Here is a 53643-nt window from a genome sequence, read left to right on the forward strand (position 1 = left end):
CCAGCAAGCTTTCGTCGATCGAGATCATCGACATCACGGGTACGGGCAACAACACGCTGAAGTTGTCGATGAGCGACGTACTGGAGCTGGGCCACGAAAACCTGTTCCGTGCCGACGGCCATACCCAGTTGATGGTGAATGGCAACTCGGGAGATCGCGTCGAGCTGTCGGGCATGGCCGGTTTCGATGCAGGCCATTGGAGCAATCAGGGAATGGTCGCCGTTAACGGCATGACCTACGTCGTCTATGAGAACGCGGCCCTGAACGTGGAACTGCTGGTGCAGTCGGCCGTTACGACGCAGCTCGTCTGACCCGTCGTCACGATTGCTGTCCCGCAAGACGCGCATTGCGTCGTGCGGGACATCGCGGCATGCCGTGCTGATTCGGCCGCCAAGCCGCCACCGATCTCAGGCGATCTGCTTGCATCGTCGACGCGGCACGCGCGTCGACGCTCAACGTCCGGCACGCATCCCTATGCAGCCGACTTCCATGGATTCGTTCTTGTCCGATGCGGGTCGGACGCGATTCCGTACTTTTCAGATATCTCATTGCGTATCCAGTCCGTAAAGTCAATGTCTTTCGACGACCGGACAAATACTCCGCACTGAATGGTCGGCAGTGTGAAGAATCGTAAAGAAAACGATTCGTCACTGCGGGACCGAGATCGACACGGCTGAAACATCGCCACGGCTTGAACGGCAGCCTCGATCGCGCGCTGTGAGTATTTCCGGCGCCCATGCCAACGCCTGCGGCATTCACTGCGAAGCGTCAGGCGAGCACTTGACGATCTACGACATGAACACCAGAACCCTCAATGACACGATCCGGCAGGACGGCGAAACAGCCTTGCCGGAAACGCTCGGCCGCGACAGCCTGCTGGACGCTGCTTCGTGGCTCTGCGATCACTATGGACAAGGCCGCACGCGCGAAGCGCTCACCGCCGGCCTCGCGATGTCCGCGTTGCTGACGCCGTCGCTCGCGCTCGAACTGCTCGCGCAGGCGGGCTTTTCGGCAAGGCTGGTCGAGCGGAAACTGTCGCTTCTGTCCGACCACCTGATGCCCGTGCTGCTGCTGCGTCGTAACGGCAGCGCATGCGTGTTGCTCGGCAGGCGCATCGAGCAATCCGGCGAGAGCGACACGCGCGTCGTGTACCGGACCGTAATGCCCGAAATGAGGAACGGTCCCGTCGAATGCGGCGAAGACGAGATCGATGACTCGTACTCGGGCTACGTGATCCTCGTCAAGCCGCGCGCGAAAGCCGACGCCCGCGACGGCGAGCCGCTGCCCGAACCGGCCGGCCACTGGCTGCTGCGCACGCTGTGGCGCTACCGCAGCTATTACGCGAGCGCGGCGCTCGGCGCATTCCTGATCAACGTGCTCGGTCTCGCGAGCGTGTTCTTCACGATGAACGTCTACGATCGCGTGGTGCCGAACGAGGCGTACGTCACGCTGTGGTCGCTCGCGATCGGCGTCGCGCTGGCGATGCTGCTGGAAGCCGTATCGCGGCACGTGCGCGCGCACGTGCTCGATACGGCCGGCAAGAAGGCCGATCTCGTGCTCGGCAGCCTGCTGTTCCGTCAGGCGCTGTCGATCCGGATGGAGCAGCGCCCGGCGTCCGCCGGCTCGTTCGCGCACCGGTTGCGCGAGTTCGAATCGGTGCGCGATTTCGCGACGTCGGCGACGCTTTCCGCCGTGTCGGATCTGCCGTTCGTCCTGCTGTTCGTCGCGGTGATCTTCGCGGTGGCGGGCCCGCTCGGCTGGATTCCGTTGATGATGATCCCGCTGATCGTCGGCATCGGCGTGATCGTCCAGTGGCCGCTCGCGCGCGCGATGCGCGAGAACCTGCGCGAAGCGTCGCTGAAGCAGGGCGTGCTGATCGAGTCGATCGAAGGGCTCGAAACGCTGAAATCCGTCGGCGGAGAAGGCGCGATGCGGCATCGCTGGGACACGTTCAGCGCGAAGGCTGCTGCGTCGTCGATGCATTCGCGCCAGCTGTCGAGCGTCGCGACGTGCATCGTGTCGTGGCTGCAGCAGATGCAGACCGTCGCGATCGTAGTTTCGGGCGTTTACCTGATCGGCGCGGGCACGCTCACGCAAGGCGCGCTGATCGGCGCGGTGATGCTCGCCGGCCGCGCGACTGCGCCGCTCGGCCAGGTCATGGGTCTCGCGCTGCGTTTCCAGCAGGCGAAGGCCGCGCTGCGTTCGCTCAACGAGCTGATGGCGATGCCGGTCGATCACGACGCCAAGCGGGAATATCTCGCCCGCCCGACGCTGACGGGCCACGTGAAGCTCGACGACGTGTCGTTTTCCTATCCGGCGACGTCGCTGCAACAATCTCCGCCGGTCGTGCAGGGCATTTCGATCGAAATCCGGCCGGGCGAGCGCATCGCGATACTGGGCCGGGTCGGCAGCGGCAAGTCGACGCTGCTGCGGTTGATCGCGCGCCTCTACCGGCCGACCGCGGGCAAGGTGCTCGCCGACGGCCTCGATGCGGAGCAAATCGCGCCGGCGGACTGGCGGAAGACGTTCGGCCACGTCGGCCAGGACAGCCGCCTGTTCTACGGCTCGTTGCGGGACAACGTAATGCTTGCCCGCCCCGACGCGACGACGGACGAGCTGTTGCGCGTGCTGAAGCTGACAGGGCTCGACGAGCTTGCTGCCCGTCATCCGCTCGGCGTCGGCCTGCCGGTCGGGGAAAACGGCAGCGAGCTGTCGGGCGGCCAGCGGCAGCTCGTCGCGCTCGCGCGCAGTCTGCTCGCCACGCCGCGCGCGTTGCTGCTGGATGAGCCGACCAGCGCGATGGATACGCAGACCGAAACGCTGTTCATCGAGCACTTGCGTCATGCGATGGCCGGTCAGACGCTCGTCGTCGTCACGCATCGCACGTCGCTGCTGTCGCTCGTCGATCGCATCGTGGTCGTCGATCAAGGCAAGATCGCGATGGACGGACCGAAGGCGCAGGTGCTAGCGGCACTGACGGGGCAACCGGCAACTGGCGCGGCGGCTGCCGCGCACGGCGGGCAGGGCGCGTCGATGCGCCCCATTCGGATGACCGAGCGCTCCGCTGCGGTGGCAGCCGAGGAGGTCGGACAATGAGCATCCGATCGAAACTCCGTTGGCGCACCCGCGAACCCAAATTGTCGGCTCAGGACGCGGCGTTCATGGACGATGTGCACGAAGCGCTGCTGGTGCGCTCGTCTGCCGGCGCACAAACCGTGCTGTACGTGGTCGCGGCGGTGCTGGTCGCAGGCATCACATGGGCGCATTTCGCGCGCGTCGAGGAAATCACGCGCGGCGAGGCGACGGTCGTGTCGCAAAGCCGCGAGCAGGCCGTCCAGAGTCTCGAAGGCGGGATTGTCCGGCAAATCGCGGTGCGCGAAGGCGAACTCGTCGAGCAGGCGCAACTGCTGGCCAAGATCGATCCGACCCGTGCGGAATCGAGTTACCGCGAACTGCGATCGAAGGCGCTGGGCCTGGAGGCGACGATCGCGCGCTTGCGTGCGGAGGCGTACGGCGTGCCGCTCGCGTTTCCGGGCGACGTGAAGCGCGATCAGGTGCTCGTTCGTCAGGAGACGAAGGCCTACGAGGCGCGCCGGCGCGTGCTGGACGAAGGGATTGCCGCGCTGTCGCGCAGCCGGGCGCTCGTGTCGCGCGAGCTCGCGATGTCGGAACCGCTGGCGGCGAAGGGCCTGATTTCGGAAGTCGAGATCCTGCGCATGCGGCGGCAGGCCGCCGACCTCGACGCGCAGATCGTCGAGCGGCGGAATCGGTATCGCGCCGATGCTGCCGCGGAACTGACGCGGCTGGAGCCGGAGCTTGCGCAGACGAACGAGTCGCTCGTCGGCCGTGCCGACGTGCTCGCACGCACCGACGTTGTCGCGCCGATGCGCGGCATCGTGAAGAACGTGCGGATCCATACGTCCGGCGCGGTCGTGCAGCCCGGCGAACACATCATGGAGATCGCGCCCGTCGACGACACATTGCTGGTCGAAGCGCGCATCAAGCCGTCGGACGTCGCGTTCCTGCGGCCGGGGCTGCCGGCGCTCGTGAAGATAAGCGCGTACGACTATGCGATCTACGGCGGCCTGCACGGGCGTGTCGTCAGCATCGGGCCCGACACGGTGAAGGACGAGCAGCGCGCGGCGGCGGGGCGGCCCGATGCGACGTATTACCGGCTGATGGTCGAGACGGATTCGAACGCGCTCGACGTCGCGGGCCAGCGCTTGCCGATTCAGCAGGGGATGCAGGCGACGATCGACGTCCGCACCGGCGAGAAGACGGTGCTCGACTATCTGCTGAAGCCGATCTTCAAGGCCCGCGAGGCCTTCCGGGAGCGTTGACATGAGCCGTCTTCGATATTTTGCACATGGCATCGCACGACCGAGACTGCTTGCGCCGCTGGCGGCCGCGATCGCGGCTGCGATGCCGATCGTCGCGTTCGCGGGGCAAGCGGTTGTGGACGGCAATGGCGCCAACGGCATGCCGAAGGTCGTGCATGCGGTGTCGGCTCGCGAACCGGCGCGCATCGCTCCCGATGCGCGGCGAGTACCGGACGTACCGGGTATGCAGGGCGTGCGTGTCGAACGGACTGCACAGCCGCTCGCTACCGAGGCCGACGTGCGGAATTTCCTGTACGTCGCCGCGGAGGCGGCCGTCGACGTCAGCCCGCAGGTGCGAAGGATGTACGCCGAATACCAGGCCGCGCAGTCGGATGTCGATCAGGTCAAGGGGGCACGCTGGCCGCAACTGCAACTGAGCGGCCGCACGCGTTCCGCGCAGTTCGGCCCGAATGCGGGCATCGGCTACGATCCCGGCAACTCGGTCAGCGCGGACCTCACGACGACGCTGTTCGACTGGGGGCGCACCGAGAAGCTGATCGGCAGCCGCCGCGAGCTCGCGAGCGCGAACCAGGAGCGCTATGTCGCGCAAATGGAAGATTCCGCGTACCAGGTGTCGAGCACGCTCGTCGAGCTCGCGAAGCAACGCAACGTCGCGGCGCTGAGCCAGCAGTTCGTCGATCGAATGACGCGTCTCGTGGGCATGCTCGACGAGATCGTCGACGTCGATCGCGGCCGCGGCAGCGAGCTCACGCAGGCGAAGGCGCGGCTGCTGCAGGCGCAGGCGAGCCGCGACGCGGCACTCGCGAAGTACCGCGACGCGGAGCTGAATCTGCGCAAGCTGGTGGGCGAGCTGCCGATGCCGGTTCCGCTGGCGGCGAGCTGGCCGCTGCGACCCGGCAACCTCGAGCGCCTGATGTCGGCACTCGATGAGAGTCCGCGTCTCCAGCAGGCGCGCGCGGAGGCGAGCGCCGCCGATCTCAATCGCGACGCGGTGCGCGCGTCGTCGAAACCGCGTCTCGACTGGGTCGTCAGCACGAACACGGGCCGCGACGCGATCGGACGCAGGATGCCGTGGCAGACGATGCTCACGCTGAGATGGGATGCGTTCACGGGCGGCGCCGCGACGGCGGCGACCGACGCGGCCACGTACCGCGCGCTGGCCGGCTGGCGCCAGGTCGAGCAGGCACGCCTCGATCTCGAATATCAGGTGCGCGGCGCCGACCAGGACGCCCGCGCTTTCGGCGCACGCGCAGACCAGTACCGCGATCTGTCCGCGGAGTCGGACCGCGTGCGCAGCGCGTTTTTCGATCAGTGGTATCACCTCGGGCGACGCTCGCTGCTCGACGTGCTGATCGCCGAGAACGACTACTACAACAATCGCGTCAGCGAAGTCGCGTATCGGTTCGACGGATACGCGGCGACGCTGCGCGGCTACGCGTCGGCGGGCATGCTCGTCCGCTGGCTGCGCGAAGGGTGACGCGCCGTGCTTCGCGCTGGCCGGCTGGCGTGCATCGCCCGGCGACGGCTGCACAGTGGAGAAAGTCATGGATGTTGAATCGATCGTGATCTGGTACGGGCCGCCGGTACGCCTGCCAGCCTCCTATCTGCCGCCTCCGTATGGTTTCCGGCACGGCGGTGTCGACGTGTTCGCGCGGCTGTCGAAGCGCGCCTCGCATCTGGCGGACGGGCCTGTCGCGTGGAGGGCGGTCGAGCCGTGCGGCGCGAAACGAAGGAGGATGCGCGCGGCCGATTTCGGGCACGACAATCTGGCGTGGGCCCGCCCGCGCGTGCGCCGCAGCCGGATCGCATGGGCTGCGGCGGGCGGCGTGGTATTCGGCGCGGCTCTGGTGCTGTGTCTCGGTGTGACGCTGGCTGGAACGGGGGCGTTCTCGGGCCGGACCGCTGGCGTGCGTGCGACGGTTGCACCAGTCGAGCAACGAGGCCGGACTGGGCACCGTGACCCGATTGTATTGCCGGACGCTGCCGCGCAGAACGCGCCCGTCGAACCAGCCGTGCCGCCGCCACCAGCCGCGCACCAGCACGCGCACGAAGCGCACGAAGCGCACGAAGCGCACGACGCGCACGAAGCGCACGACGCGCACGACGCGCACGACGCGCACGACGCGCACGACGCGCGAGCGGACGAACGTCGCGCGGTCCGGACGCGGCCCGTGCGAGCAGTGCCTGCGAGCCCGAAAAAGCGTGCCGAACGCGTTCCGAAGCTGACTGCCGCGCCGGTACGGCCGCAAGCATGCGGCGATGATTGGCCATGTGGCGAGACGCTGCGAGCGATGCGGAGCGAGCTGGCGAACTGGGAAGCCGAACAGGCGAAGCGGTCGCGGCCTGCGCCCCCGCAAGGCGATCAGATCAGTGTGCCCTTGCTTCTCAAAGAACACGTACGGATTACGGAGTGATGGACAGAGAGGCGGCAAGCGCCTGCTGCAGTCAACACTCCGGCACGACATCGCGGCTCGATGAGCAAACAGCCTGCTCATCCGACGTGTTCCGCAGTGCCCATCGTTCGGGACGGTTACGCCATGCGCGCGAACTGCTCGCCGCATGGCCGTGACGCAACGGTAATGAATGATGGGACTGGTCTGAACGGCGGGCCGATTCTTTACCGTCAGTCCCATATCTTTGTCGATGCATGACCATCAAAACGTTCACTTGCTCGTCATGCGTCGCGCAAGTGCTACGACTCATTCTGATCAGGATCGTTATGGAGTTGATGCGGTGGATCATCTATTCGCCGACGGAGCGGACGCAATTCCCTATGACATGTCGGCCCATTTTTGGACGAACGGCGATATTCCGGGGATGGATACTTCAGCATAATCAGCGCCTTTCGGAACATCACGATTTTTCCGGTCCGCAGCGGTCGGATGACCGCGCATTGACGCAGATGATTTTCAAACGCTTCCTCCTGCTGATGGCTGTTCTCGCGTCATTCTGCGCTGCATGGCCCGCGCAGGCCGCAGACCTGCTCGACGCCGTCGACGCCGCTTCGCGTTTCGACGCGGGTATCGCGGCCGCGCGCAACGCCCGGCTTGCAGGGCGGGAAAAGCGCTGGCAGGGTCTTGCGGGGCTGCTGCCGCGCGCGCAGATCGACGGCAACTACACGAAGCAGGACCAGCCGACCGCGTCGTATGCGGCCGCAGTCCGCCGCCACAGTGTATCGGCCAGCATCACGCAACCGATCTTCGACATGTCGAGAATCGCCGACTTCAAGCGTGGCGGGTCGCTCGCCGATCAGGCCGACGTCGAATTCGACAAGGCGCGTCAGACGCTGATCGAAGACGTTTCGGATGCCTATTTCGACGTGCTGTACGGCAACGAGGTGCTGCAGGCCGCCGAATCCGCGCGGCAGGCATTCCAGCGGCAACTGGACCAGGCGCAAGCCGCGCTGCGGATCGGCGATGGCACGCGCACCGACGTCGACGAAGCACGCGCGAACCTCGACGACGCGCTTGCACGCAAGGTCGGCGCGCAGAACGATCTCGAAGTCGCTCGCGGCAAGCTGCATCGGCTCACGGGCCTGTCCGCCGACGATATCGCACCGATCGCCTGGCAGTGCACGCCGCAGGCACCGCCCGTCAATCTCGCGGCTGCGATGGACGAAGCCGCGCGCGAGAACGTCGACGTGCGGATCGCCGAAAAGCAGACCGAGCAGGCGCAGGCCGACGTTGTCGCGGCGACTGGCGCGAACCTGCCGGTCGTCAACCTGCAGGCGAGCTACGGCACGAACTGGAGCCGCGGCGCCAACGAGAACGGGCTGGACGAATTGTTCGGCACGACGTCGAAAACACGCTCGTCGGTGATCGGCGTGACGGTCACGATCCCGCTGTTCGCGGGCGGCGGTCAATTATCGGCGGGGCGCGAAGCATACCGCCGCCGCGCACAGGCACGCGACGCGCTCGAGGATGCGCGCCGCAAGGCGCGCGAGCACGCGCGCACCGCCTATCTCGGTATCACGAACGGCGTTGCGCTGATGCGCGCGCGCGAGCGCGCGCTCGAGTCGGCCGACAGCAAGGTGCGTTCGACGCGCGTCGGCCGCGAGGTCGGGTTGCGCACGCAGATCGACGAACTGAACGCGCAGCAGCGCTATTTCGAGGCGATCCGCGATCTGGCGGAAGCGCGCTATCGCTATCTGCGTTCGCGGCTGCAATTGTCCGCCGCGCTTGGCACGCTCGGCGAAGCCGACGTCGCCGCGATTGCATGCCGCACGGCTGGCTGACCATGCGCCATTTCTCTTTCTCGCATTCGTTTTTCCCGGTGACGGCTCATGACTGATTCGTTGTTCCGTCAGGAGGCGCTCGACGCAACCAAGCACAAGCTGATGGGCACCGTCAGTCTGTACTCGCCGCCGTGGCGCTGGCTGATGATCGCTATCGCGGTGGCTGCGACGCTCGCAATGATCGTGTTCTTCGTGTTCGGCACCTACACGAAGCGCGAGCGCGTCGCCGGCCAGCTTCTGCCTGCAACGGGGTTGATGACCGTGGCACCGCCGCTGACGGGCACCGTGATCGACATGCGTGTGCGCGAAGGGCAGGCCGTCGCCGCTGGCGCCGAGCTGATGGCGATTTCTGCCGAAGTCGCCACCGAGCTTGGTGGGACGCGCGAGATGGTCGCGCAACAACTGAAGCTGCAGCGTGCCCGCCTCGAGACCGATCTCACGAGCCAGCTCCAGTTGAGCGGCGAGGCGAAGCGCGGGCTGCAGGCGCGCGCTTCGGCGCTGAACGATCAGCTTGCGGAAATCGCGTTGCAGAAGACCCAGCGCACGCGCCAGATCGAGCTTGCGCACCGGCAGCTCGACAAACTGCAGGCCATGCGCGAACAAGGCTACGCGTCGAACAGCCAGGTCGAACAGCAGGAAGCCGCGCTGCTCGACGCGCAGGCGCGGCTGCAGGATCTCGCGCGCCAGCGGCTCGACGTCGAGCAGCAGCTCGATCAGATCCGCCAGCAGTTGCGCGAGTTGCCGCTTAGCACGCGCACCCAGCAGAACGACATCGAACGCAAGCTCGCCGATGTCGGCCAGTCGCTCGCCGAGAACGAGGCGCGCCGCGCGGTGATCCTGCGCGCGCCGCAGGCCAGTGTCGTCGCCGCGTTGCTCGCGAAGCCCGGCCAGGTCGTCAACGCTGGCCAGTCGGTCGTGTCGCTGCTGCCGCAAGGCGCGCAGCTCGAGGCGCAACTGATGGTGCCGAGCCGCGCAATCGGCTTCGTGCGGGTCGGCGCGCGCGTCGCGCTGCGCTACGAGGCTTATCCATTCCAGAAATTCGGCCAGCAGTTCGGCCATGTGACCGAGGTGTCGCGCACGGCGCTGTCGCCGCAGGAAGTCGCGAACCTCACGGGGCGCGCCAACGTGCCCGAGCAACTTTATCGGGTGGTCGTCGCGCTCGATCGCCAGGACATCGATGCGTACGGCAAGCGCGAAGCGCTGCGCCCCGGCATGGCGCTCGAGGCCGACGTACTGATCGACAAGCGACGGTTGATCGAGTGGGTGCTCGAACCGCTGTACGCACTTGGCCGCCGGGTGTCGGCATGAGCATGCACCTGCACCTGCACCTGCACCTGCACAAACTGCGCATCGATGACGGAGCCCGCTGAACGATGAAATGGATGGATGCCCTGCAATTCGGCTGGCGCCGCCGCTTGCCTGTGATGCTGCAGACACAGGCAGCCGAGTGCGGGCTTGCGTGCGTCGGCATGGTCGCAAGCTTTTACGGCCACGACCTCGACCTCGTCAGCCTGCGCCGGCGCTTCAGCCCGTCGCTGAAGGGCGCGACGCTGAACGACGTGATGCTGATCGCGTACCGGCTCGGCCTCGCGTCGCGCGCGCTGCGCCTGGAGCTCGACGAGCTCGGCAAGCTGCGCCGCCCGTGCATCCTGCACTGGGACATGAACCACTTCGTCGTGCTGAAGTCGGTGTCGCGCGGCAAGATCACGATTCACGATCCCGCGCGCGGCGTGCGCGACGTGCCGCTCGCCGAGGTGTCCGACCACTTCACGGGCGTCGCACTGGAGCTGATGCCGTCGCCGTCGTTCACGCGTGCGCAAGGCCGCGAATCGATCTCGATGGCGAAGCTCGTCGGCAGCGTCTCGGGCATCCGCGCGGCGTTCGCGCAGGTGATTCTGTTGTCGATCGTGCTCGAGGTGTTCGGCATCGTCACGCCGTTCTACATGCAGTGGGTGATGGATCAGGTGCTCGTGTCGGCCGACGCCGACCTGCTCACCGTGCTCGGCATAGGCTTCCTGCTCGTCGTGCTGTTCCAGAACGCGGTGACGGCATTGCGCTCATGGGTCGTCACGTGGTTCTCGAGCCTGCTCGGCGTGCAATGGACCGCAAACGTCTGCGCGCACCTGTTCCGGCTGCCGATGACGTATTTCGAGCAACGCCACATCGGCGACGTCGTGTCGCGGTTCGGTGCGATCAACACGATCCAGAGCACGCTCACCACGCAGTTCGTCGGCGCGCTGCTGGACGGCGCGATGGCGATCGTCACGCTCGCGATGCTGTTCGTCTACAGCCCGACGCTGACGTGGCTCGTGCTCGGGCTGTTCGCCGCGTACGGTGTCATCCGCTGGATTGCGTATCTGCCGTTCCGGCAGGCGAACGAGGAGCAAATCGTCTATGCGGCGCGCGCGCAGTCGAACCTGCTCGAATCGATTCGCGGCGTGCAGGCGATCAAGCTCGCGAACAAGCAGGAGGCGCGTGTCGCCACCTACGCGAATGCCGTTGTCGAGACCACCAACAAGCACGTCGCGATCGAACGGCTGTCGATCGGCTTCTCGACGCTGCAGGGCACGATCTCCGGCGCGGGCCGCGTCGTGCTCGTGTGGCTGGCCGCGAAGCAGGTGCTCGACGGGCAGTTCTCGGCAGGGATGCTGGTTGCATTCATCAGTTTCGCGGACCAGTTCATGGCGCGCGGTGCCGGGCTGATCGGCACGCTGATCGATTTCCGGATGCTGCGCCTGCACGGCGAGCGTCTCGCCGATATCGTGCTGACCGACGCCGAACCCGACATGGAAGCGAAAGCCGCGTCGCCGGCTGTGGACGGAGAGAACCCGAAGGCGCCCGCGATCGACGTGCGCGGCGTGCGATTCCGCTACGCGGAGACCGAACCGTGGGTGCTCGACGGCTGCTCATTCTCGATCGCGCCCGGTGAATCGGTCGCGCTGGTCGGCCCGTCCGGACAGGGCAAGACCACGATGGCGAAGCTCCTGCTTGGGTTGTTGACACCGGAAGAAGGCAGCGTGCTCGTCGACGGCGTCGACATCCGCAAGCTCGGGTTGCATCGGCATCGCGAGCTGATCGGTTGCGTGATGCAGGACGACATCCTGTTCGCCGGTTCGATCGCGGACAACATCTGCTTCTTCGACCCGCAACCGGACCACGCGCGCATCGAGGAAGCCGCGCGGCTCGCGCAGATCCACGACGACATCGTCGCGATGCCGATGGGCTACCAGAGCCTCGTCGGCGACATGGGCTCGTCGCTGTCGGGCGGCCAGTGCCAGCGCGTGCTGCTCGCGCGCGCGTTCTATCGGAAGCCGTCGATTCTGGTCCTCGACGAGGCGACGAGCCATCTGGACGTCGAGCGCGAGCGGCTGATCAACGATGCCGTTCGGGCGATGAACATCACGCGGATCATCGTCGCGCACCGGCCGGAAACCATTCGAAGCGCGGATCGGGTCATTCGGCTCGCGCAGGGTGGCGCGAGTGAAATGGAGACCGGCGTATTGCCCGACGCACTTCCTGCATAGCCTCACGAGAGGATTCCCCGCCGCGTGGCGGGATGGCCGATGCCGATCCGGCCCAGGACGATCGGCGACACGCAACTCAAGGAGAGCATAGATGCGTGAATTGACCATGATGGAAATCAACGAGGTAAGCGGCGGCAGCTTGGCAAGCCGGTTGGGTGCGGGTTTTCTCGGCGGGATCGCCGGCATCATCTCGGCCACGGCCAAGGGCGCCGTGGTGGGTGGCGCCCAGGGGGGCATAGTTGGGGTCGGCCTCATCAGCGGTGCAGCCGGCATGGTCGTCGGTGCTGTGTACGGCCTCGTCGGCGGTGTCACCTACGGGCTGATCAACGACGCGCCGCAGACGCTCAAGGTCTTCAACACGCTGATGGAAAGCATCTTCGACTGGCTGTCGCCGACGCCGAAGTGATCGAACGTGGTTCGGAGTTGCTAATCCCGGAGTCGATCGGCAACCACAGTGCTGCGCCACGCGCAGTCGGTGGTGCCCGATATGTTTCAACTCGATCAAATGGTGAATCATGCGTGATTTGAACAGTATGGAATGCAGGGCCGTGTCGGGCGGCCTGTCGACCAGTGCCGTGATGGACTGGATCAACAACCTCATCCGACCGAGCAAGCCTTCCGAACCCTGGGTCAATCCGTTCCCGGCCGGCAATGGGCAGACGGGCGCGGTGGAAGCCATCGGAAAATTCGTGACCGTAGTCGGTATTGCGATAGCGGTCGCCGCCATTTCGACTATCTCGACTATCGGATCGCTGGCGTCACGCTCGTTGGGCCGATGAGCTAGGCGCCGCTTCACATCTCATTGCGTCGGAATTTCTGAAAAATGGTGTTCCATGTATTTAGAAATACTGATCGATGAAGTGTTATGCAGGGCAAGGTGGTAGTTGTCAAGAAGCATCTGAGAGATTTAATTTTTCAATCAATAATATTGGAGCAACACAATGATCAAGCATATGACGATTGCCTCGGTGATGGCGTTTGGGGCTGCGGTTTCACCGGTAACGGCGCTGGCATATGACGGCACGGTCACCATCACTGGTTCGCTGAGCGGTGCGACGTGCGACATCAAGGTGAACAACGGCAACAAGGACGGTACGGTCCAGTTGCCGAGCGTGAGCGCCGGCATGCTTTCTTCGAAGGGGGCAGTGGCGGGCACGACGGCCTTCTCGGTCGCGCTCAGCAATTGCGCGAACGCCGGCACGGGGGTTCGCATGTTCTTCGAGGCGGGTCCGAACGTGAACGGTGTCGACGGCACGCTGTTCAACCGCGCGCCGAATAACGCTGCCTCCAACGTTGCGGTGCAACTGCTCGACATGGATCGTCAACCTCTGAAGGCGGGTGACGTCAGCCAGCGGAACGGGCGTCCGGCGCTGATCGCGAACAACGCGGCCACGATGACGTACCACGCGCAGTACTACGCGCAGGACAAGACGACCGCAGGTGCCGTGAGCACTTCGGTGACCTACTCGATCGACTACCTCTAATCACCAGGAGGCCGGGCAGTCGCGATTCGTTCACCGTTCGCGCTGCCCGGCAAACCGATATCGGCCGGCGGGAATGTCATTCCCGTCGTTGCCGTGTCGCAGGAAATGCCGTTCGCGGCATTTCCTCCAGAGCGCCAAACGAACGATGTTTTCAATTCTGCCTCCTTCTCTCCGTCAGGCGATGTGCGCCTTCTTCGCACTCGCGTGTCTGTCGCAGTCGGCTGCGGCGAGCGTCGTCATTGCCGGTACGCGCGTGATCTACCCGGGCGACAAGCGTGAAATTTCCGTCAAGATGGACAACAACGGCGCACGCCCCGTTCTCGTCCAGGCATGGCTTGACGACGGCGACCTGCAGTCGCGGCCGGGTGCGGCCAAAGTGCCATTCGTGCTGATGCCTCCCGTTTTCCGCATGGATCCCGGAAAGGGGCAGACCGTACGGATCGTTTATACGCACGACCCGCTTCCGGAAGATCGCGAATCGGTGTTCTGGCTGAACGTGCTCGAGATTCCACCGAAGGTCGAGGAAACCGAGTCGACTACCGCGTTGCAGCTCGCGTTCCGTTCGAGGATCAAGCTGTTTTTCCGGCCGGCAGGTCTCGAAGCGGACGGCGCGGTTGCTGCGGCGAAGGGGCTGAAATGGTCGCTGGCTGCAACGCCGGATGGCAAAGGCCGTGCGTTGCGCGTGACGAATCCGTCCGCATTCAATGTCACGGTGCTGTCGGCGCGCGCGGCGCACGGCGGCCGTATCCATTCGACGACGGAGAGCGCCATGATCGCTCCCGGACAATCGCATTCGTTTGCGCTCGATTCGCCGGCGCCGGACATCCCGCCCGGTACACGGCTCGACTATTCGACGATCAATGACTTCGGCACGGACGTGAAATGGGATGCAGTGCTCGAAGCCGCGCCGTAATCCCGATGCGTTTCAGGTGCGACGCGACGCGCAACGTGCGGCGATCCCGCATCTTTCTCGCCCGGGCTCGACCCTGAAGGCATCGCAGTCAATTCGAGTCATTGGAGCGAATTCCATGGAATGCGTCCGTCGTGCAATGCCGGCATTGGCAGGCCAACCTGCGCCTGCTCTGCGCCGATCCTATGCGTTCGTGCTGCTTGCCTGTTCGACGATGCCGTTCGCGGCGGCGGCAAGCGAACCGGCATCCACCAGCGAACCGAAGCCGCGCGTCGATGAACAGGGCCCGGCTGTCGAACCGCTAGCGGGTCCCGTCAAGTTCAATCCGGATCTCGTCCAGTCCGGGCAGGGCAACGAAATCGACCTGTCCCGCTACGAAAACGGCAATCCGGTATGGCCGGGCCAGTACCGTGCCGACCTCTACCTGAACGGGACGCTTCTCGGTCGCGACGACGTGACGGTGCGCGAAGTGCGTCGCGACGTCATGCAGGTCTGCATCGGCCGGCGCTTGCTGGAAAAGTTCGGCGCCGATACCGGACGGATACCGCCCGGCATACTCGCGACACTCGACGATCCGGCCGCGTGCGCATCGCTGGAAGACCTGCTGCCGGGCGCATCGATGTCGTTCGATGCGTCCGCCGCGCGGCTCGAGGTCCAGATCCCGCAGGCGCTGCTGCGCCGCACGGCGCGCGGCTACGTCGATCCATCCGCCTGGGACGCCGGCGTGACGGCCGGCTTCGTCAGCTACAACGCAAACCTGTACCGGACCGTCTCGCACGGGCTGGGCACCAGCGCCGCGTATGTCGGCCTGAATTCGGGCGTCAACGTCGGCGGCTGGTATGTCCGTCACGACGGCGCGTTGAACTGGCAGCAGCGCGAAGGCCGGCACTACACCGTCACCAACACCTACGTACAGCGCGACCTGACCTCGCTGACCGCGCAGATCCGGATTGGCGATGCATATACGTCAGGGGCGATGTTCGACACGTTCGCGTTTCGCGGCGTGCAGCTCGCGACCGACGACAGGATGTGGCCCGACTCGCAGCGCGGCTACGCGCCCGTCGTGCGCGGCATCGCGAATACGAACGCCCGCGTGACGGTGCGTCAGAGCGGTGCGGTGATCTACGACACGTCGGTGCCGCCCGGCGCGTTCGTGATCGACGATCTTTATCCGACCGGCTATGGCGGCGATCTCGACGTGACCGTCGTCGAGGCGGACGGCAGCGAGCGCAGGTTCAAGGTGCCCTATGCGTCGGTCGCGGAGTCGCTGCGTCCGGGCAGGAGCCGCTTCAGCGTGATCGCGGGCACCGTGCGAAACATGGATCTGTCGTACACGCCTCGCGTCGTGCAGGCAACCTATGCGCGCGGCGTGAACAATCTGCTGACGCTGTACGGCGGCATCCTGGCGAACGAGCATTATCAGAACCTGCTCGCGGGCGGCGCGTTCAATACGCCGATCGGCGCGATGGCCGTCGACGTGTCCGGCGCGTTCACGTCGTCGAACGGGCAGCGGATGCACGGGACGAGCATGCGCGTCACGCTCAGCAAGACGATCGAGGCAACGAACAGCAACCTGTCGGTGGCCGCCTATCGTTTCTCGTCGTCGGGCTATCTGGATTTCAATAATGCGCTGCACTTCGTCGACAACACGAAGCGCAACCTGACCGGCGCGGCCGCGCTGCCGTCGTGGCGCACCCGCAACCGCGTGTCGGTCACGGCGTCTCAGCGATTCGGCGAACGAGGTGGCCAGGTGTACTTGAGCGGCTACACGCAGAACTACTGGTCGCGTGGCGGCACCGACACGCAGTTCCAGATCGGATACAGCAACCGCTATCGCGCGTTCGACTACAGCCTTTCGGCGAATCGCTCCCGCACGGTCGGGGGTGACCTCGACACGCAGTACATGCTGACCGTGTCGATGCCGCTCGGGCCAAAAGTGCAGGCGCCGCGCCTGACGATCAACGCGACGCGCAGCAGCCAGAACGGCTTCACGTCGATGGCGACTGCGACCGGTGTCGTCGGCGCGCGCAACGAAGGCAGCTATTCGGTGTCTGCTGCTCGCGAAGCGGCTGCGACGTATTCGGGCAACGTGTCCGGCCAGTACCGGACGCCGTACGCGACGGTCCAGGGCGCACTCGGCAAGGGCAGCGGCTACGGATCGGGGTCGCTCGGTCTCGGCGGCGCGATCGTCGCGCATCCGGACGGCGTGACGGCGACGCCTTATGCGGCCGACACCATGGCCGTCGTCGCTGCGCCCGCGGCTGGCGGCGCGGCGGTGACCGGCTATGGCGGCGTCCAGCTGGATCCGCGCGGCTATGCAGTCGTGCCGTATCTGAATCCGTACCGGATCAATCAGATCGAGATCGATCCGCAGGGGCTGCCGACCGACGTGGAACTGCAGATGACGAGCCAGCAGGTCGCGCCGCGTCAGGGCGCTGTCGTGATGCTGCGCTACCCGACCGTGAAGGGGCGCGCGCTGCTGATTCACGCACCCGTGTCGGACGGCTCGGCGCTGCCGTTCGGCGCGCCGGTTTTCGATGCGGAAGGCAACGGCGTCGGGATGGTGTCGCAGGGCGGACAGATCTACGCACGCCTGACTCAAGCGAGCGACACGCTGACAGTGAAGTGGGGCCGCGCCGATGAGTGGAAATGCTCGATCAAAGTGGCGTTGCCGCCGCTCGACGAGCGGGCGAAGCTCACCGGCATCGAGCGGATCGACGCACCGTGCGAATTGGAGAAGTCGCCCGGAAGCGCCGCCGCGCCGGGCACATCGGGCGCGTATAAATGATTGAAGGAAAAGGCATGATGGAATGGCAACAGATGAAATCAAAAGCCCGTGCTCGAACGCAAGGCCGGTTTGCAGCCGTACTGGCGAGAGCGATCGCCGGCGTGTTGCTGGCCGCGATAAGCGGAGGCGTCGCGCACGCAGCACTGGCGACGTGCATCCCCTCATCTTCGGGCGGGCTCGCACGGCTCCCGGAGTCGTTGAAGATATCGTCGGACGCGCCCATCAACTCGGTGCTCTGGCGCCAGACCGGGATCCAGATTTCCGCGACGTGCAAGAAAGTTCTGCCGGTGCCTGGCACGGCTGCGGTCGCGGCGACACTGTATCGATGGATGGACGACCCTAAACTGATTGCCAACGGCCTCGCATTGTTCGTCACCTATAACGGAAATCGAGGGCACGGTCTCGCGTCGTTTCCGATGGCGCAGTCGATCGCGCCGTGGGGCGAGACGACCGTGAAGGCAACAGTGGATCTGGAACTTGTCAAGATCGGGCCGACTCCGTCCGTGCCGACCGATTTTCCGGTTCTGTCCGTATTGAGCGTGCTCATCGGCGGGTCGGACATGGCGTACTCGGACTCGGCGCGTTTCATTACGCTCGGTTTCGACAAAATCTCGTTTCAGCCAACCACATGCACGACGACGACGCCTTCTGTCTACGTCGATCTGGGTGCCAACAAGCTCAGCACGTCGTCGGGCTTGGGTTCTGGAATGGGGTCGACGTCGGCTGCCAAGGGATTTTCTATCGGTTTGCGTTGCGACACCGGCGTTGCGGGCAACTTCGGGGTCAGCCTGATGCTGGACGGCAATTCGGTCGATGCGTCCAACGGCGTGTTGTCGCTCTCCTCGTCAAGCACGGCGAAGGGTGTGGGTATTCAACTGCTCAGAAGCGACAATCTGCCGGTACCGATTGGCACACCCTGGAAAGTGGGTGACCTTGCATCGTCGTCAAGCCTGTCGGTGCCGTTGGCGGCCCGTTACATGCAGACCGGCGCCTCGGCCAGGCCCGGAACCGCCAATGGTTCGGCGACGTTCACCATCATTTACAAGTGAAGCGTCGCCGCATGGTCAAATCAGCCCGCTCTCGTACGCGTATCGAATGAGATCGACGTTGCTCGTCACCTGAAGCTTTTGCATTGCTGACGATTTTTGGGAAGAAACCGTGCTGACCGAGCGGCCCAGTTGGACCGAAATGCTGATCAATGAGCGCCCCAATACATATAGGCGAACGACATCCAGTTCCTTCTGCGTCAGTTTTCCTCCGGCCCCGTATGGGACCATCTGTTCCCGGCCGAGAATTTCCCGGACTGTCGGCGAAAGGTAGTGCGTGCCGCCCGCGGCAAGATGTCGGCACGCACGAAGGACTTCTGCAAAGTCGTCCTCCTTGCTGATCATGCCGGCAACGCCAAGGCGGGATGCCGTGACGAAAACGGCCCGATTCGTTTGTGCCGTGAACAACAGGCACTTCGAATTCGACGCTACACGGCGAAGCTTGCTTAGCAAGGCAATGCCGTCGAGGGACCGGGTACCTTGCCTCATCGTGAAGTCGGTAATCACGAGATCAGTGGGCTTCTCCGTCAACGCATCGATCAATGCAACCCCGTCCTTGCAGACATGCGCGATGCGAAAGGCCGCATCGTAATGAGGAAGACTCATCAATATCTTGAGCACCACGGGATGATCGTCTGCAAGCGCGATGGCAATTTCTGTCATGTGGCCTCGGATGAATGACGAGCTTGCCTATACGGATAGGCAACAACGAATAGAGACGGTGCTTGGCGGGAGATATGCGCCCACATTCCGCAGTAGTCAGGGTCGTCACGACACCAGCTATATCCAATGAGAAATTTGTGCGTAGCGATTCCCCTGCCTGTTTCGCGCTGCCGTGCGGCGTGCGCACGGTCGATGCATGAAATGCGCTAAACAGACTCTGGCGATTGACGAAATATCAGCCGGGCGAGATTGATGCGAGGCCACCGCGGCGCGCACTGCCACGCGATGAGCGCCGCGTGCCGCTCGCAACCTCGAGATTGTTCTGCGTACTGGGCTCGCGCGTGAGTGGATGAGCGTGTCGTCGAGATTCGAGTGATCCGCGTCGAAATGCGGTACAGCGCTGAGCGCGTCTCGAAGGGCGGCGGGGCGCTCGGGCCGCGTTCCACTCAGTATCAAGGCAGCGGCCAACAACGGAGGAACTCGCATCGAGCTCGTCGCATCTATTGCAAGGATGGGAAAACATTTGGCACGAAAGACACGGGCGTTCATTCTTTGCATTTCCAACATATCAATGCAATGTGAGATACCTGTTCGCAACTATGCCTTGATTCGGTCGACAACGGTTATCGAATATACAAATTCCGAACGTGTCAGATATGTATTCTCAACGGTTTAGCACTTGTCCTATTCGGACTTTTTGCCAATGGCTTCCCTCCGCGGAGATTGCCGTGTGTGCGCACCAAAGACACGCGATTTTGGCGGGAACACCCTGGTCCACATTTTCTTCCTGAGATTCGCCTTGGCGGGAAGTGCAGCATTGCCATGCTTTTCGAACGCCCCGCCCCTGAAATAACGATGGTCACTCCGGGTCGCGTGATAAAAAAGCAGCACTGAAACACAAAAGTTACGGACGTGTCAGATATGGAATACATGATGATTCGTACTTGTCCTATTTTTCATCGCGCGTCGTGCACTTAGCATGTGTGCATCTTTCAGATCCCGATATCGTCCGGACGCTTATCCACCGTTTGCCGGAGGTTTTGTTTTGTTAAATATTAAAGTGCTTCGATGTATGGCCGCGACAAGGGTCATATCGTCGGTGGTTTTTCATATGAGATGGCTGTTGTGCGCACGAAAGAGCGGAGTGCGCATTATCGAGACATCTCGATTTGTAATATTGATAAGGTTCGCATTGTTCGCGAGTGCGTTATTGCCGGGTATTTCAAATGCGGAACCTAAGCTGACGGCATTTGGCGGCAGTAGAATTTCCGTTCCGTCAAGCACCGCAGTCGGTACAGTAATTGCGCGTCATTATTTTACTCCCCAAGAGCTTTGTGGCAAGGCGACGTGCGAAGTAACATCGAGTTACTTATACAATAAAGGATCATTTCTCGGCTCGCGATCTGGTCCGGATCTTGAGACAACGGTTGACGGCTTGTCGACGCGTGTACTGTTAGATGGCGTGCCGCTAACGAATACGCTGAAAAAAACAGTTTATAATTCGATCGAGGTTCAACTGTTCCGGGATAGTCGCACTCCAAAAAACGGATCGTTGAATCCTGGGTCATTAAATCGTTACTTCAGCATATCGTATAAAACGAGTATTATTACAACCGATTTTACTTTTATCTCATTTGCGGTAGACGTCAGCTTCATCGACGGAACGTGCTCCGTCCCCAATCAGACCATCAAATTACCGGATGTGTCTCGCACGAGTTTTCGAGGTGTGGGGTCGACAACGGGGGCGACGCCATTTTCAATACCTCTCGTCAATTGCCCGTCCGGATATAATAGGGTCGGATATCTGATTTCACCGATAAATGGCGAAATAAGTGGCATCCCGGGAGCATTGGCGTTGCGGCCTGAGGCCACTGCGCGTGGCGTAGGTGTCAAGTTGACTGATGCAAATTCCCGTGCCCCGATCCCCTTCAACAGATCGATTCAATCGCCGTATAAAGAGGGGGCGCCTCGCATCGACATTCCATTGCTTGCCGAGTATGTTCAAACAGAGGCCAATGTTGAAGGCGGATCGGTATCTGCGGGCGCGTTGATATTGCTTGATTATCAATAATATCCTCTCGCGTTATATCAATTCGTGCAGCTTGAGCGAGGTTCTACGTTTTCCGCATCGAGTTCCGATCGACACGAGTCGATCAGAACTCGATCGGTACCCGGGTATGCAGGACGAATCGCCGGTACTCGGGGCAACCCGCCGCGACGGCTCTCTTCTGCAGGCTCTTTTCGATCGATTTCCTTCAGGTCAACGACGAGCCGCATTCCTTCAGCTAGCGAGCGCCTGGGCCGCTCACCCTTCGATTCCAACTCTCCCTGCCGACGTCCATCGGCCGCATATATCCCGCCGAACTTGCCGCGTTAGCGATAGAACGTTCGTTTCGCTCTTGCCATAACGCGATGTCAAATGGATTCCACCACGATCAACCCGGAGTGGAAGCGATTTTTAAATCATTTAACATTCTTGGCTGTTTCGCTGCCATGCTTCAAAAGCCGCGTGAGCATGATGCGAGTTTCGTACTTGTACGAGGCGATTGTGGCTTCGATTCGTTCGTGTCATATGCCGAAGAGCGCGAAGAAAGGAAATAATAATAACCGAACTGCTCGCACCTCTTCCGGATTGTCAGTGTCGATCGGAGTGGTGTCATTTTTTTAAATCACCCTTTGGAGATTTCCACATGCAAAAACAATTCAGCATCGCACGTATGGTTCAAGCCGCAGCAGCCGTGGCCGCAGTCGCGACGATGGCGCCGGCCATGGCCGCCGACGGAGAAATCGCGTTCACCGGCAAGGTGCTGTCGACTACCTGCACGATCAGCGCAGGCGGCGGCGCGACGGGCAGCAAGAACATGACCGTGAAGCTGCCGTCGGTCTCGGCGAGCGCGCTCGGGGCCGCAGGCGATTCCGCCGGCCGTACGCCGTTCTCGATCGTGCTGAGCGGGTGCTCGGGCGATTCGACGAAAGTGTCGACCGTGTTCGAACCGGGCGACACGGTCGATTCGGGCACCGGCCGCCTGAAGCTCGTATCGGCCGGCACGGGCGACACCGTCGCGGCGAACGTCCAGATCGGCCTGCTGAACGACAAGCAGCAGCCGATCATGGCGGGCTCCCCGGGCGCGAACCAGAACTCGCAGGCCGTCACGATGACGGACGGTGGCGCAACGCTGCAGTACTTCGCCGAGTACCACGCGACCGGCAAGGCAAGCGCCGGCTCCGCGAATACGCGCGTCCAGTACTCGCTGGACTATCAGTAATGCCGGCACTGCCGCCAGGCGTTCGCCGGGCGGTACCCTTTTCCTGGTCAACCTCGTGTCAGGCGGCTTTATCCCGAATGCCCACCTGCACGGCTCACCAAACAGGATGAACATATGAACTGGAGGCTACCGAAGCGAGCGGCCGCGCTTGCGTTGTGCGCGACTATGTGGGCCAGCGCCGCGCATGCCAGCGTGGTGATTACCGGCACACGCGTCATTTTCCCTGGCGACAGCAGCGAAGTCACCGTGCGCCTGACGAACGACGGCAACGCACCCGCGCTCGTGCAGACATGGATCGATACCGGCAACGAAAAGGAAGCGCCCGACCAGATCACGGTGCCGTTCGTGCTGACGCCATCGATGTTCCGTCTCGATCCGGGCAAGGGGCAGTCGCTGCGGCTGATCAAGGCGGAGGAATCGTTGCCGGCCGATCGCGAATCGCTGTACTGGCTCAACGTGCTGGAAGTGCCGCCGAAGGCGACCGACGGCGAAGCCGCGAACAAGATCCAGCTCGCGTTCAGGTCGCGTATCAAAGTGATGTACCGTCCGAACGGGCTGCCCGGCAGCGCCGAGGCCGCGTCGGAACAGCTGAAATGGCAGATCGCGCCGCAGCGCGACGGCCACGGCTATGTGTTGAAGGCGTCCAATCCGACGCCGTATGTCGTGAATCTCGGTGCCGTCAACGTCGACGTCGGCGGCCGAAAGCAGGAACTGAAACCGAATTTCGTGCGGCCCGGCGACGTGACCGAATTTCCGCTGCAGGGCGTCTCGACCGCACCCGCAAGCGCAGTCGTCGAATATGCCCATATCGATGACTGGGGCACGATGAAATCGATGAAGCGCGCGACCGTCGGAGGCGAAGCGAAGCACTGACGTGACGCCAGCCCCGCGAAGCCGGCCGAAGCCGCAACGCGCGATGCCGACCGACAGTCCAGCCGGACCGGAAGCCGCCTCGGGGTAGCAGGCGATACCCACGCGACACCCGCCCGCGCGGACTGTGACATGCATTTCGCATAACGAACCAATAAAAGGCCCGCATGAGCTTTCTTCTCCAGTCCGGCGACAAAATGCGCCGCATGCCGAAGCTGAACCTACTCCATTCGATGGTGCTGTCGGCCGTCGCGGGTTGGTCTGCGCATGCGAACGCCGCGTCGGCCGTGGCGGGGACGGACGTCGGCGCGACGCAAGTGGCGAGCGTCGAGTTCGACAGCGGCTTTCTGCCCGGCAATCGCGGCGGGCACGTCGACCTGTCGCGGTTCGGGAAGGGCAATGCGGTGCTGCCCGGTATGTACAAGGTCGACGTCTACGTGAACGAGAACCTGACGTCCACGATGCAGGTCACATTCCGTGCGTCGGCACACGCGATCGACGCGCAGCCGTGCTTCAACGAAGCGCAGCTGCAGGAGATCGGCGTCGACGTCGATCGGCTCGCGCCCGATGTGTTGTCGCGGCTGCGCGATGAACGTACATGCATGGAATTGGCTGATGCGATTCCCGATGCGCGCGCGTCGTTCGAATTCGGCGAGCAGCAACTGCGCGTCAGCATTCCGCAGACGGCGCTGCGCCGCAATCCGCGCGGCTACGTCGGGCCCGAGCGTTGGGACGGCGGCGTGACGGCCGGCATGCTGAACTACAACGCGAACCTCTACAGCCGGCGCGGCGACGGCGGCCCGACGATGACGCAGGGCTACGTCGGGCTGACGGGCGGCGTCAACATCGGCGCGTGGCATTTCCGTCATGAAGGCTCGTACAGCTGGTCGACGGGCGGCGGCGCGCGCTATCAGGACATCGCGACCTATGTGCGGCGCGATCTCACCGCGCTGAAGTCGCAGCTCACCATCGGCGAATCGTATACGTCGGGCGAACTGTTCGACTCGACGCAGTTCCGCGGCGTGCAGATCGCGTCCGACGACCGGATGCTGCCCGATTCGGTGCGCGGCTTCGCACCCGTCGTGCGCGGCGTCGCGAACAGCAATGCGAAGGTGACGATTCGGCAGAACGGCCTGACGATCTACGAGACGACGGTCGCGCCGGGCGCGTTCGAGATCGACGACCTCTATCCGACCGGCTATGGCGGCGACCTGATCGTGCAGGTGAGCGAAGCCGATGGCGCCGTCCACCAGTTCAGCGTACCGTACGCGGCGGTGCCGATGTCGCTGCGGCCGGGCGTTCACCGCTACAGCTTCGTCGCGGGCACGGTGCACGACACGCAGAGCGACCGCAATCCGCTGTTCATGCAGGGCACGTGGCAGCAGGGCCTGACGAACATGGTGACCGCGTACGGCGGGGCGACCGTCGCGCAAGGCTACCTGTCCGGCATGGTCGGCGCGGCGCTCAACACGGGGTTCGGCGCGTTCGGCTTCGACGTTACGCATGCGAGCACGTCGGTGCCGGGCGTCAAGCGCTTCAACGGCACCAGCGCGCGCTTGAGTTATGCGAAATCGATCGTGCAGACGCAGACCGACGTGTCGCTCGCCACGTACCGTTATTCGACGAGCGGCTTCTTCGGGCTGAACGACGCGATGCTCGTGCGCGAGCGCGTCGCGAACGGCGGAGCCGTCGACTCGGTCTCGCGGCAACGCAGCCGCACGTCGCTGTCCGTGAACCAGGTGCTCGGCGAGCGCGCTGGGCGGCTCGGGCTCAACGTATCCGCGACGAATTACTGGAACCGCGGCGGCACCGATCTCACTTATTCGGCGACGTATTCGAACACGTTCCGGAACATCACCTACGGCGTATCGGTGCTGCGGCAGCAGAACAGCATGGGCCGGAGCGAAACGCAGTACTACGTGAGCGCGACGATCCCGTTCGGCCGCACGTCTCCCGTGACGGCGACGACGAGCTTCTCGCACAGCACGAACGGCCAGAACCAGGCGCTCGCGACGATCTCGGGTTCGGCGGGGCGCGATGACAACATGTCGTACAGCGTCACGGCGAATCGGGCGTCCGGCAACGGCAGTGCGAACAACGACGGCAGCGGCAGCGTCGTCTATCGCGGCGCGTTCGGCGAACTGTCGGCGACGGCTGGCGCGGGCACGGGCTATCAGCAGGGCTCGGTCGGCATTCGCGGCGGGATGGTGGCTCACCGCGGCGGGCTTACGCTGTCGCAACCGCTGTCGGAGACATTCGCGATCGTCAAGGCGGACGACGCGGCCGGCGCGCGCGTGATGAACTCGCCGGGCGCGCGCATTGACGGGCGTGGCTATGCGGTCGTGCCGTACCTGACGCCGTATTCGATGAATTCGATCGAGCTCGATCCGGAAGGGCTGTCCACCGACGTCGAGATGAAGATGACGACGCAGCAGGTCGCGCCGCGAGCAGGCGCTGTGTCGCTGATCGAATTTGCGACGACGTCGGGCAAGTCGGCCGTGATCGACGCGCGGCGCGACGACGGCAGCGCGCTGCCGTTCGGCGCGGGTGTCGTCGATGCGGGGGGCAAGGAAGTCGGCGTGGTCGGGCAGGGCAGCCGGATCTTCGCGCGCGGGCTGGAGGACAACGGCACGCTGACGATACGTTGGAACGACACGTCGTGCTCGATCAAGTACGCGCTGCCCGTCGCGAAAGGCAACGCGGCCACGCGCGGCCTGCGCCGGTTGAATTCGGTTTGCGTCGCGGGCCAGTGAGGGAAGTCAGGCAATAAGGATAGAGCGGCCGGCGACACACATGACGCGCACGGCAAACCTGGCCACTGATAGCGGATCGTGCGGAAACGCGGCGTCACGGTCGGTCGGAGAGGGAGGCGCGGTCACGTCGTGACCGGCTGCCGCTTGAGACACCCTCGAACCGTATTCGGTAATCGGTTGAGACATTGGACAGTGCTTTTTCACCAGGGCAATCGCATGAAATCGAGCAGTTCCGGGATGGCCGTGATTTCGTTGCTCTTGTCGGCGGTCCGGACTTGCCCCAGCGACATGCCTACCTGACTTGACCATGCCGAGACCAGGTGGATGCCGCGCTGGTTCGCGCTGCGCGAGAGCAAACGGAAGCGCCATTTAACGATTGACACAGTTTGTACGATTGCCCTGCAAGTCAAGTGGCGATTAGAAATTCGGTCTTGTCCTATGTATCGCTGATTCAGATTGGAACTTGTCCTGTTTGCCGCTGATCTGGCAATTTTTATAATTGAAGTCACGAGATAGATGTTGCTTTATGTCGTCATCCTGAAGCCAGGTCGGGCATTGTCAGCAAGTTCGACGACGGCGGTCATATTATCACCGCGATTCATTCGGGCTACGGTGGTGGCAATTATCTGTCTTCGACGATCAAGCGCACGCGCGACGAGGTTAGCTAAGGCGAGGGCCGGCGCGAGTCGAAGCTATCGCCGCGCGAGATCGGGGTCATCCGGCGTTACCTGTCTGACCTGTCGAGCAACGAGATCGCGAGTTGGCTAAAAAAGGGAAAGCAGGCGATTAGTTCGCAGAAGCTGAGCGCGATGAAAAAGCTTGGCGTGAAGAACGAAGTCGAGCTGATCAAGTGCGCGACCTGTCTCGATCTGGTCGACGATCCCGCCATGGGCGGTGTCGAGGGCCGGTAACCGAGTATTCGTGACGGTTCGAGCCCCGTCCGGAGTGTCGGGGGAGATTTCAATTTTCTCTATTGCGGGGTGGTCAAGGACACTTAAATCGAAGGTAGTTTAGTTGTGCAGAAAGTAATGTGGCGTGCGTTCGGACCGAACGATGTCGCCGGTAATTCTCCATTAATGATTGAGTGAACTCGAAATGAAAAAGATTGCAATGATGATGTCGGCTGCCGGTCTCGCATTCGCGGCGATGAACGCTGCTCATGCCGCGGATGGCACGATCAACTTCACGGGCGAGATCGTGGCAGCGTCGTGCAACATCACGGGCGGCAACGGCACGTCCGTGACCGGCAACAAGGGTGAGCAGTCGATCGACGTCAAGCTGGGCAAGGTCAGCGTGGACGCGCTGGGCGGCACCGCGGGCAGCGGCATCGCGGCCGCCACCGCGATCAACCTCAACCTCGATTGCGGTTCGACCGGCAAGGGCCTGAACACGGTCAAGGTGCGCTTCGACCCGGCCGGCGGTTCGGGCGTGGACGGCACCAACAACAAGCTGCTGAAGACCACCGGCACGGCCAAGGGCGTGGGCATCGGCATCTACAACACGGCGGGCACGCTGCTGAATCTGAACGCCAACGAGACGTTCGACGCACCGCTGGTCCAGGGCGGCACCGCCGAAGCGCCGACCTACACGGCCAACCTGGCGCTGCGCGCCGGCTACGTGAAGGCGGGCAACGACGTCGAGGCCGGTACCGCCGACGGCACGCTGCCGTTCACGCTGACCTACGAGTAATCCACCCCCGGGCGGGGAGACATTCCCGCCCGATCAACGACTTCCCATTCGACATGAAACGATTCCACTTTGCAGGGCTGGCCCTGGCCGGCTCGCTGTTGTTGTCTTCGGGCGCTGCGCTCGCCGGCGTCACGCTCGACGGAACCCGCGTCGTGCTGGCCGCGCCGAGTAAGGAGGCGTCGATTCTGGTCCGCAACCGAGCGCCCGCCGACGTGATGATCCAGTCGTGGATGGACGCGAGCGACGGGACGGCGGACGTGCCGTTCGCGATCACGCCGGCGCTCGGCCGCCTCGGCGCGGAGAAGCAGCAGACGCTGCGCGTCCTCTACTACGGTCAGGGCCTGCCCGCCGATCGCGAGTCGGTGTTCTGGCTCAACGTGCAGGAAATCCCGCAGAAAGCCAAGTACGACAACTCGCTGCAGATTGCCGTGCGTCAGCGCATCAAGTTCTTCTACCGGCCCGCCGGCCTGCCCGGCAAGGTCGAGGAAGCACCCGCGCAGCTTCGCTGGAAGCTCGTTCAACGCGACAGCCAGACGCAGCTCGAAGTCAGCAATCCGTCGGCTTACTTCGTCTCGCTGGCGTCGGTCAATGTACAAAGCGGTGGCCGGAACTATACCGCAGCGGCCGAGATGGTGCCGCCGTCCGCCACCCGCCATTTTGCCGTCAAGGATCTGCCGGCTGGCGCCGCCGCAGCGGGCGTAAAGGTCCACTTCGAATCGATCAACGATTACGGCGCCGTCGAACCGCACGACGGCACCACCGCCGGTTGACGCAGCCGGTTCAGCCCGTCGTATCCCTCTTCATCTTCGTTATCCCAACGCCTGTGCCGCGGGGAAGGGAGTGTTCGCGGTTGCGATTCCGCTCGGGAGGTGAATCAACTTAGAGAAAAGGTATGGAGAACGTCAGGAAGGAAGGGGATATCTGGACGGCCGCGCAGATCGGCGCGCCGTGCCTTGCGCTGCTCGGCCTGATGCTGCCGGCGCAGGGCCACGCGGTGGAATTCAACGAATCCTTTCTGCGCAAGGGCGAAGGGCCGGTCGAGCTGAGCTATTTCGAGAAGGGCAGCGCGGTGCCGCCGGGCAGCTATGACGTCGACGTCTATCTGAATCACGCACTGGTAAAGCGTCAGGACGTCGTGTTCCGCGCAGACGCCGACGGCGCCGTCAAGCCGACGGTGACGCTCGGGCTGTTGCGCACCGCCGGCGTCAACGTCGCGCGGCTGGAGAAGGACGGGCGCATTGCCGCGGGCGCGGACGACGCGACGATCGTGGATCTGCCCGCCGTGGCGGACGGCGCTTCGGTGGAGTTCGAATCCAATACGCTGTCGCTGAACATCAGCTTTCCGCAATTGTATGTGTCGCGCACCTCGCGCGGCTACGTGGACCAGTCGCTGTGGGACGACGGCATGCCTGCGCTGTACAGCGACTATCAGGTCAGCTACAGCCGCAACGATAGCCACGGCAACAACAACGAGTATTACTTCGTCGGTTTGCGCAACGGCTTCAATGCCGGCGGCTGGCGTTTCCGTAACGAATCGACGTTCACCGGCACCACGGGTGCGGGCAGCCGCTTCACCAGCAACCGCAGCTACGTCGAGCGCGACATCCGGCGCCTGCGCAGCAAGGTAGCGGCCGGCGAGCTGTATACGTCCGGGGACATCTTCGACAGCGTGCGTTTCGTCGGCGCGCAGATCGGCACCGATCTCGGCATGCTGCCCGACAGCGAAGTCGGTTTCGCGCCGGTTGTGCGCGGCATTGCCGAGAGCAATGCCATCGTGGAAGTGCGGCAGAACGGCTACGTGATCTACTCGACGCCGGTGCCGCCGGGCGCGTTCGAGATCACCGACATCTATCCGAGCGGCTCGAACGGCGACCTCGAGATCAGGATCACCGAGTCGGACGGGCGCGTGCGCCGGTTCACTCAACCGTACTCGTACCTGCCGGTCATGGTTCGGCGCGGCAGCCTGCGGTATTCGTTCGCCGCCGGTCAATATCGCGTCCGGGGCCAGTCGAGCCCGAAGTTCACGCAGGGCACGCTGGTGTACGGCGTGTCCGACAATTTCACCGGCTACGGCGGCATTATCGCCGCGGACGACTACGTGGCGGCGGCCCTCGGCATCGGCGTGAACACGCGCATCGGCGGCATGTCGCTGGACGTCACGACGAGCCGGTCGCGCACGTCGGCGGGCACCCGGCAAGGGCAGAGCTTGCGTTTTCTGTATTCGAAGACGCTGTTTCCGACCAACACGACGTTCACGATGGTCGGCTACCGCTATTCGACGGACGGCTACCGCACGTTGAGCCAGCACGTGGAGGATACGGACCGTTCGTTCGGGCCGCGCGTCGCGCGCCAGAAAAGCCGCCTCGACGTGAACGTCAATCAGCCGCTCGGAAGCGGCTCGATGTTTGCCGGCGTCGGCGACACGACCTACTGGAACGGCGAAGCACGCAGCCGGCGCTTTCAGGTCGGCTACAGCAACAGCTACAAGAACATCAGCTACAGCGTGTCGGCATCGCATACCCAGGAATCGGGGCCGTTCGCGCGTCCGGACACGCAGTTCAGCGTGTCCGTGAGCATTCCGCTGGGCAAGGCGTCAAGTTCGCATCGTCTGTACGCGAACGCGGTGTCGTCGACGCGCGGCGACTACAACGTGCAGACCGGCGTGTCGGGTTACCTGAACGACAGCAACACCGTCAATTACGGCGTGCAGGCGGGCTACAGCCGCGATGGCGGTGGCTCGGGCGGCGTCAGCGCGGGCTGGGATACGCCGAACGCGAAGCTGACCGGCAACTTCACGCAGGACCGTTCGGGCCGGCATTTCGACGCGGGCGCGTCGGGCTCCGTCGTCGTGCATGGCGGCGGCGTCACGCTCGGCCAGCCGCTCGGCGAGACGTTTGCCGTGGTTCAGGTGCCGAAGGTGCGCGACGTGACGTTCGGCGGATCGCCGACGGTGCGCACTGACCGGCGCGGCTACGCGATCGTGCCGTATCTGCAGCCGTACCGTCAGAACTGGCTGAACATCGATCCGTCGAGCATCGGCACGCAAACCGAGATTACCGACAACGCGAAGATGGTCGTGCCGACGCGTGGAGCGATCGTCAAGACCCGCTTCGAGGCGGAGTCAGGCCGGCGCGTGCAGTTCGAGCTGAGCCAGGACGAAGGCGGCAAGGTGCCGTTTGGCGCGCAGGCGTACGACGCGAAGGGCAAGCTGCTCGGCATGGTGGACAACCAGTCACGCGTGCTGGTGTTCGGCATCGAGGACAAGGGCAGCATCGACGTGCGCTGGGGCGACAGGCAATGCACGATCGGCTATGCGCTGAAACCGCAGAACAAGGAGCTGGCCTACGAGCGGCAGGTGGTGAGGTGCACGCACGCCGGCCCGATTGCCGGCGCGCGCTGAACGGCGTCCGGACGGCACTTCCCAATCCACAGATACGAGGAATCACGATGCATCTTCATACTCATCCCGGATATCGTTCCGTCGCACCGAGGCGGACCGCCTCTGCATTGCATGCGGCCATGCTGTCGCTCATGCTCTTTCTCGCCGGTTGGGGCGGGCAAGCCCAAGCCGCTGGGTGTAAGTGGGATACCCCGCCGCCGCCTTCGGAGTTGAAAGCGTCAGCGTTGCCCGCCACAGTGACGTTGAGGGCAGCTGCCATCGGCGGTGTGATGGCCACCGCGATGGTTAATCTCCCGCCTTACCCTACCCTAACGCGGTTCACCTGTGCATCCGATTACTATGGCATGGAAGTCGTGACCAACACGCTTCCGCTACAAGACGCGAGCAAGCAAATCTACGAATCCGGGATTCCCGGGGTCGGTATTCGTATTTCCTTCTCAGGCACCGGTTGGGGTACACTCGCCGCGCCATTCAACCGCCAAACGACGGCGAACATCGTCTATAGCGTGCCCGGCCGGGTTGTGGTGGAGTTTATCCGTACTGGAATGGATGTCGGCAGAGGCAGCATTACGCCGTTCGATTTCAGCTCAGTCTTTCACCTGAACACGGTCCCGCAGTCCCGTATCCCGGTCACGGGCACCCAGTTGGCGACCACGCTGGTGAACAACATTTATTTCACCAGTTGCTACAACCCGGCGTCGGCCCCCACGGTCAATCTGGGGCGGCCTACCATCGGCGAGCTCACGCAAGGCAACACGATTCGGAAGGACTTCTCGCTGGACATCCGTTGCGACGGCATGAACCAGACCACCAAGCCGCCCGTGTCGATCTACTTCGAGGGCAATGCGCCGCGCGACGGCTTGCTGCTCACGGACGGGCAGGGCCAGGCCGGCATGGCGCAGGGCGTCGGCGTGTCGCTGACCAACGACAAGGGCGTAGCCCTGCCGTTCGCCAAGGCGAAAGCAATGCCGATGACCTGGACAAGCAGCGGCACCGACAGCGAGTTGTATCGCTTCGCGGGCAAGGCGCGTTACATCGCCAGCGGCGGCGAAATCAAGGCGGGGAAGGCGGACGCGACGCTGACGTACGTGCTCCAGTACAACTGAGCCGAACCGGCAACGCGGGGAGGGGACGCGATCGATGTGCGTCGCCGCGTGCCCGCCCGAAGCGGCACGGGGATTTGTCTGCCGGTTGGCGCACCGAGAGACGACTTTATTGAGATGAAATGGGGGGCCAGTACGGCATCCACATAAAGCGGTTCGCGGTGCCGCATTGCGCCGCCCGCCACAGGCTCTCAATGGACGAATTCTCGGTGCGCGTGATCGTCGCGGACGACCATCCGGTGACGGGCCACGGCATTGCACAAACGCTGAACGACATGCCGACGATCGAGGTCGTCGCGGTCGTGCCGAGCACCGCCGCGTTGATCGAGAAGCTCGATGCCGCGCCGTGCGACGTGCTCGTGCTCGACTACGTGATGCCGGCGGGCGAGCACGGCGACGGCCAGGCGCTGATCGGCTACCTGCACCGTCGTTATCCCGACCTGCGCTTCGTGATCGTCACGATGCTCAATTCACCCGCCGTGTTTCGCGCGCTGCAGACGCTCGGCGTGCGATGCTCGGCCGCGAGATCACGATCGCGCACGCCGACGGCGATCGAGCGGGAGGCGCGCACGTGCTCGTCAACCTCGTGCGCGTCAGATATCGCGGCACGGATGCGCGCACGGTTGTCGGCACGCGCTGAGCCGCGTTCGGATGACCTTTCCCCATTCAGAGATACGAGGAACCACGATGCATCTTCAAACTCATTCCAAATCCCGTTCCGTCGTGCCGCGGCGGATCACCGCTCCGCTTCGCACGGCCGTGCTGTCGTTGATGCTGATCTTCGGCGGGTGGGTCGGGCAGGCTCAGGCCGTGTGTAAGTGGAACGGCGGAGTGAGCACGCCTTCCCAATTAACGGCTGCGCCGTTGCCGGCCAGCCTCACGCTGCGGGCTGCAGCCATTGGAGGCGTGCTTACCTACTATGACGTTTCCCTGTCAAACTATTTGACTTTTTACCTCTGCGACGGAGCTGAGCCCTGGGGCATGGAGCAAATGACGGTCACGCTTCCACTGCAGGATGCGAGCAAGAAAATTTACGAATCCGGGATCCCCGGCATCGGCATTCGTATCGCCTTCATGTCGACCTCCGGCAATTGGTCCACCCCCTTTACCCCGCCATTCGAAAACAAGGGCCGCGGGCCGACCGTCCCTCTGCCGACCCCCGACAGGATGCGCGTGGAGTTCATCCGCACCGGGATGGCGGTCGGAAGCGGCAGCATCACGCCGTTCGATGTCAATACTCTCTATTACATGTCCACGGTTCCGCAGACTCGGATACCCGTCAAGGGTACCCAGTTGAAGACCACGCTGGTGAACAACATCTACTTCACCAGCTGCTACAGCCCGGCGTCCGCGCCCACCGTCAATCTGGGGCGGCCCGCCATCGGCGAGCTCAGGCAGGGCAACACGCTTCAGAAGGATTTCTCGCTGGACATTCGCTGCGACGGCATGAACCCGACCGCCAAGCCGCCCGTGTCGATCTACTTCGATGGCAATTCGCCGCGCGACGGCTTGCTGCTCACGGATGGGCAGGGCCAGGCCGGCATGGCGCAGGGTGTCGGCGTGGCGTTGACCAACGACAAGGGGGTAGACCTGCCGTTCTCCAAGGCGAAAGCGATGCCGATGACCTGGACGAGCAGCGGCACCAACAGCGAGTTCTACCGCTTCCAGGGCAAGGCGCGCTACATCGCCAGCGGCGGCGAAATCAAGGCGGGGAAGGCGGATGCGACACTGACGTATGTGCTCCAGTACAACTGACCCGGATCGGCCAGGCGGGATGCGACGCGATTGATGCGCGCCGCTGCGTACCCGCCGGGGCAGCGGGGCGTCGTGTCGACCGGCCCATCTACCGGAAGCCGACTATATCGAGAAAATTGGAGGGCCAGTACGGCATTCCCAGAAAACTCTTCGCGGCGCCGCATGACGCCGACTCAACAGGCACTCAATGGACGAATTCTCGGTGCGCGTGATCGTCGCGACGACCATCCGGTGAGCGGCCACGGCATGCGCAGACGCTGAACGACATGCCGACGATCGAGATCGTCGTGGTCGTGCCGAGCGCCGCCGCGTTGATCGAGAAGCTCGACGCGGTGTCGTGCGACGTGCTCGTGCTCGATTACGTGATGCCGTCCGGCGAGCACGGCACGCACCTGTTCCATGGTGCGGATTCTTGTTTCATTCAAATCGATGATCATCCATAGATCATCAACCATCCCGACTAGCCTGCAGTCCATCGGCAGTCAATCCCTTGCCGGGTTCGCTTCAGCCCAGGCTCATCATCCCGTGGAAATGCGGCGGAAATGCCCCGTCCAGGCTCATCTGCCGTTGGACAGCGCTTGTCACATATTCATGAGAAAAATCGGACTCGTCAGATAGCCAGGCCGCGTCAACAGCAATAGGATGAGACTGCGCCGCATGATGGATAGACGTATTATATAAATCAGCGGTGCTCCTGCTTTGCGTGTAGATTTAAAGATTTAGTTCTTTATGTGTCGCATGCAAATCCGGAAGATATTGCAATTTTCCAATGCGAATCAAGGAGTAGTAGAAATGCGCGAACTTAACTTCGCTGAGACCACTCGCACATCCGGCGGCGGGCTCGTCATTGGTGGGGCGATTTCGGGTAACGTCGGTTCCTCTTCGTCGCAAAATGGCGTGGGCCTGAGTATTGCATACGGCCAATCGAACCCGTCCGGCAACGGTGGCAACGCGGTTGGTGTATCGCTGAATGGCGGAGCGCTGAACACCGGCAATTGGTGGTTCTTCAAGCGCAAGTAACGACCTGTGATGCGTCGCCCCGGCGACTACGTCAAATTCCGAGATAAAGCGCTCGTTACTTGATCGATGATGTGGTCACGTCAGGTGATCACATCATCCATCTATTATTGCTTGGCGATATTTGTGAAAAGTATTTACCGTGAAATGAATGCGGCGGAACTTGACGACGCATACAATATTATTGGCGCGACTCCTGGCTACGAGCGAATACTTGCGGATTTTCAGAGCAGGAGCAGGGCCCTGTACGCATCTTCGCGTTGCCGTCGAGATATCCGCTATGGCCAGCGCCCTCGCCAACGTTACGACTGGATTCCGTCTGATACACCCAACGCCCCAACCTTCGTCTTCATCCATGGTGGATATTGGCAAAGCTGCCAGAAGGAGGATTTTGCGTTTGTTTCGGCGGGACCCCTGTCGCTCGGATTCAATGTCGTTTTGGCCGAGTATACGCTTGCTCCCGAAGCTTCAATGACACGGATCGTCAGTGAGATAGGCATGCTGTTGGATCACCTGGAGGCCGACAGGGATCAACTCGGGATTAGCCGCCAATCGCTATATCTGTGCGGGCATTCGGCTGGCGGGCATCTGACTGCGATGCACCGATCGCACCCTGCGGTTCGTAAAGCGTTGCCGATTAGTGCGCTCACTGATCTAGAGCCGATACGGCTTACTACACTCAATGAAAAGCTTGGGCTTTCGACGGACGAAGTGCGCACCTATAGTCCTGTTAAGGTAATCTCGCCAGGAGCGCCTACCGTTATCGCCGTTGGCAGCGACGAGTTGCCGGAGTTGGTGCGTCAATCCGATGACTATGCGAATGCGTGTCGTCTGGCTGGCGAGGATGTCGAACTCGTACATGTCGAGAATTGCGATCATTTTTCGGTATTGGAAGAGCTTTCCAGGCCAGACGGTTATCTGTTGCGCAGTATGCGAGATATTTGATCGGATTCTTTGCGCCGATGTAGAAACAGGGCGCGCGCGAGATCGACACGGAAATCCAGTCACGCGGTTGCCGGCAGGCGCCGAATCGTCTCGTGTTGCGCGCCCGCTCACCACGCACCAGATCGAGATGGTGCAGATCTGCTGCCGGCCGGCCCGCGCACCGACCTGTCGACCAACAGCCGGTTCCTGGCGATGCTGGCGGGCGCGTATGTGCCCGGTTGTTTCCGCGAGAAGGAAACGTGAATGCGCAGTAGATTCGTTGTTGCCGCATACGCACTCGTCGCATCGGTTTGCCGCGCGGGCTCGCAGAGCGGCGCGCCTGACGAAACGCGCTTCTATCGATCGGATTGGGGCAAGGCATCGATCCGCTGCTTCGTCTGCAGGAACCGGCGCCGCAGAACATAACGACCGGCGAGATTTCCCGCATTCATGGCGCGCTGTTGAAGGTGACGATGAACCGCTCGCGGGATTCCAGCGGCGTGGCGAACGCGTGTCCGAACGACCGCGAGGCTTGCTTCAAGCTCGGATTCGACAAATGGTGGCGGAAGACTCGCCCGTCGGCTTCAACCGAGCGGGCGATGTATTACGGCGCCATCGAGATCAAGGTATTGCGCTAGATGGTTGGGGGGAGTCGAACCGGGCGCGTGTCGCGCCGGTTCGATCGGAGCCTGTCTGAAGCCGGCGACATCGGCGCATGTCGTGCCTCCGCCGAACCGCGTCAACCCTCCCGAAAAATCCTGCTATACGCGCTCAATGCCGGCACCCCGCCGAGATGCGCATACAGTACCTTCGACCCCGGCTCGAATTCCCCTTTGCGCACCTTGTCGATCATCCCGTGCATCGACTTCCCTTCATAGACGGGATCGGTCAGCACGCCTTCGAGTCGTGCGCACAGCCGGATCGCTTCGAGCGTGCCGTCGTTCGGCAACCCGTATTCCGGGCCCGCATAGCGCGTGTCGAGCACGACGTCCTGCTCGTCGATGCGGCGTCCGAGTTCCACGATTTCAGCCGTGTGCCGCGCAATGCGCGTGATCTGCGCATGCGTCTTCTCCGGCGTCGCCGACGCATCGATCCCGATCACGCGATCCGCGCGCCCATCGGCCGCGAATCCGACGACCATGCCCGCCTGCGTGCTGCCCGTCACCGAGCACACGACGATGTAGTCGAACTTGAAGCCGAGCTGCGCTTCCTGCTGTCGAACTTCCTCCGCGAAGCCGACGAACCCGAGTCCGCCGAGCGGATGCTCCGAGCAGCCGGCAGGGATCGGATACGGCTTGCCGCCCGCCTGCCGCACGCTTTCCATCGCTTCCTCCCAGCTTCGGCGAATGCCGATGTCGAAGCCGTCCGGCACGAGCCGCACGTCGGCGCCCATCATCCGCGATAGCTGGATGTTGCCGACGCGGTCGTACACGGGATCGTCGTAGTTGACCCAATGCTCCTGTACGAGCACGCACTTCATCCCGAGGTGCGCGGCGACGGCGGCGACCTGCCGCGTCTGGTTCGACTGGACGCCGCCGATCGACACGAGCGTGTCGCAGCCTTGCGCGAGCGCGTCGGGAACCAGGTACTCGAGCTTGCGGGTCTTGTTGCCGCCGAACGCGAGGCCGCTGTTGCAGTCCTCGCGCTTCGCATACAGCTCGACCTTGCCGCCGAGATGTGCGCTCAGGCGCGCGAGCGGCTGGATCGGCGTCGGACCGAAGGTCAGCGGATAACGGGGGAAGCGTTGCAGGTTCATCGAATGTCTCCGGAAGGCGCGGCGGATAAGTGACGGGAGGTGACGGGATCGGAGCCGCCGGCATCGGCCGGCAGATGACGTCCCGACAAGAAAATGATAGGCAGGCGTGCGCGAAATGAGCTTGCGAAATAAATAACGTCGCCCTACGTTTCAGACGTGATCATCTCGTTCTGAATAATCCGAATTCGTCGAACAGGAGGAAGACGCAATGAAATTAGGCAGACGCCCGGCTCAGACTCCGGAAGCCGCGCCAGTGCTCGATCGCATCGATCGCGCGATCCTCCGGCAACTGCAACAGGACGCGTCGATCTCGAACGTCGCGCTGGCCGCGAAGGTCAAGCTGAGCGCACCCGCGTGCCTGCGGCGCGTCGAACGGCTGAAGGAAATGGGATTGATCCGCGGAATCGTCGCGTTGCTGGAGCCTAAGGCGCTCGGCGCGGGGATGCTGGTCGTGATCGGCTTCGTGCTCGACCGCTCGACGCCGGAAGCGTTCGCCGCGTTCGAGAAGGCTGCGCAGAAGGTGTCGGGATGCGTCGAGTGTCACGTCGTGACCGGCGAATTCGACTACTTCATGCTGGTGCGCACGCGCGACAGCGAGAGCTTCAACCGGCTGCATGCGGAGCAGTTGCTGTACCTGCCGGGCGTGCGGCAGGTGCGCAGCTTCATGGTACTGAAGGAAATCCTGTCGACGCATGCGCTGCCGGTGTAGCGTGCGATGCAGACGCGTGGACGCATGCCGGGATGCGCTGCGTCTGCACGCGCATCCCTTGTGTAAGCGAATATGATGACCAGTCGGTCACAACCGGCGCGGTTCGACGCGTCGCCTTCGCGGGCGATGCTGCCGGCGTGCCGGCCGGATTCCGGTCAATTGTTCGGGTTCGAGCGTGCCGAATCGAAGGCGCGGCGAATCAGAGTTAGTCGCGCTGCGTCGATCAGACGGATCAGACGGATCAGACGGATAGGACGGATAGGACGGATAGGACGGATAGGACGGATCCGCACGTCATTCGGATCCGTCCCGCTGTTTCCAGGTCACCCGTGTCCGCTACGGATGTCGCCGCCTATCGTTGCCACGGCGCGCTGCCCGGCTGCGCGGCTTTCCGATAGCGCTCGCGCGCGGCGCACACCACATCGGCGCCGATTTCGCCTTCATCCGCCAGCGCCTTCAACGCGGCGATCACGATGCTCGCGCGATCGACTTCGAAGAACGCGCGCAGCGCTTCACGCGTATCGCTGCGTCCGAAGCCGTCGGTGCCGAGCGTCACGTAGCGGCGCGGCACGTAAGCGCGGATCAGTTCCGGCACCGCGCGCACGTAGTCGGTCGCGGCGATCACCGGCCCGCGCGACGCGGCGAGCACCTGCGTGACGTACGGTGCGACATGCGGCGTCGCCGGCGTGTCGTCGAGGCGGGACAGCCGTTCAGCCTCCATTCCGTCCCGCTGCAGCTCGGTGAAGCTCGTGACGCTCCACACGGCCGCGTCGATGTCCCAGTGCTCCTTCAGCATGCGCTGTGCGGCGATCGCTTCGCCGAGGATCGCGCCCGCGCCGAGCAATTGCACCTGCGCGGTCGCGTGCGAGTCCGCCGGCAGCGGATACATCCCCTTCAGAATCCCTTCGCGCAATGCCGGCACATCGTCGCCGGGCATCGAAGGCTGCGCGTAGCTCTCGTTCGTCACCGTCACGTAATAGAACACGTCGCGCTGCTGCTCGACCATCTCGCGCATCCCGGCGTCGACAATCGTTGCCACTTCATATGCGAACGCCGGATCGTAAGCGCGGCAGTTCGGAATCGCCGACGCCGCGAGATGGCTGCTGCCGTCCTGATGCTGCAGGCCTTCACCGCCGAGCGTCGTGCGCCCCGACGTCGCGCCGACGAGAAAGCCTCGTGAGCGCTGGTCGGCCGCCGCCCAGATCAGGTCGCCGATCCGCTGGAAACCGAACATCGAGTAGTAGATGTAGAACGGCAGCATCGGCAGGTCATGCACGCTGTACGACGTCGCCGCGGCGATCCACGACGAGATCGCGCCCGCTTCCGAAATGCCTTCCTCGAGGATCTGGCCGCGCGTGTCTTCGCGGTAATACAGCATCGAGCCGAGATCCTCCGGCTCGTAGCGCTGGCCGAGCGGCGAATAGATGCCGACTTGCCGGAACATGCTGGCCATGCCGAACGTGCGCGCTTCGTCGGCAACGATCGGCACGACACGCGAACCGATGTCGCGATCCTTCAGCAGCGCGGTGAGCATGCGCACGAGTGCCATCGTCGTCGACATCTCGCGGCCGGCCGCGTCCAGCGCGAATGCGCCCCAGGCCGGCATCGAAGGGACGGTCAGCCCCTTCGATGCCGCCATCCGCCTTCTGGGCAGATAGCCTCCCAGGGCAGCCCGGCGAGCATGCAGGTAACGCATCTCCGGGCTGTCTTCCGCGGGCTTGTAGAACTTGAGCTGCTCGACGTCGTCGTCCGACAGCGGCAGCCGGAAACGGTCACGGAACGCCTTCAGATCGTCGACGTCGAGCTTCTTCTGCTGATGGGTCGTCATCCGGCCCTGGCCGGCCGCACCCATCCCGAAGCCTTTCATCGTCTTCGCGAGGATCACGGTCGGCTGGCCCCGGTGCCCGAGCGCGCGCGCATACGCGGCATGCAGCTTGCGCGCGTCGTGGCCGCCGCGGCGCAGGCGGTCGATCTCCGTGTCGGTCAGCTGTGCGGCGAGCGCGTCGAGCGCCGGGTCCTGGCTGAAGAAGCGCGCCCGGTTGTACGCGCCGTCGTTCGCGGAGAACGTCTGGAACTGCCCGTCGACCGTGTCGGCGAATGCACGGGCCAGCGCGCCCGCGTGATCGCGCGCGAACAGCGGATCCCAGTCCGAGCCCCACAGCACCTTGATCACGTTCCAGCCGGCGCCCGCGAACAGCGCTTCGAGCTCGTCGACGACGCGGCCGTTGCCGCGCACGGGGCCGTCGAGCCGCTGCAGGTTGCAGTTGATCACGAACACGAGGTTGTCGAGCCCTTCGCGCGCGGCAAGCGACAACGCGCCGAGCGATTCGGGCTCGTCCATCTCGCCGTCGCCGAAGAAGCCCCACACCGTGCGGCCGGCCGTGTTCGCGAGCCCGCGATGCTGCAGGTAGCGCATGAAGCGCGCCTGGTAGATCGCGTTGATCGGGCCGATGCCCATCGAGCCGGTCGGGAACTGCCAGAAATCCGGCATCAGCCACGGATGCGGATACGAACACAGGCCCGGCCCGGCGATCTCGCGCCGGTAATGCTTCAGGTGATCCTCGGTGAGGAACCCTTCGAGATACGCGCGTGCATAGACGCCGGGCGACGAATGCGGCTGGAAGTAGACGAGGTCGCCACCTGCGCTGTCGCCATTGCCATTGTCGTTGCGGTCGCCGGTGCCGCAACCGTCGCCGTTGCCAGCACCAGCACCAGCACCAGCACCAGCACCAGCACCAGCACCAGCACCAGCACCAGCACCAGCACCAGCACCAGCACCAGTGCCAGCGCCGGCGCCAGCACCAGTGCCAGTGCCAGTGCCAGTGCCAGCGCCAGCGCCAGCGCCAGCGCCAGCGCCGGCGGTGCCGGTGGCGGCACTGGCGGTGTCCGCGCGGAAGAAATGGTTGAATCCGACCTCGAACAGGTCGGAAGCGGACGCATAGCTCGCGATGTGCCCGCCGAGTTCGCCATACGCGCGGTTCGCGCGCACGACCATCGCGAGCGCATTCCAGCGCAACGCGGCCGACAGCCGCTCCTCGATGTCGAGGTCACCCGGATAACGCGGCTGCTCGCTGGCGGGGATCGTATTCACGTAGCCCGTGACGGGCGTGCGCGCGGACGCAAGGCCGCTTGCACGCGCATGGGCGGCCAGCCGGCCGTACAGGTATTGCGCGCGCTCCTTGCCGACGTGCGCGACGACGCCGTCGAGCGCGTCGAGCCACTCGGCAGTTTCTTCGGGGTCGGTGTCGACATGCGCCGCGTCGGCGCGCTGCTTCGCTTCGATACCGCTGGATAAATCCGTCATCGCAGTTCTCCCGCACGCCGGGTCCGGGAGGCGCGCATCAACGGGATTCATGCTACCCGCCGGCCCGCAAAATTTGCGTCTGATTTCATTGGGATTTTGCGCGACGATAGTATAAATATTCTGGTTATGGCGACGATCAAGGAATATTTCAACGATGAGTACCCAGCCCCGGCGGCTCGACCGCATCGACATCGGCATCCTGAACCAGCTTCAGCAGAACGCGCGGATCACGAACGCGGAACTCGCGCGCGCCGTGAACCTGACGGCCACGCCGTGCTTCAACCGCGTGCGTGCGCTGGAGAAGCTCGGCCTCGTCAGGCAGCAGGTCACGCTGCTCGACCCCGAGCCGCTCGGCCTGCGGATCAACGTGTTCATCCAGGTCAGCCTCGAGAAGCAGGTCGAGGATGCGCTGCGGCGCTTCGAGGAAGCGATCTCGCAGCGGCCGGAGGTGATGGAGTGCTACCTGATGTCCGGCGACGCCGACTACCTGCTGCGCGTCGTGATGCCCGACATGCGAACGCTCGAGCGCTTCATCATCGATCGGCTGACGACGATCCCCGGCGTGTCGAACATCCGCTCCAGCTTCGCGCTCAAGCAGGTGCGCTACAAGACCGCGCTGCCGCTGCCGGCGGCGGGGCTGACGCTCGTCGATCCGGACGAGGCCGCGTCGGACTGGAGTTGAGCGCGGCGTTTTTCAGCCTTGTTTTTCAGCCTTGTTTGCCAGCCTTGTTCGTCGGCCTGTTTTTCAGCCGGCTTGCCAGCCTGTCTGAACGGGCTGTCGTTCAGCCTGAGCCAGCTCGGCACGATCCGGTGGATGCATACGCGTCACGAGGAGAGCGCCGCGTTCGCGTCAGTCTCGGCCGATCGCCGCCGTTGCGTGGGCGGCCGCGGCCGAATCCTCTTTCCATATGAACCTGACGCGCGCTTGCCGATGCTTGACGCGAGCGGGATTCGACGAAACAAGCTGCGTGATCGTAGTTGATACGTTTCTGAAGTGCCGCTGCGCGCGGCCTTTGCCTCCTGTACGGAACGAATCGCGCCGGCTGCCTTGCCGGATGTGCGTCTGCGATCGGGATCGAATATCCGTCGACACGGGTGAACCCGGATCCAGCAATCGACTGTGCCAAAAGTGAAACATTTTTCGTTCACCGGACCGACTTCGGAAGGCTCCGCATGTGTCTGAAACCAAACGGGATTCGATCCGCGTATCAGGGATGTCCCGGAGCAGCGCCCTTTGACGCGTTTCATGCTTGAAACATTTTTCGCACGTTGAAATCGGGCGGGTCACGTTATTTCGCGTAAAAAAAACCTATTTCCCTTTTGCATTCAGGCGCTTGCAGGGTTGGCATCGCCAATGCGTGACGTTGGCCGGATTGGCGCAGTCGGCCAAGCCGCCCCTCGTTACTTCAGGAGGTTTTCATGCGCAAAACTTTATTGGCGTCCGCTGCGATCCTCGCGTTGGGATGCAGCGGCTACGCGGTGGCCAACCCATGCAGTAGCGATACCAGCTCGACATGCAGTCAGAAGGCCGATGACGGATCGAACACCATGACCAACACGGTGGGCTCGACCCAGACCAGCTCCACCGGGTCCAATGCGAACGAAGTCTCGCCCGGTGCGAGCGTCGCTCAGGATTCCTTCAATACCACCAAGGTCGTCGCGCTCAGCAGGCTGGACGGAGTCGTGAGCAACGTCCAGGTTTCGGGCATCGGCAACCATGCGACCAACACGGGCAGCGCGGCCGGCGGAAGCGGCGGCAGGGGCGGCTACGGGGTTGGCTTGGGCGGCAAGGGTGGCACAGGCGGCGCCGGCGGCGCCGGCGGCGCCGGCGGCAGCGGCGGCACCGCGACGAACGGCAGCGCGACGGCGGGCAACGCGAGCAACGGCAGCGCGACGGCCGGCACAGGCAACGGCGGGCGCGGCGGAAACGGCGGTGCAGCCGGGGCCAGTGGCGCGGGCGGCGGCTATGCCACGGCGAGCGGCGGCTACGGCTCCGGCAAGGGCGGCGGCGCGGTTGCGGCGTCGGTTGGCGTCGGCGGCGACGGCAAGGGCAGCGGCACGGGCGCGGGCACGGGTAGCGGCACAGGCACGGGCGATCCGGGTTCCGTCGGCGTCACGACGCATGGCGGCGGAAACGTGACGGCATCGGTCGGCAGCGGCACCGGTACCGGTACGGGTACCGGCGCGGGTTCGGGTACAGGCACCGGCACGGGCGGCCCAGGGACGGCGGGCTCGTCGTCGGCTTCGGGCGGATCGGGCCCGGGCACGGGTGGCACCGGCACAGCGTCGGGCGGTGCAGGCGGCGCAGCGACGGCCTCGGCGGGCAACGGCGCGGCAGGCGGCACGGGCAACGGAGGCAGCGCGACCAACGGCGGCGCGGCGACGGTGGCTAGCAACGGCGGCGCGACCGCAGGCGGCGGCGCGGTGGGTGCGATGGGCGGCGCGGGCGGCGCAGGCGGCACCGGCAACGGCGGCGTCGGTAACGGCGCAGTCGGCGGCGCAGGTGGCGCAGGCGGAGCCGTCGGAGTCAGCGCGGGGACGTTCGACATGGCCAACTCGATGGCGAGCGTCGGTCAGAGCGCGGCCGGCATCATGATGGCCAACCAGAACAGCGGCCTGGGATCACTCGTGCAGCAGGCTGTAACCGTGCAGGCGAACCTGACCGTCGGACGTTAGAACAGCCGGCCAGTCGCGGCGAAACGTACGCATTGCCGCGGGGTGCAGACGATCCCGCGGCTTGCGTCGCATCGCCGGACGGGCCGGCCGGCGAGGGCGGGATGGCTGAATGGCCGCCTCGTCGTCGCCGGCGTATTCGGCCTGATTTCCGTCGATCGACGGTCACGCAGATTCCGCACCCTGCGCGCCGGGTCCGAGCAATCCCGCGCGGGGCCCAAGGAGACAGCCATGCGAATCCGAAAGGCATTTTCGCTGGTGCTATTGCCTGTTGCGCTGCTGCCGGCCCTGACGGCCCGGGCGGCGCCTGACGACGCGTCAAGATTCATTGCCGTGGATGCAGCCGTCAGTGCTGCGCCAACTCCCGCACCTCCCGCACCTTCCACGCCCGTTGCGCTCGCGGACAGCGCCGCGACCGCTCCGGCCGCAGTCGCCGCCATGCCTGCGACTGGCGCCGCGACCGCGCACGACGACAGCTTCGGCGCTGCGATGACGCCCGACCAGCTCGACGAGCACCGGGGCGGCGATGCGCTGATCGGCCAGAACTATCTGACTGGTGCGGTTTCCGACAACGTGGCGAACCGGGTCTCGACGGGCTCGAATTCGATTGCCGACGGCTCGTTCGCCAATTCGAGCGGCCTGCCGACGGTCATCCAGAATACCGGCGCCAACGTGCTGATTCAGAACGCAACGGTGCTCAACGTGCACTTCGGGAACTGAGCGATGACACGGATTGCTGCAGTGTGGATGGCGGCGCTCGCGTGCGCGCTTTGCGACCTGGCTGCGCAGGCGGACGAGATGACCGTCGTCGATCCGGCAGGCGCTGGCTACGCGATGCACGTCACGAGTCTCAAGGAGGCGCGTTTCAAGCGCACCGTCAAACAGCAGTACGACTTCAGCTGCGGGTCGGCCGCGGTCGCGACGCTGCTGACTTACCAGTATGGCTATCCGATGACCGAGCAGACGGCCTTCGCCCAGATGTGGGAGAACGGCAATCAGGAGAAGATCCGGCGGCAGGGATTCTCGCTGCTCGACATCCGGCGCTTTCTCGAAGCGCACGGCTTCGTCGCGGACGGCTACGAACTGCCGCTGCAGACACTCGCGAAGACGCACACGCCGGCGATCGTGCTGATCACCGAGCACGGCTATCACCACTTCGTGGTCGTGAAGGGGCTGCGTGACGGGCGGGTGCTCGTCGGCGATCCGGCCACCGGCACGCGGCCGATGTCGCAGGCGAGTTTCGAGCAGAAGTGGGAAGACCATGTGATTTTCGTGATCCACAACAAGCCCGAGCTCGCGGTGTTCAACGACCCGCGCGACTGGCGCGTTGCGCCAAGCGCACCGCTCTATACCGGCATCAACCGCGATGGCCTGTACTACGTGGTGGTGCCGAAGCACGGCCCGAGCGATTTTTGAGGACTGTCATGAGATCCGGGACCAGAAAGATCGCCGGCATCGCTGCGATCGCGTGCGGCGGGATGGCGTCCATGGGCGCGGCGGCGATGCAGGACGGATCGACGGCCGCGACCGTCGAGAGTGTCGTGCAGACAAGCGGCGCGGTCGCGCTCACCGACGCGCGCCTCGATGCGATGCGCGGCGGCTTCGATCTGCCGGGCGGCCTGCAGGTTTCGTTCGGTGTGTCGCGAGTCGCGTTCGTGAACGGCAACCTGGTCGCGACGACCAACATCAACATTCCGGATATCAGCCAGATCACCGCGCAACAGGCGCAGGCGCTGGCGGCCGCGAACGTGGGCGCGCTGATCCAGGTCGGCCCGGGCAATGCCGCGCAGCCCGGCGCGCTGCCGGCGCTGACCGGCGCGGTGATCCAGAATACGCTCGACAACCAGCGCATTCAGGCGCTGACCACGATCAACACATCCGTCAACACGCTGTCGACGTTCAAGAACCTGAACATCATGTCGACGCTCAACAACGCGCTGATCGGCGTATTGCCGGGCAGGTGAGCGGCCAGCGGCGCCCTTGCCGGGCCGATACCCGGCGCACCGCCTGCCACTGGCCGCGCCCGGTGATCAGAACGCGATCGGCACGCGCATCGTCATGACCACGTCCGGCGTGTCGCGCGTGAGGCCTGCGCCAATCGACAGATTCAGCGTGGTCTTCGGCGACAGCCGATACGAGTAGCCGACGAGCAGCGTGCCGAGGATCACGCGCACCGAGCCCGGCACCGTCTGGCCGTTCTGTTTCGTCGGCAGCACGATGCTCTGATCGTAGCCGAGGCTCACCGATGCCTTCTCGTTCAGCGCGAGGCCCATGCCGAGGTTGAAACCCCAGATATCGCCGGGCTGCACGCTGCCGAGGAAATCCTTCTGTCCGTTGAGAATCGTGAGGCTGAGATTGTCGCGTCCGAAGCTGTGCAGATAGCTGAAATTGCCGAAGAACACCACCGGGTCGCTCGGAAACAGCCAGGTGAGGCCCGGCTGGATCGCATAGAAGCCCGAGCCGGTCGGCTGCTCGAGCGGCAGGCCGGTGCCGGTGGTGTTGCCGACGCAGCGCGTGACGCAATCGGTGACGACGTCGAACGGGCTCTTGCCGGTGGCGGTCTTGAAGCGGAGCCAGCCGATGTAGTAGAACTTGTCGGGTCCGCCGTTGTTGAACTGGTAGCGCAGCGTCATTTCGACATCGCCGAGCCCTTTGCCATGGCTGTTGAACGCGTTGTCCTGCGCCGTGCCGGTGAAGATCTCCCGGCTGACCGTGTCGGTCGTCGAATACACGTAGGGAATGCGGACTTCGACTTCCATCCGGTTGGTGATCCCGTAACGCGCGGCGACCGCGCCCGTGAGCGTCGTCGTCTTGACTTCCCGCACGTCGACCAGGCCGATCAGCAGGGCCGGGATGATCGTGTAGCCGACGAGTGCGACGCGGTCCGACGACGAATAGCTGAACTGGAACGACGGCTCGACGACGAACTTGTGCTTGGGTGTCAGCACGCCCGGCTGATCGAAGATCGGCGCGACGGGCGGTGGCGCGGTGTCCGGCACCGGCGCCTGGCCGACCGGCTGGCTCGGCGTCGGGGTGGATCCGGCCGCGGCCTGCACGTTGCCGGACGCGCTGGCTGCCGTTCCGGCGCTGGCGCCGGCGGCCCCGGTATCGGCCGGTGGCGCCGAGCCGCCGGCGCCGCCCGTATCGCCGGTGCCCGCGCCGCGCCTGGCAGAGAGCTCACGGGCGTCGAGCGCGCGGCTCAGGCGCGACAGATTCGCTTCTTCGTCGGCCAGCTTGCGCTTGAGCGCGTCCAGTTCCTTCAGATGGTGATCGACTTCCTGGCGCAGCGCGGAAATGTTCTCCTGCGTCGACTGAGCGTCAAGCGATTGCGCCTGCGCTTCGGCTTGAAAGAGCAGCACGCTTGCATAGGTGATGGCACGGATATGGCGAAATGGCATGCGCTTCACGGTGCGTCTCCATGATCAGGCTTGCAGATTCACCCCCGGCGCACGTCGCTCCGGATCGCTTCGGATCACATCACGGGTCGGCCGAACGCGCGCCACGTCACATGCCGGCCAAAGGAAGTCTCTCTGGCGGCATCGATGCGTGCGCGATCGAGCGCGATGAAACGTCGGCAACGAGACTGCGCTCCGATACGGGATCGTCGTGCGCAATACGTCACCACAGTGTCACTTTCCGCCGATCGAACGATGCGGCGGCAGACTTCACGAAGCTAGTTCAGGCAGGCTTCGAAAGCCAACCAGACAAACCCTTGCTCACGCGCGGAAGGTGACACGGACACACCTGTTTCCCCCGGGGGTTCTTTCAAATCCGAATGCACGTTTCGCGCCTGTGGGACGCGCGTCGCGAGACGTTGCGGTAAACCGCGATGGCCTCGCAGTTCAACCGTCCCGCGGCGGCCACCGCCGCCGGAGAACGACCGACGCCCGTCAAGCTGCAGGACGGCGCCGATACGGTCGCGAGCGTGATCGCGTCGCCGGGGCCGGCCGCTCGTGGCATGTCAGGATTCTCGGGTCAACCCTGGCGCGGCGAGGAAGGGGTAGGGGTGCGGGCACGGTTGTTGTCCCGCGCGGGCGGTTGGCTTGTCGCTTCGACAACGCCTGCTTGTCGATCCATTGGGCGGCGATTTCCCAATCTGTCAGCGATTTTTGTTAACTGGAGATCAGTCGAACTCGAATCGATTGTCGATTGCATTGTTCGCGAGCACGAATGCCGTTCAGTCATTTGGCCGAACGGCATGATGGCTGCGGCCATCTCATTGCCTCGACAAGTTACAGATCGGGATCCTGTCCGAAGTGCATGAGCGTTTCCCGGCGGCACATGGCCTCGGCGTCGGCGTCCGATATGATGGGCAACTTGCACTTCGAGAGATCGATGCGACCCACGTTGAAGACTTTTCTTTGCGGCTGGGATGCTGGCTCGCCGGCCGGCCGTTCGACAGGCCCGACGGCGGACGTGCGCATGACGCTCGCCAGGCTTTGACGGAGTTCGTTCACGATGAGTTCTTCAATGAGCTGCCTGACTTCCGAGCGAAGAACGGGACGGTGCTCGCTCATCGTGCGAACGCGCCGCGCCGCAGGCCGCGCGATTCGGAATCCAGCGATCGGGCTGTGCTTTTCGGTCATCCGTAAATCCCCTTTTCGATCAAGTAGGCTTGCAACGCCAGCACTGACTCGCCATGCGGCGCAACGTCGAATGTCACCCAGCGATTCGATCCGGCTACGCGCCAGAAATCTCGCCCGAATCGAGTCGCGTAGAGCGCGCGCAGCGAACGAAGCGACCCGTCGGCCAAACCGACCGGGTACCCTTGAAAATACTGGGACAGTGCCGCTTCATCGCCATGCTGGTCGGGAATGGGTGCATCGAAGCCGAACCTTGGCCACGCGTAGTATCCATATAGTCGGGGCCCGCCGGGCTTTGGCGCCGCTTTGCGGCCGCCCGCTGCAAATGCACCGATCCGGGTGATTCCCAACGTATCACACGCTCGAACGATCCGCCACAGCATCGCCGCTCCGAGTCCGGCGATAGCGTTATCGACCAGATCGATTGTCCTGAGTTCGAGTATGGACGCGTCCGAGTTTCGAATGACAGACACACGATTTTCCGATCGGATCAATGTGGGGTTGGTGACAGCGAATGTCAGTTTTTCCGTACTGTCGAGATAGGCTTGAATATCCGATCCGGCAGGCGCTCCGCACAACGAAACGAGCAGTTCGTCGGAAACTTCGCCTTCCATCCCAAGCAACGCGGAGATGTCCAGATCGTTTCGATGGACCGTCAGACGATCGTCGAAGTACGTCGCTTCGTATGGCAGAACATGGCTGAGATCGACACTTCGGGCGGGCATGGCGGCGGGCAAGGAGCGGAAATCAACGAGCATATCGCCACGAATCCGGCAGGCCGAGTCTGCCGAATGGCCAGCCCGGTTCGCCACTGCAGATCCTCCATGATCTGCTCCGCAAGGAAGTCGCACGGCGGCCGCTTCGACTTCGTGCTGCCCGCGAACCGGCGCGTGCTCGGCGCCGACGAAGGCCTGCCGCCGGCCGATCTCGAGTTGCATCGCTCGCCCGGCATCTGTGATCTGGTCATGATCGCGACACGCACACGCATTGCATTCCTCAGATCAGCGCCGCCCGGCTGTTCCGGGTTTGTCTCACTGGCATCGTGCCGTGCCTCTCCTATGTTCGATACAGCTTCGCTGCAAACGGTTGTTCGCTGTCGAACGGCAGCGTCGGTGCGGGAAACGGCGAAGTCCTGGTGCGTGGCCGAGTCGGCCGCGCCGTGGCCGTCATAAGGAGAGCAGAATGAAAAGCAGGCAATTCTCGATTCCCGTGCTGGTCGTCGCGGCCTGTCTGGCCGCTCCACCGACGGGGTGGACGCAGTCGGCAAGCCAAGTGATGATCGTGACGCCCGACGAGCTCAAATGGGCCGATCTTCCGCTGGTGCCTGGCGCACAGATCGCGGTTCTCGAAGGGAAAATGGACAAGAAGGGGCCGATCGTCGCGCGCGTCAAATTTCCGGCCAATGCGAAGGTGGCGCCGCACTGGCATCCGAACGTCGAACGGGTCACCGTGCTGTCCGGCACGCTCAACTACGGGATGGGCGACACGCTCGACCCCGAGAAATCGCGGCCGCTGGGGCCCGGCAGCATGATCTTGATGCCGCCCAGGATGCACCACTTCGCGTGGACCAGCGAAGAAACCGTGGTCCAGCTGAACGTGAACGGGCCGTGGGGGATCGTGTATGTCAACCCGGCGGACGATCCGAGAAAGAAGTGAATGCGCCCGCGCAGCGGAAGCGGGCGTGATCGCGGCGGCGGCCGGCGCAACGTTCGACCGCACACTTGCACTCGCACTTGCGCTTACGTGTCGCCCGCCTGCCCCGATTGCCGCTGCAGATCCTCCATGATCTGCTCCGCGAGGAAGTCGCACGGCGGCCGCTTCGACTTCGTGCTGCGCGCGAGGATCAGCTCGAGCGGCGGCAGGTCGGGCAGCCCGTGCGAGCGGCCGAGCACCGTCAGTTGCGACGGAATCGCGCAGCGCGCGAGCGGCGCGACCGCGAGCCCCGCTTCCACCATGCTGATCAGCCCGAGCAGGCTCGGGCTTTCATACGAGGTGCGGTACGGCAACTTCGCGCGTTCGAGGCTGCGGATCGCGTTCTCGCGCGCGACGCTGCCCGGCATGAACACCGCGATCGGCAGCGGCCGCTCCTCCCACACGCGCGGCCCGTTCGTCATCGCCGCCCACGCCATCGGCTCGTGCCGCACGAAATCGCCGGACAACCCCTTCACGCGGGTGCCACAGACGAGATCGACCGTGCCGTCCTTGATCAGCGGTGCGAGCGCGCTGCTCGGCAGCCCGATCACCTGGATCTCGACCTTCGGATACGACGCCGAGAATTTCTTAAGCACTGAAGGAAGAAGCGACGACGCATAGTCGTCCGGCACGCCGATCACGACCTTGCCAGTCACTTCCGGACGTACGACGGCCGCCCATGCCTCGTCGCGCAGCGCGAGCATCCGCCGCGCGAAGCCCAGCAGCACCTCGCCCTCGCGCGTCAGCACGATGCTGCGCGGACGGCGCACGAACAGCGGCCGCCCCAGCGCATCCTCGAGGCTCTTGATCTGCATGCTGACGGCGGATTGCGAGCGGTTCACGGCTTCGGCGGCCCGGGTCATGTTGCCGGTCTCCGCGACCGCGACGACAGTGGCGAGCACGTCGTGATCGAGCATCTTCATCGGTATCAGGAAAATTGAACGTAACGATCAACATTATGCGATTTTATTGTCGTTATGTGTCTGCCATAGTGCGATCACGCTAGCGATTCCGCTGCGGCTGACGGCGCGTCGGGCTTGGCCCGGGCACGATAGCCGACATGCCGAAGCCGCGGGGTTGAACAAGGAAAACATGGTGTATCGATGATGGACCATCCGTTGCGCGCCGCACTGGCCGCGGAATTGCATGCTCGGCCGTTCCTGCGGCTGGCCGAATCCGTTTCGCTGACCCATTACGCGATCTATTCGGACGGCCAGCCGGACATTCACGACACGCTGCTGCACGCGCTGTGCCGTGACGCGGGCCTCCCCGTGCCGCAAGACGGCGCGACGCATCACGCGGTGCAGTCGCTGAGCGGCTGGTACCTGAAGTGGGAGCGGCACACCGAATTCTCGACCTTCACGTTCGCGGCGCCGCGCCGCGACACCGGCTACTTCGACGATCTCGCGATCGAAGGGATCCCGGCCGACTGGTTCGCACGACTGAACGGGATCAGGTTCGTCGCGGTGCGGATGGAACTGGTGTCGGGCGCCGCCGCGAAGCTCGTCTGCGGCGACCTGCGCCGCTGGATCGACGGGCCGATTCTCGTCGGCAGCAACGTGCTCGGCGGCGGCAAGGTGTTCTGCGACTGGCACGTGCGGCCCGACGGCTTCATGCGCTTTCTCGTCGTCGACGAGGATTTCCGCGAAGAGCAGGGCGGCCGCCTGCTGCAGCGTCTCTATGAAATCGAAACGTACCGGATGATGGCGCTGCTCGCGCTGCCGGTCGCGCGCCGAATGAGCCGCGAGCTCGACGACATCCACGCGTCGCTGCAGGCGCTGATGCAGAGCATGGACACGAGCGGCACGAACGGCGACGACGCGGCGCTGCTGGTCAGGCTCACGCACCTGGCGGTGCGCGTCGAATCGCTGTCGGGGTCCGGTGGACGCTTCAGCGCGTCGCGCGCGTACGAGAAGCTCGTGCTCGCGCGCATTCACGAACTGCGCGAGGAACGGATCGAAGGCATGCCGACGATCGCGGAATTCATGGAGCGGCGCTTCGCGCCGGCGATGGAGACGTGCCGCAGCGTATGGGCGCGTCACGAGCAGATCGCCGCGCGCATCGCGCGCGCGGTCGACCTGCTGCGCACGCGCGTCAATCTCGCGCAGGAAAAGGACGTCACGCGGCTGCTCGCCGGCATGGAGCGCACCGCGCGCAACCAGCTGCATCTGCAGCATGCGGTCGAAGGCCTGTCTGTCGCGGCGATCTCTTATTACGTGCTGTCGCTCGCGGCGGCGGCATTCAAGGCCATGCACGTGCTGAGCCTGCCGGTCGATCCCGAGCTGGCGGAAGGCCTGCTGATCGCGCCGGTCGTGCTCGCGGTGATCCACATCACGCGCCGCACGCGCGCGCAGCTCGCGCATGCGGAAGCCGCACACGACGGCGAGCCGCCGCATGCGGTGAATCTGAAGCAAGTGGCATAGACCACCCATCACATATTGAGGAATGGAGATGACTTTTTCAAAGATGCAACCCGAGTTCTTTGTCGGGATGGACGATTTCGCCGACGCGGCATGCGATGACGCGGGCAACGCGGACGACGTGCGCGTGTCGTCCTATCAGGCAGTGCTGCAGGAGCCGACGGTGTCGCTTGTCGGCAGCCAGTTCGACCGGCCGGATGTCGCGACGGTCGCGATTCTTGGGTATAACTGAGCGCGCCTCCCGAGCGTTCCCCGAAAGTCTGCGCGAACCCGGTACTCGCCCGCGCGATCACGAGCGATAACGCGCGCGGCTGTTGGATTCATGCCGATTACGCAAGGACCGGTCATGTCGACGGCCGGCCTTTCCTTGTCCGCCGCCGTCGGCGCGTTGCGAAGGTCGCGATGCGTCGATCCGGCGGCGGTCCCGTTTGCCTGGTGCTCTCTCCGTCGTCGTGCTGCCTTGCGCCGCGCGCGCAGCCTTTGCCGCGCCGTGTTCTAGCGCGAGTTCACTTCCATCAGTCCGAGGGCGCACGTCGTGCCGCCGGCAATGCCGCCCCGTTTTCCCGCTCGTTCAAACATCGATTCCGCTCAATGTCCGGAACGGAAATTCGCGATCCAAGAACTTTTTGATGGGTTTAAAAATTCGCACTGGAGACAACAAAACCATGCGGAAAGCCCGATGAAAGCCGACAGCACCCCTGAAGCAACGCGCAGCACGACGACGGCTGCGTTCAAACCCA

43 protein-coding genes and 4 pseudogenes are annotated in these 53643 nt (G+C 64.0%); 38 read left to right on the forward strand and 9 right to left on the reverse strand.

Going from position 1 to position 53643, the window contains the following annotated elements:
- The 14 genes and pseudogenes from ACV22Z_RS34435 to ACV22Z_RS34500 form a co-directional block, all read left to right on the forward strand.
- A pseudogene (locus tag ACV22Z_RS34435) lies at window positions 1-311 on the forward strand (hypothetical protein); the annotation flags it as partial.
- A gap of 484 nt (window positions 312-795) precedes the next feature.
- The gene (locus ACV22Z_RS34440; protein ID WP_448080717.1) at window positions 796-3096 is read left to right on the forward strand and encodes a type I secretion system permease/ATPase; all 2301 of its coding nucleotides are present in this window, start codon (window positions 796-798) and stop codon (window positions 3094-3096) included.
- Between the two features lie 65 nt (window positions 3097-3161).
- Window positions 3162-4340, forward strand: a complete 1179-nt coding sequence (locus tag ACV22Z_RS34445) for an HlyD family type I secretion periplasmic adaptor subunit (protein ID WP_448080718.1) — start codon at window positions 3162-3164, stop codon at window positions 4338-4340.
- A 1-nt stretch (window position 4341) separates the two neighbouring features.
- The gene (locus ACV22Z_RS34450) at window positions 4342-5817 is read left to right on the forward strand and encodes a TolC family protein (RefSeq protein WP_448080719.1); all 1476 of its coding nucleotides are present in this window, start codon (window positions 4342-4344) and stop codon (window positions 5815-5817) included.
- Between the two features lie 85 nt (window positions 5818-5902).
- On the forward strand, window positions 5903-6754 hold the full coding sequence (locus ACV22Z_RS34455; RefSeq protein WP_448080720.1) for a hypothetical protein: 852 nt from the start codon (window positions 5903-5905) through the stop codon (window positions 6752-6754).
- A gap of 488 nt (window positions 6755-7242) precedes the next feature.
- The gene (locus ACV22Z_RS34460) at window positions 7243-8574 is read left to right on the forward strand and encodes a TolC family outer membrane protein (protein WP_448080721.1); all 1332 of its coding nucleotides are present in this window, start codon (window positions 7243-7245) and stop codon (window positions 8572-8574) included.
- Window positions 8575-8622: 48 nt separating this feature from the next.
- Window positions 8623-9882 carry an HlyD family secretion protein gene (locus ACV22Z_RS34465; protein WP_448080722.1) on the forward strand — a complete coding sequence of 420 codons (1260 nt, stop codon included), beginning with the start codon at window positions 8623-8625 and terminating at the stop codon, window positions 9880-9882.
- A gap of 74 nt (window positions 9883-9956) precedes the next feature.
- Window positions 9957-12098: a peptidase domain-containing ABC transporter gene (locus ACV22Z_RS34470; RefSeq protein ID WP_448080723.1), complete on the forward strand. Its 2142-nt coding sequence runs from the start codon at window positions 9957-9959 to the stop codon at window positions 12096-12098.
- A 91-nt stretch (window positions 12099-12189) separates the two neighbouring features.
- Window positions 12190-12504: a hypothetical protein gene (locus ACV22Z_RS34475; RefSeq protein ID WP_448080724.1), complete on the forward strand. Its 315-nt coding sequence runs from the start codon at window positions 12190-12192 to the stop codon at window positions 12502-12504.
- A gap of 109 nt (window positions 12505-12613) precedes the next feature.
- Window positions 12614-12877, forward strand: a complete 264-nt coding sequence (locus tag ACV22Z_RS34480) for a hypothetical protein (protein WP_448080725.1) — start codon at window positions 12614-12616, stop codon at window positions 12875-12877.
- A 162-nt stretch (window positions 12878-13039) separates the two neighbouring features.
- Complete coding sequence (locus ACV22Z_RS34485) at window positions 13040-13582, forward strand: fimbrial protein (protein WP_448080726.1); 543 nt, start codon at window positions 13040-13042, stop codon at window positions 13580-13582.
- A gap of 181 nt (window positions 13583-13763) precedes the next feature.
- Window positions 13764-14495 carry a fimbrial biogenesis chaperone gene (locus ACV22Z_RS34490; RefSeq protein ID WP_448080727.1) on the forward strand — a complete coding sequence of 244 codons (732 nt, stop codon included), beginning with the start codon at window positions 13764-13766 and terminating at the stop codon, window positions 14493-14495.
- A 115-nt stretch (window positions 14496-14610) separates the two neighbouring features.
- Window positions 14611-17280: a fimbria/pilus outer membrane usher protein gene (locus ACV22Z_RS34495; protein ID WP_448080728.1), complete on the forward strand. Its 2670-nt coding sequence runs from the start codon at window positions 14611-14613 to the stop codon at window positions 17278-17280.
- Entirely contained in the window at window positions 17277-18329 is a 1053-nt protein-coding gene (locus ACV22Z_RS34500) for a fimbrial protein (RefSeq protein ID WP_448080729.1), read from the forward strand. Before ACV22Z_RS34495 ends, ACV22Z_RS34500 begins: the two co-directional genes overlap by 4 nt.
- A gap of 15 nt (window positions 18330-18344) precedes the next feature.
- Here ACV22Z_RS34500 and ACV22Z_RS34505 read toward each other — a convergent pair whose 3' ends face one another.
- Window positions 18345-18989 carry a response regulator gene (locus ACV22Z_RS34505; RefSeq protein WP_448080730.1) on the reverse strand — a complete coding sequence of 215 codons (645 nt, stop codon included), beginning with the start codon at window positions 18987-18989 and terminating at the stop codon, window positions 18345-18347.
- Between the two features lie 1144 nt (window positions 18990-20133).
- Between ACV22Z_RS34505 and ACV22Z_RS34510 the strand changes: the two genes are divergently transcribed.
- The 4 genes from ACV22Z_RS34510 (at window position 20134) to ACV22Z_RS34525 (ending at window position 25878) form a co-directional block, all read left to right on the forward strand.
- Complete coding sequence (locus ACV22Z_RS34510; RefSeq protein WP_448080731.1) at window positions 20134-21060, forward strand: fimbrial protein; 927 nt, start codon at window positions 20134-20136, stop codon at window positions 21058-21060.
- A 646-nt stretch (window positions 21061-21706) separates the two neighbouring features.
- A complete protein-coding gene (locus ACV22Z_RS34515) occupies window positions 21707-22255 on the forward strand; it encodes a fimbrial protein (protein ID WP_448080756.1) in 549 nt (182 codons plus the stop codon).
- A gap of 114 nt (window positions 22256-22369) precedes the next feature.
- The gene (locus ACV22Z_RS34520) at window positions 22370-23128 is read left to right on the forward strand and encodes a fimbrial biogenesis chaperone (protein ID WP_448080732.1); all 759 of its coding nucleotides are present in this window, start codon (window positions 22370-22372) and stop codon (window positions 23126-23128) included.
- A 164-nt stretch (window positions 23129-23292) separates the two neighbouring features.
- A complete protein-coding gene (locus ACV22Z_RS34525) occupies window positions 23293-25878 on the forward strand; it encodes a fimbria/pilus outer membrane usher protein (RefSeq protein ID WP_448080733.1) in 2586 nt (861 codons plus the stop codon).
- A 209-nt stretch (window positions 25879-26087) separates the two neighbouring features.
- On the opposite strand, the pseudogene ACV22Z_RS34530 reads toward ACV22Z_RS34525, so the two are convergent.
- Window positions 26088-26204 (reverse strand): annotated as a pseudogene (locus ACV22Z_RS34530) (ISAs1 family transposase); the annotation flags it as partial.
- Between the two features lie 375 nt (window positions 26205-26579).
- Here ACV22Z_RS34530 and ACV22Z_RS34535 point away from each other — a divergent pair.
- The 11 genes and pseudogenes from ACV22Z_RS34535 to ACV22Z_RS34585 all read left to right on the forward strand — a co-directional run.
- Window positions 26580-26789, forward strand: a pseudogene (locus ACV22Z_RS34535) (LuxR C-terminal-related transcriptional regulator); the annotation flags it as partial.
- A 184-nt stretch (window positions 26790-26973) separates the two neighbouring features.
- Entirely contained in the window at window positions 26974-27567 is a 594-nt protein-coding gene (locus tag ACV22Z_RS34540; protein WP_448080734.1) for a fimbrial protein, read from the forward strand.
- Between the two features lie 53 nt (window positions 27568-27620).
- Entirely contained in the window at window positions 27621-28337 is a 717-nt protein-coding gene (locus tag ACV22Z_RS34545) for a fimbrial biogenesis chaperone (protein ID WP_448080735.1), read from the forward strand.
- Between the two features lie 122 nt (window positions 28338-28459).
- Window positions 28460-30967 carry a fimbria/pilus outer membrane usher protein gene (locus tag ACV22Z_RS34550; protein WP_448080736.1) on the forward strand — a complete coding sequence of 836 codons (2508 nt, stop codon included), beginning with the start codon at window positions 28460-28462 and terminating at the stop codon, window positions 30965-30967.
- 131 nt (window positions 30968-31098) lie between these two features.
- Window positions 31099-32073, forward strand: a complete 975-nt coding sequence (locus ACV22Z_RS34555) for a fimbrial protein (RefSeq protein ID WP_448080757.1) — start codon at window positions 31099-31101, stop codon at window positions 32071-32073.
- Window positions 32074-32345: 272 nt separating this feature from the next.
- On the forward strand, window positions 32346-32888 hold the full coding sequence (locus ACV22Z_RS34560; protein WP_448080758.1) for a hypothetical protein: 543 nt from the start codon (window positions 32346-32348) through the stop codon (window positions 32886-32888).
- A 13-nt stretch (window positions 32889-32901) separates the two neighbouring features.
- On the forward strand, window positions 32902-33825 hold the full coding sequence (locus ACV22Z_RS34565) for a fimbrial protein (protein ID WP_448080737.1): 924 nt from the start codon (window positions 32902-32904) through the stop codon (window positions 33823-33825).
- Between the two features lie 266 nt (window positions 33826-34091).
- Window positions 34092-34268: a hypothetical protein gene (locus tag ACV22Z_RS34570; RefSeq protein ID WP_448080738.1), complete on the forward strand. Its 177-nt coding sequence runs from the start codon at window positions 34092-34094 to the stop codon at window positions 34266-34268.
- A 349-nt stretch (window positions 34269-34617) separates the two neighbouring features.
- On the forward strand, window positions 34618-34845 hold the full coding sequence (locus ACV22Z_RS34575) for a hypothetical protein (protein ID WP_448080739.1): 228 nt from the start codon (window positions 34618-34620) through the stop codon (window positions 34843-34845).
- 117 nt (window positions 34846-34962) lie between these two features.
- A complete protein-coding gene (locus ACV22Z_RS34580) occupies window positions 34963-35787 on the forward strand; it encodes an alpha/beta hydrolase (RefSeq protein ID WP_448080759.1) in 825 nt (274 codons plus the stop codon).
- Between the two features lie 347 nt (window positions 35788-36134).
- A complete protein-coding gene (locus tag ACV22Z_RS34585; protein ID WP_448080740.1) occupies window positions 36135-36404 on the forward strand; it encodes a hypothetical protein in 270 nt (89 codons plus the stop codon).
- 101 nt (window positions 36405-36505) lie between these two features.
- On the opposite strand, the gene ACV22Z_RS34590 is transcribed toward ACV22Z_RS34585, so the two are convergent.
- Window positions 36506-37522 (reverse strand): 1-aminocyclopropane-1-carboxylate deaminase, encoded by a 1017-nt coding sequence (locus ACV22Z_RS34590; protein ID WP_448080741.1) that lies wholly within the window; start codon window positions 37520-37522, stop codon window positions 36506-36508.
- A 208-nt stretch (window positions 37523-37730) separates the two neighbouring features.
- Here ACV22Z_RS34590 and ACV22Z_RS34595 point away from each other — a divergent pair, with 208 nt between their 5' ends.
- Complete coding sequence (locus ACV22Z_RS34595; RefSeq protein ID WP_448080742.1) at window positions 37731-38231, forward strand: Lrp/AsnC family transcriptional regulator; 501 nt, start codon at window positions 37731-37733, stop codon at window positions 38229-38231.
- A gap of 352 nt (window positions 38232-38583) precedes the next feature.
- Here ACV22Z_RS34595 and mdeB read toward each other — a convergent pair whose 3' ends face one another.
- A complete protein-coding gene (gene mdeB / locus ACV22Z_RS34600; protein ID WP_448080743.1) occupies window positions 38584-41535 on the reverse strand; it encodes an alpha-ketoglutarate dehydrogenase in 2952 nt (983 codons plus the stop codon).
- A gap of 154 nt (window positions 41536-41689) precedes the next feature.
- Here mdeB and ACV22Z_RS34605 point away from each other — a divergent pair, with 154 nt between their 5' ends.
- From ACV22Z_RS34605 to ACV22Z_RS34625, 5 genes are all read left to right on the forward strand, one after another.
- Complete coding sequence (locus tag ACV22Z_RS34605) at window positions 41690-42217, forward strand: Lrp/AsnC family transcriptional regulator (protein ID WP_448080744.1); 528 nt, start codon at window positions 41690-41692, stop codon at window positions 42215-42217.
- A gap of 737 nt (window positions 42218-42954) precedes the next feature.
- Window positions 42955-44211, forward strand: coding sequence for a hypothetical protein (locus tag ACV22Z_RS34610; RefSeq protein ID WP_448080745.1), 1257 nt, complete (start codon window positions 42955-42957; stop codon window positions 44209-44211).
- A gap of 42 nt (window positions 44212-44253) precedes the next feature.
- Window positions 44254-44928: a hypothetical protein gene (locus tag ACV22Z_RS34615; RefSeq protein ID WP_448080746.1), complete on the forward strand. Its 675-nt coding sequence runs from the start codon at window positions 44254-44256 to the stop codon at window positions 44926-44928.
- A gap of 3 nt (window positions 44929-44931) precedes the next feature.
- Complete coding sequence (locus ACV22Z_RS34620) at window positions 44932-45624, forward strand: C39 family peptidase (protein WP_448080747.1); 693 nt, start codon at window positions 44932-44934, stop codon at window positions 45622-45624.
- 8 nt (window positions 45625-45632) lie between these two features.
- Complete coding sequence (locus tag ACV22Z_RS34625; protein WP_448080748.1) at window positions 45633-46172, forward strand: hypothetical protein; 540 nt, start codon at window positions 45633-45635, stop codon at window positions 46170-46172.
- A 66-nt stretch (window positions 46173-46238) separates the two neighbouring features.
- Here ACV22Z_RS34625 and ACV22Z_RS34630 read toward each other — a convergent pair whose 3' ends face one another.
- The 4 genes and pseudogenes from ACV22Z_RS34630 to ACV22Z_RS34645 form a co-directional block, all read right to left on the reverse strand.
- Entirely contained in the window at window positions 46239-47615 is a 1377-nt protein-coding gene (locus ACV22Z_RS34630) for an acetate kinase (protein WP_448080749.1), read from the reverse strand.
- An 825-nt stretch (window positions 47616-48440) separates the two neighbouring features.
- The gene (locus tag ACV22Z_RS34635) at window positions 48441-48794 is read right to left on the reverse strand and encodes a hypothetical protein (RefSeq protein WP_448080750.1); all 354 of its coding nucleotides are present in this window, start codon (window positions 48792-48794) and stop codon (window positions 48441-48443) included.
- Entirely contained in the window at window positions 48791-49549 is a 759-nt protein-coding gene (locus ACV22Z_RS34640) for a hypothetical protein (protein WP_448080751.1), read from the reverse strand. Before ACV22Z_RS34640 ends, ACV22Z_RS34635 begins: the two co-directional genes overlap by 4 nt.
- Before the next feature lie 35 nt (window positions 49550-49584).
- A pseudogene (locus tag ACV22Z_RS34645) lies at window positions 49585-49671 on the reverse strand (LysR family transcriptional regulator); the annotation flags it as partial.
- Between the two features lie 302 nt (window positions 49672-49973).
- Between ACV22Z_RS34645 and ACV22Z_RS34650 the strand changes: the two are divergent.
- Window positions 49974-50447, forward strand: coding sequence for a cupin domain-containing protein (locus ACV22Z_RS34650; protein ID WP_448080752.1), 474 nt, complete (start codon window positions 49974-49976; stop codon window positions 50445-50447).
- Window positions 50448-50530: 83 nt separating this feature from the next.
- Here ACV22Z_RS34650 and ACV22Z_RS34655 read toward each other — a convergent pair whose 3' ends face one another.
- Entirely contained in the window at window positions 50531-51406 is an 876-nt protein-coding gene (locus ACV22Z_RS34655; RefSeq protein ID WP_448080753.1) for a LysR family transcriptional regulator, read from the reverse strand.
- A 180-nt stretch (window positions 51407-51586) separates the two neighbouring features.
- Between ACV22Z_RS34655 and ACV22Z_RS34660 the strand changes: the two genes are divergently transcribed.
- Together ACV22Z_RS34660 and ACV22Z_RS34665 are read left to right on the forward strand one after the other, a co-directional pair.
- Window positions 51587-52906 (forward strand): DUF3422 family protein, encoded by a 1320-nt coding sequence (locus tag ACV22Z_RS34660; protein ID WP_448080754.1) that lies wholly within the window; start codon window positions 51587-51589, stop codon window positions 52904-52906.
- Between the two features lie 28 nt (window positions 52907-52934).
- Entirely contained in the window at window positions 52935-53135 is a 201-nt protein-coding gene (locus ACV22Z_RS34665; protein ID WP_448080755.1) for a hypothetical protein, read from the forward strand.
- Window positions 53136-53643 lie beyond the last annotated feature (508 nt).

It is taken from the genome of Burkholderia sp. PU8-34, assembly GCF_053427725.1.

Bases quoted from the DNA above. Each gene is read 5' to 3' on its own strand.
- ACV22Z_RS34465 (WP_448080722.1), top strand. From the start codon at position 8,623: ATGACTGATTCGTTGTTCCGTCAGGAGGCGCTCGACGCAACCAAGCAC.
- ACV22Z_RS34490 (WP_448080727.1), top strand. From the start codon at position 13,764: ATGTGCGCCTTCTTCGCACTCGCGTGTCTGTCGCAGTCGGCTGCGGCG.
- ACV22Z_RS34550 (WP_448080736.1), top strand. From the start codon at position 28,460: ATGGAGAACGTCAGGAAGGAAGGGGATATCTGGACGGCCGCGCAGATC.
- ACV22Z_RS34660 (WP_448080754.1), top strand. From the start codon at position 51,587: ATGATGGACCATCCGTTGCGCGCCGCACTGGCCGCGGAATTGCATGCT.
- ACV22Z_RS34570 (WP_448080738.1), top strand. From the start codon at position 34,092: ATGCCGACGATCGAGATCGTCGTGGTCGTGCCGAGCGCCGCCGCGTTG.
- ACV22Z_RS34445 (WP_448080718.1), top strand. From the start codon at position 3,162: ATGGACGATGTGCACGAAGCGCTGCTGGTGCGCTCGTCTGCCGGCGCA.
- ACV22Z_RS34655 (WP_448080753.1), bottom strand. From the start codon at position 51,406: ATGAAGATGCTCGATCACGACGTGCTCGCCACTGTCGTCGCGGTCGCG.
- ACV22Z_RS34620 (WP_448080747.1), top strand. From the start codon at position 44,932: ATGACACGGATTGCTGCAGTGTGGATGGCGGCGCTCGCGTGCGCGCTT.
- ACV22Z_RS34595 (WP_448080742.1), top strand. From the start codon at position 37,731: ATGAAATTAGGCAGACGCCCGGCTCAGACTCCGGAAGCCGCGCCAGTG.
- ACV22Z_RS34560 (WP_448080758.1), top strand. From the start codon at position 32,346: ATGCCGACGATCGAGGTCGTCGCGGTCGTGCCGAGCACCGCCGCGTTG.
- ACV22Z_RS34590 (WP_448080741.1), bottom strand. From the start codon at position 37,522: ATGAACCTGCAACGCTTCCCCCGTTATCCGCTGACCTTCGGTCCGACG.
- ACV22Z_RS34575 (WP_448080739.1), top strand. From the start codon at position 34,618: ATGCGCGAACTTAACTTCGCTGAGACCACTCGCACATCCGGCGGCGGG.
- ACV22Z_RS34555 (WP_448080757.1), top strand. From the start codon at position 31,099: ATGCTCTTTCTCGCCGGTTGGGGCGGGCAAGCCCAAGCCGCTGGGTGT.
- ACV22Z_RS34470 (WP_448080723.1), top strand. From the start codon at position 9,957: ATGGATGCCCTGCAATTCGGCTGGCGCCGCCGCTTGCCTGTGATGCTG.
- ACV22Z_RS34635 (WP_448080750.1), bottom strand. From the start codon at position 48,794: ATGACCGAAAAGCACAGCCCGATCGCTGGATTCCGAATCGCGCGGCCT.
- ACV22Z_RS34520 (WP_448080732.1), top strand. From the start codon at position 22,370: ATGAACTGGAGGCTACCGAAGCGAGCGGCCGCGCTTGCGTTGTGCGCG.
- ACV22Z_RS34485 (WP_448080726.1), top strand. From the start codon at position 13,040: ATGATCAAGCATATGACGATTGCCTCGGTGATGGCGTTTGGGGCTGCG.
- ACV22Z_RS34460 (WP_448080721.1), top strand. From the start codon at position 7,243: ATGATTTTCAAACGCTTCCTCCTGCTGATGGCTGTTCTCGCGTCATTC.
- ACV22Z_RS34475 (WP_448080724.1), top strand. From the start codon at position 12,190: ATGCGTGAATTGACCATGATGGAAATCAACGAGGTAAGCGGCGGCAGC.
- mdeB (WP_448080743.1), bottom strand. From the start codon at position 41,535: ATGACGGATTTATCCAGCGGTATCGAAGCGAAGCAGCGCGCCGACGCG.
- ACV22Z_RS34495 (WP_448080728.1), top strand. From the start codon at position 14,611: ATGGAATGCGTCCGTCGTGCAATGCCGGCATTGGCAGGCCAACCTGCG.
- ACV22Z_RS34505 (WP_448080730.1), bottom strand. From the start codon at position 18,989: ATGACAGAAATTGCCATCGCGCTTGCAGACGATCATCCCGTGGTGCTC.
- ACV22Z_RS34640 (WP_448080751.1), bottom strand. From the start codon at position 49,549: ATGCTCGTTGATTTCCGCTCCTTGCCCGCCGCCATGCCCGCCCGAAGT.
- ACV22Z_RS34545 (WP_448080735.1), top strand. From the start codon at position 27,621: ATGAAACGATTCCACTTTGCAGGGCTGGCCCTGGCCGGCTCGCTGTTG.
- ACV22Z_RS34450 (WP_448080719.1), top strand. From the start codon at position 4,342: ATGAGCCGTCTTCGATATTTTGCACATGGCATCGCACGACCGAGACTG.
- ACV22Z_RS34500 (WP_448080729.1), top strand. From the start codon at position 17,277: ATGATTGAAGGAAAAGGCATGATGGAATGGCAACAGATGAAATCAAAA.
- ACV22Z_RS34610 (WP_448080745.1), top strand. From the start codon at position 42,955: ATGCGCAAAACTTTATTGGCGTCCGCTGCGATCCTCGCGTTGGGATGC.
- ACV22Z_RS34440 (WP_448080717.1), top strand. From the start codon at position 796: ATGAACACCAGAACCCTCAATGACACGATCCGGCAGGACGGCGAAACA.
- ACV22Z_RS34650 (WP_448080752.1), top strand. From the start codon at position 49,974: ATGAAAAGCAGGCAATTCTCGATTCCCGTGCTGGTCGTCGCGGCCTGT.
- ACV22Z_RS34525 (WP_448080733.1), top strand. From the start codon at position 23,293: ATGAGCTTTCTTCTCCAGTCCGGCGACAAAATGCGCCGCATGCCGAAG.
- ACV22Z_RS34480 (WP_448080725.1), top strand. From the start codon at position 12,614: ATGCGTGATTTGAACAGTATGGAATGCAGGGCCGTGTCGGGCGGCCTG.
- ACV22Z_RS34605 (WP_448080744.1), top strand. From the start codon at position 41,690: ATGAGTACCCAGCCCCGGCGGCTCGACCGCATCGACATCGGCATCCTG.
- ACV22Z_RS34515 (WP_448080756.1), top strand. From the start codon at position 21,707: ATGGTTCAAGCCGCAGCAGCCGTGGCCGCAGTCGCGACGATGGCGCCG.
- ACV22Z_RS34625 (WP_448080748.1), top strand. From the start codon at position 45,633: ATGAGATCCGGGACCAGAAAGATCGCCGGCATCGCTGCGATCGCGTGC.
- ACV22Z_RS34540 (WP_448080734.1), top strand. From the start codon at position 26,974: ATGAAAAAGATTGCAATGATGATGTCGGCTGCCGGTCTCGCATTCGCG.
- ACV22Z_RS34665 (WP_448080755.1), top strand. From the start codon at position 52,935: ATGACTTTTTCAAAGATGCAACCCGAGTTCTTTGTCGGGATGGACGAT.